We start from the raw sequence: 57671 nt of genomic DNA, 5'->3' as shown, positions 1-57671 counted from the left end.
CAGCGCCTGCCTCCACAACGCAACGCCAAGTCCCACGCTCTTTGCCCCGACAGACGCTGAGTTTTCTGCCGCAGAGTACAGTGTTGCAGAATAAAGCGGTCAAGCCCAAGCCAGAGCTGATAGTGCCACCGCCGATCGCGCCACCAGAGTCTGAGCCATCTGATCCTACGCCTTTAGAACCACCAGCGCCGAAGGGGTTGGCGATCGCCCTCTTGCCTGGAGCAATCGCAGTGGCAGCTCAGGTACATACGCTAGAAGATCTCATTGATGCACGCTCTGAACGGCCACCATTGGCGCAGAATCCACTCTTCCAGCGCACATGGCAGCAACCGCAAACAGAGCGATCGCTGCTGGTAAGCTATGGTGAGGTCGCCGCGATCGCGAAATTTGCGCTGACGATCGCGAAAGCGACACCTGAAGCGACCTTGTCGCTGTTTGGGTTACCATCCCTTTTTGACGAAAGCCGCCTGACTGCCCTGACCAAGCTTTACAACACGGTTGATAGCCGCATGTGGCTGGAGCCAGACGGCATTCACAGTCAGGCCAATTTTTACTACACAACACCTCAGCCTGACCTCGCAACACGGGTCGTTCCTGATGCCAACCAGCTTCTGTCACGGTTGCCCGCTGCTACCTATCTGTCTGCCAACAGCCGTAATTTCAAGCAACAGTGGCAGCGTGCCATTGCCGCACAAACTGATGTGACCAGCCAGCTAGCGATCGCCAGCTTTCGTAATGCCGTGCGCATCGGAACCGGACTGGATCTAGAAAAAGATATTTTTTCCTTGATGGACGGCGAATATGCGCTGTTCTTCTTTCCGGCCACTGGCGGTCTTTTGAACTACTTTCACCCCAAATTAAATTTGGGCGTTGGGTTGATGTTGCAAACCAGCGATCGCGCTGCTGCCGAAGCGGTCTTGAAAAAGCTTGACCAGGCTGCCAAAAAAGACTCGAAAGGTGAAATGACGATCGCGTCTCGTCGGCTCAAAGGGCAACCGATCATCAGTTGGGAAGGTAAAGAAAAGGGCAAAGTGCTCAGCATCCTTGCCCGCACCTGGGTTGATAACAATACCCTGGTGATCACCACTGGCGCAGAGCCCCTGGCAGCACTGACGCCCAAACCGTATCTCCCGCTCCACCGCAACTACACCTTCCAAACGGCGATCGCTAGCTTTCCAACACCAAATGAAGGCTATCTCTACGTCAACATGGGCGCGACGCTTGCGTTTTTTTATAACCTGATTTTGCCGTCTGTACCGAGTGCAGAAAAACCGTTTGTACAGGAATTCCAGCGCCTTGCTGGTACCATTCGTAGCGTCAGCACAACCAATTCCACAACGGCTGACGCGCAGCGAGTAGATTCGCTCTGGGTCTTGGCTCCAGCCAAACAGCCAAAATAGAAGACTCCCTGACGTTAACCCGCCAGGGCTGCCTCGATCGCGTCTAATTCATTCTCTAAAACAGCTAACTGCGCTTCTTCAGCCTGAATCTGTTTCTCTAGCTGAAACTTCGTTGCAGGGTCAACCATAATCGCTAAGCTTTTGCGTAATTGCTGCAACTTTTCGGCCCTTAAATCCAACTCTGGCTGTAGGGCATCCAGTTTTTGCTGGAGGCGGCGTTTTTGGGAGGCCGTTAACCCTACAGGGACTGGCTGCGGGGTGTTTGCTCCGATCGCTGCTTTAGGGGCAGGGGCTTGAGCAGGAACGGATTGACCGGGATTGGATTGACCGGGATTGGATTGACCGGGAAACGGTACGTGCTCTGGCACTTCTCGCTGCACTGGTTTGCCAGGAAAGCTGGGACGTTGGTCGGGCTTCATGCGACCGTCTTTCACGGCTGCTAAAAGCCGCTGTTGGGCTTCGACTTCATCACAGTTGAACACATCGACGTAAACAATCTGGCCTAGCAGACCAGGTGGCTGACAGTTTTCTACGCGAACGGGAAGCAGTTTACGGTTGGCGCTAGTTGGATCTTGGGCAAATGCTGCTGCCCATTCTGATTGCGGAAACGGCTTTTCGAGATAGAGAGTGGAGAGTACCGCGATCGTCCGGTTTGCCTCGATCGCTTTATGCATATCCAGTACAAAGTTGCCGCCGACCCGAAAATCCCATGCCTGGATGACGACGGAGTACTGCGCCTCTTCTAAAACCCAGGCAATCCACTCTGCCCAGGTGCGATCGTTACCCGTATAGCTGATGAAAAAATCTTTCATACTTCCGATTAAGCGCGCCGCAGGTTGCTCCTATCTTAATGGCGTTATTACACGACGATTCATTCACCGTTGTTGTAAAAATAAGGAGCAAGTTCCTCTTCAGGGATGTACTGTGATACTTGCTTTAAAAGGGCTCGACAAGTGCCTGTATCGAGTTGTTTATGATTGGGCACAATCAGGGTTTCATTCCCTGCTGCTCTAATGCGACGTAGTTTGACGTGGCTTCCCTTCTGGCTATAAATTTGAAACCCGAAGGTTTCCAGAATCGTAATGACTTGTGCACCAGATAGTCGCTTGAGCTTAGGCATATTCAGGTTGAAGCTCGAAGGTCACCACTAATGAAGGTTTAGCAACCAGTCCTAGTTGGCTGGGGTCTTCATCCTCTAAGTACAGGGCAACGGCTTCTCGCAGGTTATGACTGACTTCATCTAAGGTGCGGCCCTGAGTGACAACAGACACTTCCTGACACTCGGCAATGTAGCCGCTCTGATCGCCTGGGTAAATGATGGCATGAATGTGTGTTTGTAAAGCCATAACAGTTTTTGAGCTTCTAATTAGTTTCAGGCTAGCACCTGAGGCTATTACTTACCCGATCGCTCTTGTGCTGTATACCCCGATCGCGTTCCCAAACAATGGGCTGGTTCAACTAGGATCTCTATCGTTGCTCACCTTGAGGCACAAATATTAATTTTGGCTCTTAGCTTTGCTTGATTGCATGCCGAGCGCCTTTTTCGCGGCTTGAAGTAACTGAATGCGATCGTCTAGCCCGTTGTAGCCACCATTCACTATTTTAGTAACAGTTCTCACATCATCTTTATCCGCATCCCCATTAAGTTGGTTTGTAGACCAAAACCAACCCGCACTGAGAGCCGCTAATTCTGGATCAGCGAGCCTCTGGGGATGGTGAATCAAATCAACCCCTAACGCTTTGCTAGCAGCAGCGTAATTGGTTCTGCCCACAAGCTGGATTAACCCTCTGGGCTTGTATTTCACGCCATCGCCGCGTTGGGTATTGCCAAGATCTTTCCGTCCTTCGTAGTCGGCCCCAGATCGAGACGCTTCAAGCGCTGTAAAGCGATCGGATTCATGCGCAATCTGCGCTAACAAATGGGCTTGTCGGAGACGAGTATTAACGCCAAATTTTGCCATCGCTTGATTGAGATGGGGCACCAGTTGCCTCAATTGCTGCGGGTTCGCTTCAGGAGCCATCTGCATTAACTGCTCAACGGTTACAGGTAGGGTGACGGCTTGAGGCTCTGGAGTATTCGTTGACCCAAATTGCGGTGATAAAGCGTTTGATGTTAATGGAGACGCTTTGGGCGTTAACAAAGATGGAGTCCACTGAGCGATGAGCGATCGCAGTTCATATCCTCCAATCAGTACCAGGAGCGAGATGACCGTGGCTCGTGCGATCGCAAGGGGCGATACAAGCCTGTTTCGAGGCAATACCGAGATTGCCTTTGGCGCATTGTGTGTCTTTGGCACACTACTCTTTGGCATCGTTCTGTTGATTACCTCTGAGATGGGTCGATTGACGCCAACAACCCCTACTGGATTGTTGGCATCGGCTGCTTCATATGGGCAGTAGCCGCTTCTAAATTACCCCGCGCCAAGTCTATCATTGCCTGAACACACCCTGGCATTCGTGAGTGCCCAGCCCTACCTGATCAGTCAGGAGAAACCGATGAAACGACCAATTAAGCTGCTGGATATCGTTGCCCTGATTGAGGCTTTGCCTGAGTTGAAACTCGATCGGGGCAGGTTGGGACGATCGTGGAGGTCTATGAACCAGAATCTTTTGAGGTTGAGTTTAGTGATGCTCAAGGTCGAGCCTATGCACTGGAAACGCTCAAGGCAAACCAACTGATGGTGCTACATCATCAGCCAATCGACGACAAGGTTTTGCTTTAGGGATACTGGGCGATCGCGGCTGCGCTAGGATGACGCGCGCTCTACTCTGCGTTAGGTATCCCATATCGTCCAGCTCATTGCTCTGAATGGGCATGCCTTGTGGATGGCATCAAACTCCAAACTGGCAGAAGAAGCTTTCCCGAATCTGGTGAATGCGTGTGTAGGCTATTAATATCAGCTAGAGGAAACAGCCGATGCCGTCGCCCATCTTCCTGTCGCACTCCACCAACGACTACGCTGCGGTCACACGGTTGCGTCAGCTGCTGGAACTCCACGGTCAACTGCCCTGGGTCGATTCTCGCGAGTTGGGCGGCGGTGATGATCTGGGCGATCGTATCGCCGCCAGCATCCGCACAGCCCGCCACTTTCTGGTGCTGATCAGTATCGACGCCCTCAGTTCAGACTGGGTGCAGTGGGAGTTGACGCTGGCTCAGGAAACGGCAAAGCACCGCACCGATGGCTATAAGGTGATTTCCGTGGTGCTGCCGGGAGTGCCACTGGGACTGCTCAAGCCCTTTTTTCCTGGAGAGCCGCTGCATATTCGGGTGAAGGACGGGCCGAATGGGCTGGATGAGGCAATGCCGGACATCTTTGCGGCTCTGGGCGAGCAGTTACCCAACCATGATTGGGTGGCGGGAAGTCCGATTCTGGTGGAGCCGGTGGAAGAACTGCTGTTAGCCTTCACCGACCCCCAGATGACCGAGCAGGATGGCGTGCGCCGGGCCACGGCCACCGCTGAACTGACCTATATTCCGGCAGATAACAGCCGCGCCATTACCAGTCGGCGCTATCGCTTCACGGCACCGCTGGGTGCGGTAGAACTGGGAGACATTCGCTGGTATATCGAGCGCTATTACCAGTGGCCGACTGGAGTCTTTAAGGATCGGGCGATTAAGACCGAACAGTCCCTGCCGCAGTGGGGGCAAGCGCTCTACCGGGCGGCAGTCAGTGCCGATTCGGCACGGGAGGCGCTGGAAGCGTGGCGGCGGGCAACGGGGAGCCGTCGGTTTTCGGTGCAGGTGGATGGGTCACCGATGGAAGGCACTCCAGAAGACGAGGCGGCGCGGTTTCGGGAAGCAGCCAGCGACCTGCTCTCCTTGCCCTGGGAGATCTTGCATGACGGCACGGGCTACCTGTCCCAGGGGGCGAGAGCGGTGCGGGTGCGGCGGCGGTTGCCCAACCGCAAGTCCACGACGACGCTAAAGACAGCGTTGCCGATTCGGGTGTTGCTGGTCAGCCCCCGCCCGGAGGTGGATGAACAGGGCAACCCCGTGGGCTATCTGGATCACCGGAGCAGTGCCCTGCCCCTGGTGCAGGCGGTGGAGAACCTGGGGGAGAGCCTGGTCAAGGTCGATATCCTGCAGCCGCCCACCTTTACCGCCATGAAGGCGGCGCTGCAACGCGCCCGAGACGCGAACGACCCCTACGAAATCGTCCATTTTGACGGGCACGGGGTGTATGACCGCCGGGTGGGGTTGGGGGCGCTCTGCTTTGAAGACCCGCGCGACAGCCGGAAGCTGGGCCAACGATTGCTGCAACGGGTCTATGCCAACGAGCTGGCCACGGAACTACGGGAGTATGGGGTGCCGCTGGTGGTTCTGGATGCCTGCCAGACTGCCCAGGCTAAGGACGACCCCCAGGCATCGGTGGCGGCACGGCTGCTGGAGGAAGGGGTGGGGTCGGTGGTGGCGATGAGCCACTCGGTGCTGGTGGAAACGGCGCGGCGGTTTGTGGAGGCGTTTTATACCCGACTGGCTGAGGGCAAGCGGGTGGGGGATGCCATGCTGGCCGGGCAGGCAGCCCTCTATGGCGACGCCTATCGGTTCCCGGTGATAGGTGCTGGCGATTTGCAGTTGCAGGACTGGTTTGTGCCCGTGCTGTACCAGGAGAAGGACGACCCGCAACTGTTTACCGTGTTGCCGGGGGAAGCTGCTGCTCGTCTGGATGCCGATCGGCGACAGGTGATGCTGGGCCGCCTGCCCGACCCCCCAGACCACTCCTTCACTGGGCGCAGTCGCACCCTGCTGCACCTGGAGCGGCTGCTGGAGCAGGAGACGTATGCGGTGATTCGGGGCAGTGGCGGCATGGGCAAAACGGCGCTGGCGGTGGAGCTGGTGCGCTGGCTGGTCCGGTCGGGCAGGTTTCAACGATCGGCCTTTGTCAGTGTGGAGCCCCAGAATGTGCAGGATGTGCAGGGGGTACTGGATGCGATCGGTCGCCAGTTAGTGCCCAACTACACGGTGGCGAGCTATGGCAACGACTGGGATAAAGCCCTCCAGCCCGTGGAGCGGGCGCTGCAGGAGTTCCCGACGGTAATTTTGCTGGATAACCTGGAAAGTGTGCTGCCGGATGCTGCGGGCAACAACCCGGCGGGGGTTGCCGATGTCACCCAGTTGCTGGCGCTCTGTCAGCGGTTGCGGGCGGCGGATCGGCGCTGTCGGCTGCTGTTTACCAGCCGGGAACGCCTGCCCCAGCCCTTTGCGGGCGAGAAGAACACCGTGGCACTAGGACGGCTGAGCGAACAGGAAGCCATTCAACTGGTGCAGCAGGTGATGGCACAGCAAAACTGGACACCCCCCACTACCGACAACGCCACCACCCCAGAAGAGATCAGCGAACTGGTGCAAACCGTCAACTGCCACCCCCGTGCCCTGGTGCTGCTCGCCCGAGAAGTCGCCCACGGCGTGCGGGCCACGACGCAAAACCTGGCCCAGATGATGGCAGGGCTGGAGCGTCAGCACCCCGGAGACCGGGAAAACTCCCTTTATGCCAGTTTGGAACTGTCCCTGCGGCGGTTGCCTGATGACGTGCGAGAGCGGGTGAACCGACTGGCGGTGGTGCACGGTGGGGCTCATCTGTTTGTTTTAAGTGAAGTCATGGGACTGGAAATGGACAGCGCTGAAGCAGTCGCTCAACGTCTAATTGACGTAGGCATGGCAGAAGCACAGGAATACAGCTACCTCAGGCTGGACCCGGCATTGCCCGCCTACCTGAGCCGGGTCCAACCGCCGGAGCAGGTAGCGGCATTGACCGATACCTGGGCAACGGCGATGGCACAACTGGTCGCGTTTCTCTACCAGCAACGGTCTCAGGACAGCCGACTGGCTTTCCGATTGACCCTGCTGGAACTGCCCAACCTGCTGGCTCTGCTGGACTGGCTGGGGCAGCGGCTGGCGGCAGACCCGACGACGGCGGAACAGACCGCCAATACCGCTGGCAGCATTGAGCAACTGCTGGCGACCCTGAACCGCCCCGCGGCACTGGTGCGGGCGGTGGCGCTGCGGGAGCGAGCAGCGGCCGCCATTCCCGCCTGGGGCACCGCCCGGTTTGAGCATGAGCGGTTGCAGATTGAGCGCTTGCTGGACCAGGGGCAGTTGCAGCCCGCCTATGACAAAGCCCAGGCCCTGCTGGCAACCGCCCAGGCGGCAGGCCCCACCGCCTACCCGGGGGCAGATTACGATCTGGCTGGAGCGCACTTCTGGCTGGGTCGAATGCTGGAAAGGGGCGGACAGGCGGCGGCGGCACTGGAGCAGTTTACGGCAGCCCAGCAGCAGTTTGAGGCGCTGGGTGAACGGGGAGGCCGCATGGCATCCGTGACCCTGGCGGCACAGGCGGATTGCCTGACGGCGCTGGGGCGGCTGGAGGCGGCGGCTGGGAAGTATGAGGAACGCATTAAACGGGGTGAAAAGCTGGGGGATGTCCGGGGAGTGGCGGTGGGCAAAATTCAACTGTCCACGGTGCGGAGAATGCAGGGGCGGTATGCCGAGGCTATCACGGGGTATGAAGCCGCCCGCACCCTGTTTGAACAGCAGCAGGAACCCCAATTAGTCGCGACCGCCTGGCACCAGATCGGCATGGTGCATCAGGATTCGGGGCAGTACGACGCGGCGGAAGCTGCCTACCGCCAGTCCCTGGAGATCAAGACGCAGCGGGGCGATCGGTCGGGGCAGGCGAGTAGTTTGACTCAGTTGGGGAATCTTTACAGGCTCTTGAGTCGTTTGGAAGACGCTGTCACTTTTTACCGCCAGGCTGCTGATATTTACGTGGTGCTGGAAGACCTGCGGCATGAAGGGGTAGTGCGCAACAACATTGCTGATACGCTGCATCGGCTCAAGCGCTACGAGGACGCACGGGTCGAAATCCGGCGGGCGATCGAGCTTGGGTGGGCTGAAATCTGGAAATCCTTCGCCATTCTGCACCAGATCGAAGCCGCCACGGGCAACGCCGCCGCCGCCCAGACCGCCCGGCAGCAGGCGCGGGATGCCTACCTCGCCTATCGGCAGCAGGGGGGGTACGCGCAGTATAACGGTGGCAAACTGGTGGATCAGGTTCTGGGTCTGCTGGCGCAGCAGCAATCTGATCAAGTCCAGGTGTTGTTTGAGCAACTGATCAATGATCCGAATACACCGAACTATCTCAAACAGTTGATACCAGCGGTGATCGCTATCCTCAACGGCTCCCGCGACCCGTTGCTGGCAGAGGATCCTGCCCTTGATTACGATGATGCGGCAGAGATTCTCTTCCTGCTCCAGCGGTTGGGGGCGTAGCGGGCGATCAGTTCTCCGTTGTGGGCGATCAGTTCTCCGTTGTGGGCGATCAGTTCTCCGTTGCTGGCGATCGGTGCTTCGTGGCAAACGATCAGTTCTCCGTTGCGAGCGATCGGTGCTTCGTGGCGGACGATCGGTGCTTCGTGGCGGACGATCGGTGCTTCGTGGCGGACGATCGGTGCTTCGTGGCGAGCGATCAGTGCTTCGTTGCGGGCGATCGCCCCCTCAAGAAAACGAATCGAGCAATCGAGAAAGCGAATTGACTCATCGAGAGAACAGATTGGCTCCTTAAGGAAACGAATTGGCCCATTGAGAAACCGAATTGACCCATCGAGAAACCGAATCGACTCGTCAAGAGAAAGAATTGACCCGTCGATATGAAGTAATGGTAAACTCTGCGTCTCTCTATACCTCTATTTGCGGCTTCTGGTTAAAGAGTCTCTAAAGATAGCCACTCGTTCATTTATCTTGAGCTGCGATTGGGCGTCCTCACCTTGTCCAGCTCAATCGTCAGGGAATCGAACCATGATCACTCAAAACACCAATAACCGCTTAAGTCCCAGCATCCTAAATTCAGATCAAGACATCTTTCAGGCCTTGCAGACCATTCCGTGCGGCAGAAAAAAGCGGCATAGTCCTCGCATTCGTGCAATCTTGCCCAATGCCAACGGCATCAATTCGGCTAACTAAAACGGCAAGTCGCTACATACGGAGCAAGCAACAGGGGGTTGGCTATGACACTGTTCAACGTTCAGAACTTTGTAACAATCCGTATCATAGAGGTAACGCCTAACACAATGGATTCATGCTTGCCCAAATCAAAGCTCTTGCCGAAAGCCTCGCTCCACGGCTGATTAAAATTCGGCGTCACCTGCATAGCCATCCTGAACTCAGTGGGCAAGAACACCAAACAGCCGCATACGTCGCAGGAGTGCTCTCATCCTGTGGGCTGCAGGTGAAAGAAGGGGTGGGCAAAGTGGGTGTGGTCGGCGAACTAGCGGGTCAAGGGGCTGAGACTCGACTACTGGCAATCCGCACTGATATGGATGCCTTACCCATTCGTGAGCATACCGAATTAGCATTCGCGTCGCGACAACCTGGAGTGATGCATGCCTGCGGTCACGATGTGCATACGACGGTTGGTTTAGGAACAGCGATGGTGCTCGCGCAACTGGGGCAAGCCCTACCGGGAGCCGTTCGCTTCCTATTCCAACCCGCAGAAGAAATTGCTCAAGGCGCTGTCTGGATGGTTCAAGACGGTGTCATGGATGCGGTGACTGGTATCTTGTCGCTGCATGTGCTGCCATCCATTCCTGCAGGAGTTGTCGGGATTCGCTATGGTGCGCTCACTGCCGCTGCTGATGATCTGGAAATTACTATTTTGGGAGAGTCGGGTCACGGAGCACGACCGCATGAGGCGATCGATGCCATTTGGATTGCCTCTCAGGTGATTACAACGCTGCAGCAGGCGATTAGTCGTACGCAAAATCCACTGCATCCGGTTGTGCTGACGATCGGGCAAATCAACGGTGGCCGTGCACCGAACGTCATTGCCGATCAGGTGCATCTTTTGGGAACCGTGCGATCGCTCCACCCCGAAACGAGCGCTGCCCTGCCCGCCTGGATTGAACAGATTGTGGCGCATCTTTGTCAGACCTATGGAGCTACGTACAAGCTCAACTATCGACGTGGTACGCCTTCGGTGCAAAATGATCTGGTGCTGACCCAACTCCTGGAAGCGTCGGCTGAAGCAACCTTGGGTTCACAGAGCATTCAGATTATTCACGAACCGTCTCTCGGTGCAGAAGACTTTGCAGTCTATTTGCAACATGCTCCCGGCAGTATGTTTCGTCTCGGCGTTGGTTTTACAGATAGACACAACTATCCCCTCCATCACCCGCAGTTTGAGGTCGATGAAACGGCGATCGTGGCTGGTGTGACAACACTTGCCTATGCTGCCTACCAATACTGGCAGTCTTCACCGTAGAAAGGTGAGGGGTGAGGGGTGAGGGGCAGGGGTTAAAAGTTTTGAGTTTTGAGTTTTGAGTTTTGAGTTTTGAGTTTTGAGTTTTGAGTTGACGGAAAAGGGTGGGCAGTGCACACAATTTTTCAAAGCACCTCGCTGCAAGATCTGTGGGCAGTGTCTACAATCTGTGGCTTATTCAGAGAAAACGGTTGTAATAGCTGACGGCTGATAGCTGACGGCTAAAACGGTGTTGGTGTATGAGGGATTCTACTGGTAATCAGAAGCCTGAATCTGTCCAGCGATGGATTGGGAATGCGTGCCAGTTCGTTACACATAGACAGAGACCGCATTATCTAAACAAACATGGCAGCAACCAAACCGCTAAAAGGGTTAGAGTTAGTCGATTGTGCTAGAGCCAACGCGAAGCAGGGAGCGGAAACAGCGGCTGAGCTTTGCGGCTATGGTGCCGATCTCAACACGTTCAAACAGTCGGTGCAGCAGGCCTGCGAGTCGATGGGCGTTGAATTTCACGAACTTAGCGACCTCATTACCGATCAGCAGCGAATGTTGAGTCTGGGTGAAGGCGAAATCGTTGCGCCTGATTCCCCATCGGATCTTTAGGCCTTCTCTAGGGCGTGACATTCTGTAGGGCGAGACATGTAACGTCCCTAAAAAGCGCTTGTCACTGATGGAATTAGCAGATAGGGTTGGGAAGCGTCTCGTCCTAGATGTCTGACCTTCGATACAATCACGTTATGAGCGACTCTAATCCTCTCGGTTTCGTTAGCACAAAGCTTGGCAAGCTCTTCAAGGTCTGGCGCGAACGCAATACGCTGGGACTGCTGCAGTTTCTCTATCGTCGCAGTATGGAGAAGCTCCGCGGGCGCATGAGCTACCAGAAATGGGTGGCTCACGATCGTCTGACTCCAGCCGATATCCTTGCTGCCAAACGGGCGATCGAGCAGTGGTCTGTACGTCCGAAATTTTCGGTCATCATGCCCGTTTATAACGTCGAGGCAAACTGGCTTGAAAAAGCGATTCAATCCGTTCGGAACCAAATTTATCCCGATTGGGAACTGTGCATTGCCGATGACGCTTCGCCCAAGCCCCACATCAAGCGCATCCTTAGCCACTACAGCCAGATTGATCCTCGCATCAAGGTCGTTTTTCGTCCCGAAAATGGTCAGATTGTGGCTGCCAGCAATGATGCCTTAGCCTTAGCGACCGGCGATTATATAGCACTACTTGACCATGACGACGAACTGGCCGTCAATGCGCTGTTCGAGAATGCCAAGCTCATTAATGAGTATCCTGATGCCGACTTCATCTACAGCGATGAAGACAAACTAAATACGAAAGGCAAGCGGCTCGATCCATTCTTCAAGCCCGATTGGTCGCCGGACTACTTTCACGCCTGTATGTACACCTGTCATTTGGGCGTCTATCGTACCAGCCTCATCCGCGCGATCGGTGGTTTTCGCGCAGGCTTCGATGGCGCTCAGGACTATGATCTGGTGCTACGTGTCGTTGAAAAGACCCGATCGATTTATCACATTCCCAAAATTCTTTATCACTGGCGAGTCATTCCTGCTTCGGTGACAGCGGGTGGAGAGCAGGCAAAACCCTGGGCGTATACCGCAGCGCGTGCAGCGCTAGAAGATATGCTGGCACGCAGCCGCTATCCCGGTTTAGTGGAAGCAGTCCCTAAACGACCCGGCTTTTGGCGCGTTCGTCGGCATCTTTTGGGTGAACCGTTAATTAGCATCATCATTCCCAGTGCTGGCAAGGCTGTGATGACATCAGATCAACCGATCGTGGCGCTAGAAAACTGTCTGCGTAGTCTGCAAGAACGCAGTACCTACCGCAATTTTGAGGTGGTCTTAGTCGATGGCTACGACATTCCAGACGACATTCTGGCAACCGTCAAGCAAGTCTTTGACGGTGAGGCGGCGCCTCATCTGCACTTGGTGCGTTGCAAAGAGCCGTTTAACTTTGCCCACCGCATTAACCAGGGTGCCGCCAACGCCAACGGACAATTTTTGCTGCTGCTAAACGATGATACAGAAGTCCTCACGCCGGATTGGTTGGAGTCGATGCTGGAGTTTGCCCAGCAGCAGGACATTGGCGCGGTCGGTGCCAAGCTGCTCTATCCTGATGGCAAAATTCAGCACGGAGGGGTCATGGTGCTGGGAGGCAATCCTGGTCACGCTTACCACGGTTTTGATGGTGATCATCCCGGTTACTATTGCTCTAACCTCGTGAATCGCAATTATCTGGCAGTGACGGCTGCTTGCCTGATGATTCGTCAAGACATTTTCCAGCAGGTTGGCGGCATGGACGAAATTTTTCCGCTCAACTATAACGACGTGGACTTTTGTTTGAAGGTGCATCAGGCTGGCTATCGCAATGTGGTGACGCCGTATGTGCAGTTAATTCATTACGAGTCGATTAGCCGGAAGGCGGGACTGCAACCCAATGAGTGGGAAACGTTGAACCAGAAGTGGAAGCGCTATTTCACCAAACTCAACGGCGATCCGTACTACAATCCCAACTTGTCGCATCGATCGGTCACCTTTGAACTCTTTTGATTGCAGTGATTGATTCTCTGTCGTCACTTTCAATTGCAGCAGGGGTCAAGAGTCATAAGCGAGGAGTGTAAGTAGGATTGCTATGGCGATCGGCTCTCTGTTGGATGAACGATCGCGCGATCGCCGATAATAAAACTGTTGCCTTTGAGCGTGCAAGTTTCATGCAGACCAGCGATCGTCTTACAAACCTGACTCAAAACCTGACTTTTCCTAACCGTACCGCGACCGTCAGCCGCAAGACGGGCGAAACGGATGTGCAGGTAACGCTGAACCTGGATGGCACTGGGCAATGTACTGCCAACACCGGGATTCCCTTTCTCAATCACATGCTGCATCAGATTTCCTCTCATGGACTGATCGACCTGAACGTGCAAGCAACGGGTGACATTGAGATTGACGACCATCACACCAATGAAGATGTGGGCATTACGCTGGGAATGGCCTTGGCAAAAGCGTTGGGCGATCGCAAAGGCATTGTTCGCTTCGGTCATTTTATTGCGCCTCTGGACGAAGCGCTCATTCAAGTCGCGCTCGATTTTTCAGGTCGTCCGCATCTCAGCTACGGATTAGAGATTCCGACTCAGCGTGTGGGCACCTACGATACGCAACTGGTGCGAGAGTTCTTCGTGGCGATCGTGAACCATTCCCAGATGACGCTCCACATCCGTCAACTCGATGGCATCAACTCGCACCATATTATTGAAGCAACGTTCAAGGCACTGGCGCGATCGCTCCGCATGGCAGCCGAAATCGACCCCAGACGTGCACATACAATTCCCAGTTCTAAAGGGGTGTTGTAGGAAAGACTAAGGGCTAAAGGGTGAAGGCTTAATTTTTTAGTCTTTAGCCCTTAGCCTTTCCCAAGCTAGACAGATTGTAAAGAAGCACTTAACATCCAATAGTAATGGCTTAGTTAATAACGCATTATGGCTCTTAGTATTGGTGATCCTGCTCCTACGTTCAGCTTGCCGGATGGCAAAGGTAACATCATTAACCTGGCTGGTTTGCAAGGCAAGCGGGTAGTGTTGTACTTCTATCCCCGTGACAACACTCCTGGCTGCACTAAAGAAGCCTGTGGTTTTCGAGACGCTTATGCCGACTTTCAAGGCAAAGATGTGGTGGTTCTTGGGGTCAGTACGGATGATGCCAAATCGCACGAAAAGTTTACGGCTAAGTTTGAGCTGCCGTTTCCGCTGCTGATCGATGAGGGTGGGCAGGTTGCCACCGCCTATGAGAGCTATGGGCTCAAGAAGTTTATGGGCAAAGAATACATTGGAGTGAGCCGCGCCACATTTGTCATTGCTCCAGATGGTACGATCGAGCAGATCTATAAAAAAGTTAAGCCCGAGTCCCATGCGAAAGAGATTCTGGCGACGCTTGACTGATCGGATAGCAATGACACTCATCGCCAGTGGCGCGGCTTCTGGTTGTCAAGGGAAACTTTTTTAAGCCTGCGATTTTACCTATGCGTCGGTTATGGCATTTTGGACAAGCTGTATTGGGCATCCTGTTCCGGCATCCGGTAATGGGTACAAGCATCATTCCAATTCTGCCCGACGGGCGTATTGTGCTGGTTCAGCGCCGTGATAACGGTCAGTGGGGCTTACCAGGCGGCATGGTTGATTGGGGCGAAGACATCCCTACCACGGTCTATCGAGAGCTGACAGAAGAAACGGGGCTTGAGGTTGCCAAGATCTGCCGTTTAGTGGGCGTCTATTCTTCACCCGATCGCGATCCTCGCATTCACTCGATCTGTGTTGTGGTTGAAGTAGAGGCAAAGGGCACGATGCACATCAGCGACCCGATGGAAGTGCTTGATGTGCAAGCGTTCTCCCGCACTGATTTGCCGCTCGGTCGGCTGTCTCACGATCACGATCGCCAACTTCAGGATTACCTCAACGGACAGACAACCCTGGCATAGAGAGCGAGAAACGAAGAAACCGGGTTTGTGGACCTAGCCTGGATGCTGGAACGGCAATTTTTGTGGAGAAACCCAGTTTCTGTGCCGTAGGGACGTTACCTGTAACGTCCCTACTTCTAAAAGGGGCGATCGCCGTTTAGTATTAACTCAAACTCACATCTACATTTTCCTTCTTCAGGATGGCTTTACCGCTCAGAAATGCTCGCATCAGGTTACCGCAAGGACAGATTTTCTGGCGTGAAGTGGGTCAGGGGAGCACGATTATCTTTTTGCATGGTTCCTGGGAAGACAGCGGTCAATGGCTTCCAGTGATTGAGCGGCTGAGTGCAGATTATCATTGCCTTGCGCCCGATTTGCTTGGGTTTGGTGAATCAGAACAACCCAACGTTCATTACGCCATTGATCTAGAGGTTGCGTGTCTGGCCGAGCACCTAGACGCGCTAAGGTTGCGGCGGGTGTATTTGGTGGGGCATTCGTTGGGCGGTTGGATTGCGGTGAGCTATGCGCTGAAGTATCTTGAGCAAGTCGAAGGGGTGGTTTTGTTGGCACCCGAAGGCGTTGAGGGCGTGGGCTTGAGACGGCGTTGGTGGAAGGCAAGGCTGTTGAAGCTTTTGGTGGTGGGATGGGTGCTGCGATCGCTCCACTCGTTACGGAAAATTCTCAAGCTCCGCAGCCTGGAGCAACTGCTGCAAAAACGACGACAACTACTCGACTGCCCGGTTGCCTGCAAGCTGCTCTTTCAACGACGACGGGCAGAACTTCGCTCAGAACAACTCCAGGAACAGTTGAAATGGCTCAAAGTACCCGTGTTGGTGCTGCAAGGTGCACAAGACACTCCTATTGCCAGGCTTTTGAATCAAACCTATGCGCAATTGGCTCCTGACGCAGCACTCCAACGCTTGCCCAGCACTAGTAGCCAACTGCTCGAAACCCAACCGGATGCAGTCGCTCAAGCGATTCGGGGGTTTGTGGAGGAAAGGCTAAAGGATGAAGGATGAAGGCTAAAAACTTATCTTTTAGCCTTCATCCTTTAGCCTTTCCCCCCTCACCTTCCGCATGCCCCAAAAAATCAAATTGGGCTCGATGGTGATCTGCCTTGCTAGAGCAGGTGCGTAGGCTGTGAGGTAGCTGTGCAGACGATCGCTGTCTCCGCCTCGCAGCATCACTGGGCTGTCTGGAAACTGCTGCCACCAGTCATCTACAAAGGCTTGCAGTCCTGCCAGTAGGGTGTAAAGGATGCCACTGGCGATCGCGTCGGCTGTGTTTGCTGCCCAGCGGGGTGGTAAGGGATGCTGCACTGTAAGGTTTGCCGTGCCCATGTCAGGCAAGGCAGCGGTTGCCTGGTTGAGGGACTGGAACTGGAGCCTTAATCCTGGCAGAATAGCGCCACCCACTAGGCGATCGCCAGCGGCTCCAGTCAAGGTCAACGCGGTGCCTGCATCGATGAGAAGCACGGGACTGCCAACGGTGTCGATCGCACCCCAGACTGCCAGAGCGCGATCGATTCCCAGTGTGGGATACAGCCCTTGCAGCAGCACTTGTTCTAAGGTGATGACGTGCGCTGACGGATACGCCTGCCATAGCTGGCTTTGCTGCGGGACGACTGACGCAATGTAGAGAGGAGCGTTTGGGGTGAGGCTGGCGAGGCACTGCTGCGCATCGGTGGCAGAGAAATGAGGGGTGTTCCAGGTGTGTTGCAGGTCGTTGCCTGTGAACTGTGCCCAATGGAGGCGCGAGTTGCCGATCGACAGTGCCAACCACGAATCAGAAGACGAGATGGCTGGAGCATGGCCGATCGGTTGCATAACGCTTGCCTGAAAAGGGGTCATTAAACGAAGACTGGCTGCGCGAGTGGAGAGAAACCGGGTTTCTGGCAACACCTGAATACACAACGGCAACGGCTGGCCAGAAACCCGGTTTCTGGAGGCAACGTTCCGGTTTGAAATGGGGCGCTTCTGATTTTAAGGGGCGATCGCCGCCTTTGAAGTGAGAACAGTTCTGTTTCAAGTAGCATCGTTCCGGTTTGAAACGAGAACACTCCTATTTGAAACGATAGCGTTGCGGTTTGAAATGAGAACAGTCCGGTTTGAAGTGAGAACGTTCCTGCTCTGAGGTCGAACGATCGCACTTGAAACAGAAACAGTGCCACTTGAAACAAGAACGATGTCCTTCCAAACTACAACGATGCGGTTCGGAAGGACATTGGTGACAGATGAGACTCAGCCGATCGCAGTTTTACTCTCAAGGGTGAATGTTTCTGAAACCAGAGAGAATCTGGTGTAGAAAAGAGATACCCTTTGCAGAGAGAGTTTGCTATGGAACCTGTAACCGTCCTCACCGCTGGCGCGATCGCCAAAATTGCCTTTGAAGAATTTGCCAAAGCAGGCGGCGGCGAACTGGCGAAAAAATCGGTGGGTGGCGCGATCGACCTGATGAAAACCCTGCGCGACAAGATTCAAGCCAAATTTCAAGGCAATGCCAAAGCGGAAACGGCGATCGCGGCGGTTGAAACTGAAAACTCCGAAGCCGCATTGACCAAGCTAGAGGTCTACCTGGACGATGCGATGACCGACGACCCGGAATTTGCCACTCAAATCCGGCAGGTTGCCCAACAGATTGTTAACATCCAGAATCAGAGTGTCTCGACGCGAGACTATACCAACTACGGTCGCGACCAAATCAACATCGAGACTATCCAGGGCAACCCTAAAATTGGCGGTTCGTGACATGACGCGACAGTATCGGAACGATGGACGCGATCAGATCCCCATTGAGAATGTACATGGCAATGTCTACATTCAAGAAGGTTCTCGACCGACCCGATCGCGCAGTGAATCCCTGTTGCTGCAAGCAGTCAAGCAGGAAGTGATCTCGCGGCTCGACCAATCGCTGCACAATGCCGTGTTCATTAACCTGGGCAAGCAGTCTCAACCGCAACAGGTGAAGCGCCCCTGGGATGCGGAGATCAAAATTGGCTCGAAATCGCCCCAACCGTTGCCAGCGGAGACAAGCATTTTGGAGGTGTTCGATCGCCCCGGCATTGACGGCAGGCTGCTAGTTTTGGGTGAACCAGGGGCAGGCAAAACGACGACGATGCTGGACTTGGCAAAGGGGCTGTGCGATCGAGCCGAGCAAGACCCAACCGCATTCATCCCCGTGCTGCTAAACCTGTCTTCATGGAAAGACCCGAAGCAGACAATGACCGCGTGGTTAGTGGAGGAACTGAAGTCAAAATACGGGGTGCGAAAAGACATCGGCACAAAATGGCTAGCAGAAAAGCAGCTTTTACCCCTGCTGGATGGACTGGATGAAGTAAAACCAGAGCATCAGGAAGGCTGTGTGCAGGCAATTAACCACTGGCTGGAGAGCGACGATCGACCCCTCTCGTTAGCGGTGTGCTGTCGGCGAGAAGAATACGAAAAAGTCGTGCGGGGTCAGTGGCAAGCGGAGGCAGAGGAAGCACCCGACGAAACCCGAATGCACCTGAACGGAGCCATTTTGCTGCAAACCCTCACCGACGAGCAAATTCAGGCGTATTTAACTGCGCTGAAGCAACCACATTTATGGCAGACGATGCAGAGCGATGAAGCTTTGCTGGAGTTAATCCGAACACCTCTATTTCTGTCGATCATCGGGTTGAGCGTTATAGAGCAGAAATTCTCTTTTGCAGATTGGCGCTCGCTGACTTCTAGAGAAGCACAGTTACAGTACTTGTTTGATGTCTTCTGGATAGCGGCAATCAGTCGAGTTCTTGTGGAACCAAAACTCATAACACAGGGCATTTACAGTAAGTCCTATGGAAAAATCAAGCCGCCGAGTACGAAACAAATACGTCACTGGTTGATATTTCTGGCGCAGCAGCTACAGCATGAGTCACAAATCGAGTTTTTAATTGAGAAGATACAACCCAACTGGCTTAGATCTGGAACTAAGCAGTGGCTGTTCCGAATTAGCTCTTGGTTATTATGTGGATTACTAATTGGGTTAGTGCTTGGACCATTTTGGAGTTTAGAACTATCACTATACGCAAAAATCTTTAATCCTAACCAACTCGGATTACCATTTCCAGGAGACTTGGTTTCAGAAGATTTGAAACTGATGTGGCAAGAAAATATGTCAAAAATTAGTGCACTGCATAAGATTTACGAGGATCTAACACTATCTAAATGGCTTTTCTTGGAGTTAACTCACGGAATACTGCCTGGAATTGTTTATGGATTAATTGGAGCAGTTATTTTTGGTTGTCGTCAACGCATTGAGGAAGCAATCAACGCCAAGAAGCTGTTTCAAAAACTGCTATCTAGCACCAGTATATTTATACTGGTTGGCGGATTAATGAGTGGCGTGATTTACAGATTGACCGTATCTTTGTTTTTACCAAGCGCAATTGTAGAATTGAAATATTATTTCATTTTTATGGTTTTCTATACGCTGCTAGGAGGCATAGTTTACGGATTAACTATTTTAATAACAAATAAACTAAAAAAATATTTTTGGAGAAGATCCTTTTCGACTATCTTTGGTATCTTTTTTTCTGTTGTTGGACTTGTAAGCTGGTTGATCTCAGTATTTCTGGGTACAGCTACAGCTTTGATTTTGTTTAAAGCAACACTGTTCAATGCATTAACATTTGGGTTATCTAGTGGACTCTTTAACGGACTGTTTTTTGGAATAATTAGTTTGCCTATTTTTGTAACAGCTAGTCTGGTAAGCGATTTCATAAGGGAGGAAATAAGCTTTAATCAAGAACCTCAGTATGCAGTCTTCAAAGTTGGAGTTTTTTCTATAATTGGTGGCATCGCTAGTGGGTTGATTAACGGACTAGCTTTAGAATTGGCTAATTGGGTGAGGGTGGATTTTTTTCTTGCTTCATCTGTTGTAGGTAATACAATACTATACGGCTTAGTTGGCGCGTTAATCTATGGATTAATTTATGCTCTGTCTTCTGAGGAAAAAGATAAGATACGACCAATTGAAACTCTTCAATGGTCTAAACATAGGGCACGAAGTGGAATGGTAACTGGTATGCGCTACGGATTGCTTACCTGGTTAGTTCTAAGCCCAATAAGCTTCTACGCTGTTAATTTATACAAAGGCTCTAATTCCGCGCTAGTTTTATCACTATTTTCTGGATTTACTCATTTATTGGTTGGTGGGGCTATTGGTGGAATAGTTACAGGTTTTCGTGGTCCTGATGTCAATCAAAGACTTGTTCCAAATCAAGGTATTCTTCAGTCAGCAATCAACTCAAGAATTTTTACACTTACAGGCTTATTGACCGGACTAATGATTAGTTTGCTTTTAACAAGCTACAACTTTTTTTGGAAATATGGTTTGTCAGCGGACGAGCCTTTAGAAGCTCTGATTGATAGCTTATTTTATGGGGTTCTTGTTGGGTTGGTATGTGGAGTTATTCCAGGTATCGCCTGTATTCAGCACGTCATACTGCGTCTTCTTTTTATGTGGAGTGGATGTGCTCCCTGGAACTATGCCCGCTTTCTCGACTACTGTACTGAGCGTCTCTTCCTTCAGCGCGTCGGTGGGCACTATCGGTTTATCCACAAGTCCTTGCAGGAGCATTTTGCGGCAATGAGGGAGTAGGGAGTGGGGAGTAGGGAGTGAGGTAGAAGTAGACTAATAAGAGAGTCAGCGAGAATGGTTGTATGGATTCAGCAGGCAACACAGCAGAGATGCGGCATCGCATCGATCGCTACTTAGAGCAGCTTTCACCGACGCGACTTCAGCTTGCCGCCGACTTTTTGGCAGCTTTAGCCGAAAAAGATAGTGAAGATGCAACCCAGGAACTACTCGACATACCAGGGTTTATCGACTCCTTTGAAAAAGGCAGGCAAGATCTTGCTGAAGGACGCATAGCCGACTGGAGAACCATTCGCTCTGATGTATGAAGTCGTTTTATCGCACGAAGCGCAGCGAATTTATGCTTCAGCAGAGCCAGCTTTAGCGAAAAAGATTGCACGCTGTCTGGAACAACTCCAACAGACTCCTCGAACCCATCCGAATATTAAAGCTTTAAAGGGACGACTAGCCGGATATTACCACTATCGACTTGGTGACCATCGCCTTGTTTACTCGTTCAATGATGAAACAAAACGAGTGCTTGTCGTGACGATCGCTCATCGCAAAGAAGTATACGAGTGACACGCATTACCCTCCATTCCCTGGAACTATGCCCGCTTTCTCGACTACTGCACCGTTCACGCAGTGTGTGCAACGCACGTAGCGTCTCCTCCTTCAGCGCGTCGGTGGGCGCTATCGGTTTATCCACAAGTCCTTGCAGGAGCATTTTGCGAGGATGGGGGAATAGAGTGTGGGGTGTGGGGTGTGGGGTGTAGGGAGTGGAGTAGAAGTCCGTCAGGTTAGACTAATACATAGTCCTAGAGCGTAGGGATAGTTGCAATGCAAGTGAAAGATTTGACCACTGAAGAACTCAAGGCGTTGATTCGAGAAACTGTGATGGAGACGCTAGAAGAGTTGCTTGATGACCCCGACGAAGGAAAAGAAGTTCGACCGGAAATCAAACAACAACTGCTTGAGTCATTACAACGGACACGCTCTGGAGAACGCGGCATTCCAGCAGAAGATGTTGCTAAAAGACTGGGCTTAACCTGGTAATGGCTTATCGAGTTGAGTTCAAGACAGAAGCGCTGGCTGAAATAGAACGACTCAGCCCCACAAATCAAGAACGAGTGCTTCGCAAAATTCGCTGGCTTGGTGATCACTTTGAGCAACTGACGCCGCAGGCTCTCACAGGTAATTTAAGCGGTTTGTTTAAACTGAGAATTGGCGATTATCGATCGCTCTACTCATTCAATGATGAAACTGAGCTGATCACCATTCATCGTATCGGGCATCGCAGTGGAATTTACCTCTAAGCCTGTAGACGTTTTGACCAGCCCCATGTGTCATTTTGCGAGAATGGGGAAGTAGGGATCGGGGAGTAAGATGGGTTTAGCACGTTGGAGCAGTGTTATGGTTCCTGTAGAATTTCAGGCAAAGGTCGAGAACGGGGTGATTGTGGTGCCTGAGGAGTACAAACAATCACTGGCAGAAGCGAACACAGTTAAAGTTACTGTGCTAAAGCCAGTGCAGAAAAAGACTCCCAGACCAGACATCATGGATGAGTTGGCGCAAAACCCGGTTTCAGTGCCAGGGATTCGTTCCATAACCCGTGATGAAATGCACGAGCGGTAACGGCTATATTCTGGAGGCTTTCATGGGCTCGGTTCCCCAAGATTGGGAGCCAGGGGGCGAACTCTGACCGCTTTCGCGTAAGTCCGATCTATATAAAATGATGATAAACGCTGGCTTCTAACCCTTTGCTTGTTTCAAAATCTGCTCTGCAACCGCTTCTGGTACCGGCATCACCGAGAGCCGATTACCTTGACGCACGACCCACAGGTCATCCGGGCTGAAGGTTTCGCGCAGTGTATCCAGCGTGATGATTTGCGGGAAGGTTTCAACAAAGGCAACGATGACGGTTTGCCAGCGTGGGGTGTCTTTTGTCGCTTTAGGGTCGTAGTATTTACTTTTGGCATCAAACTGGGTTGGGTCAATGACATTCGGCTCGGCCACCTTCATCAGACCGACAATACCCGGTGGTGTAGTGTTGGAGTGATAGAAAAAGACCCGATCGCCCGGTACCATCGATCGCAAAAAGTTTCGCGCCTGATAATTACGCACGCCATCCCATACCGTGGTGCGATCGCGTTTCAAGTCCTCAATGCCGTACACATCCGGTTCCGATTTCATCAACCAATAATTCATGCAGGTTCTCTCTGCGCGGTATCTTTTTGTGCGATCAACGTTTCAACCACTCGCACCAAGCGATCGACCGTATCCGCCTGCCGATTAGCCGTGGCCGAAAGATCTTTAACACTTTCCTTGACGGTAGTTGATAGCTCCTGAATCGATTCTGATTGCTTCTGCACCATCTCGAACTGTTGCTGCGTCATCTCGAACTGTTGCTGCGTCATGACAGACTGTTGCTGCACGACTGCCTTGATGTCGGTCAAATCAGCTCTAAACTCCAACGTACTTTGCTCAACGCTCAGCCGAAATTCAGTGATGCCCTCAGTCAATTTGCCGACCTGATCAATCAGCACATCCATCTTGTTGCCGAGATTACCGTTGGAAGCATTGGTCATGGTAGAAAGTTGGGCTGATGGGTGCAAATGAAGGGATTCTAGCGCTAATTTTGTCACTCTAGTAGCGAATCCGTGGATCAATATACGCGTTGAGGATATCGCTCTAGTAGCGAATCCGTGGATCAATATACGCGTTGAGGATATCGATGAGGATACTGACCAGGGCAACGATCGCCGCAAAGAAAACGACAATCCCCTGCACTGTAGGATAATCGCGTTGAGCAATCGCGCGGTAAAGGCGATTGGCTAATCCAGGCCAGGAGAAGGTCACTTCCGTCAGAATGGCACCACCCAACAGCGCCGCAAACGTTAAGCCAAGGATGGTAATCACCGGAATCATGGCATTCTTCAGCGCATGGGAGACGAGAATCCGGCTTTCAGGAATGCCTCTGGCTCTCGCAGCTTCTACATAGTCTGACTTTAGGGTTTGCTTCAGATTCACTCGCACAATGCGCTCAAAAATCCCGCTAATGAGAATGCCCAGCGTCAGGCAGGGCAGCGCCAAATAGTACAGCGCGATGAAGAACTGTGGGAGGTTGCCTGTGAGCAGACTATCGATCGTGTAAAGCCCCGTTGGCCCCTCCGGCGCCGGAATGGTGATTGGGAAACGGGTGCCGAGTGGGAACCAACCTAACTGGACGGAAAAAATGAGCTGTAGCAGCATCCCCAGCCAGAACAGCGGAATCGAGTATGTGAGAATGCCAAACAGCCTGCCGCCAACGTCAAACGGTGAATTGGGACGCGAGGCAGAAAGCACGCCCACACCAATGCCAACCGTGAGCGCGATCGCCATACTGAAGACCGCTAACTCAACCGTTGCCGGAAAAAACTTGAGAATAATCTCCCACACCGATTGCCCCTGGCTGACCAGCGATTTGCCTAAATCCAGGTGCAGCAGCTTCCACAGGTAGTCAAAATACTGCACAATCAGTGGCTTGCCTAACCCAAGCTGGTTGCGCAATTCATCTTTAGCGGCCTGGGGCGCACGCGGCCCTAAGAGCGCATCAACCGGATCACCAGGGGTCGATCGCAGGAGCAAAAAGACGGCTGTCGTGATCACCCACAGCATGAGGGGTGCCAGGAGCAAACGCGCCAGGACATAGTAACGGAGAGAGCTAGAGCGGGACATTAAAGAGTTTTGAGGGCGTGGTTTTTAGTTGTTAGAGTCTGAAGAACAGTCAGCGCTCGCGGCACTGTTCACCTTTAACCATCGCATGGGTTGCGGCAGTGCTGACAGCATTAGACTATTATTCTCTAAAATCAAACGCCAAAATTCAAACAGGGTCACACGTTGAGCTATGAATACGACAATCCAACCGCTGCCAACCAGCCAACCGCTGGATGTGATTAACCTACCTGCCTGGTTGCAGCACTTGCGGTGGGTCGGTGACCCCATCGGTTACATGGAAACAGCCGCCCAGCAATATCCTGACATTTTTGGCGGCAAAGTCGTTGGGTTTGGCAGCAACCTGGTGTTTGTCAACCAGCCACAGGCCATTCAAGAGATTCTGACCAATGATGCGTCTGGCACCCCACGCAAGGCTAAAAGCAGAACCTATGCAGCGCCTGGTCATTTGAATCGCATCTTGTCACCGCTGCTGGGTGACTCGTCTGTCATTATGTTGGACGGCGATCGCCACCGACGACGACGACAGCTATTGATGCCACCCTTTCACGGCGAACGGATGCGTGCCTACGGTCAAATCATTCGAGACTTAACCCTCCAGACCTTTGAGAGCGTTCCCCTCAAGCAAACCTTCTCAGCTCGCAGCGTCATGCAAGAGATTTCGTTAGGCATCATCATGCAGACGGTTTTTGGTCTTTCTGAGGGCGATCGGTTTCAGCAACTCAAGCGCTTGTTGGCATCAATGTCAGACTTGTTTCGATCGCCGCTTTCTTCCAGCCTTCTCTTTTTTCCCATCTTGCAGAAAGATCTCGGTGCCTGGAGCCCCTGGGGCAATTTTGTGCGTGAGCGTCAACAGCTGAATGCCCTGATCTACGCCGAGATTGCCGAGCGGCGATCGCAACCGGGCGATCGGATCGATATTCTCTCGCTGCTGATGGCTGCACGAGACGAAGCCGATCAGCCCATGACCGACCAAGAACTGCGCGATGAATTGATGACGTTACTTTTCGCCGGACATGAAACCACAGCAACGGCATTGTCCTGGGCGCTGTACTGGATTCACCATGTACCCCATGTGCGGGAAAAACTGCTCCAGGAACTCGCAACGCTCAGCGACAATCCCGACCCGCTCGATATTTTCCGGTTGCCTTACCTGACTGCTATTTGCAATGAAACCCTGCGGATTCACCCCATCGCCATGCTGACCTTTGCAAGAATCGTGCAAGAACCGACCGCGCTACTCGGTCGCGCTTTGGAACCAGGCAATGCGGTCGTTGGCTGTATCTATCTCGTGCACCAGCGGGAAGATCTGTACCCCAACCCGAAGCAGTTTAAGCCAGAGCGGTTTCTCGATCGCCAGTTCACCCCCTACGAATTTATGCCCTTTGGTGGCGGTGCCCGTCGCTGCATTGGCGAAGCTCTCGCCATGTTTGAGATGAAACTCGCTCTGGCGACGATCCTGTCCCGCTACGAGCTAACGCTTGCCACGACGCAGCCAGAATATCCTCGCCGTCGGGGTGTGACTCTGGCTCCTGCCAATGGAGTGAAGATGCTCTTAACGGGAAAACGTCTCCGTCAAGAGCCATCCCTCATGGAAATGGCATAACGGCAGCGTTCAAACTGTCACGATGAAAATTGCATGATGGGGCAATGGGAGCGTACGACGGCGAGACGATCGCATCATCGCACGCTCCATCATCGTTAACTTTTAGGACTGCCCTCTAAGACTGCTATGGTGCTGGTATCGCTGCCGGAGTCTTCCCGCCCTGCTTAAATTCTCTGCCGTCGGGCATGCGGGCACCATCAAACTTAGCACCGGTTAACGTTGCTCCTGCCATCTTTGCCCGTAAAAGGTTCGCTTTCTGAAAATTCGTTCCTTCTAAAATCGCGCCCCGCAGGTTGGTTCCTTCCAGGTTGGCACCACTCAAATCGGCTCCTGATAAATCGGCTCCTGATAAATCCGCTCCATAGAGGGTTGCTTTGACAAGCTTGGCTCCCTTCAGGTCAGCACCGTTCAGCTTCACCAGTGCCAGGTTTGCTTTCTCCAGGTTGGCGTTAGTGAGCACCGCAAAGCCCAGATTAGATCCCTGGAATGCCGCTTCTGTCAGATTCGCGCCGCTTAGGTTGGCTCCCTGCAAGTCATAGCTGTATAAGTTAGCGCCAGCCAGATCACAACCGACACAGGCTCTGTCGTTAATGAGCTTTGCCAAATTATCGGGACTGGCAGCCGATGTGACTGCTGCCAGCGCGAGCAGCGTCAAAGTGCCAAAAAAGATTGGAGTGATGGGTTTCATGAGGAGTGGCAACGGTTTGAGTGTTGAAGTAGTGGAGCGGTCAGTTGCCCACCGATCGTAATACGAACGATTGCTCTTTCCAGTAAACCGCGATCGCACTCCATTCGTGTGTCATCCGCCAAAATTTTTGATCGCAGGGGGACGATGCAAAACAACCCACCATCTGAAGCTGCCAAGACAAAGCTTTAGTCACAAGCCCGCCCTGAAGCGTGTAAAGGTGACGCTACAGAACGGTTGACAGTTCACTGACAATCTGAACCCGTCCTTTGCGTAACGCATGCAGGATACGATCGATGCTGTGCAGTTCTTCTTCGATCGTGGGTTCATTGAGCAGTACTGCCAAAATGCCATAGCGATCGGCCAGCGTAATCTGGCCAGAAACGCTGACTTGGGCAAACAGTTCAGAGATGGCGCAAGGCAGTGGACTAATTGCAACCATGACGGCACTTAGAACTCAATGCTCTTAGTATCGAGCGCTTTCCTTGAGATCACAGTGACCAACCGTCGAGTAGAACGTGACGTATTCTATCCCTTTGAGTGATCCAGATCAGGTCTTTGAGTGATCGCGCCTGTTAGCGAAGGGAGGATGGAGCGGTCGACACAGTGGCACTGCCGAAAATAGGAGTGGGATCAAGCCCTGTAATCTGCTGGAATTGCTCTGGAGCGATGGTGCTGATGAACGCTCGCACTGCTGGATCACCTTGTAAAAAGGCTTGCTCTTCCCACTGTTTCAGCAGTTCATACGCCTTGGCAAGAAAAGCACAGCCTCGCAGAAGGGGTACCTGAAGCCAGCCATCAACCAATGTTTGCACAAGAGCAAGCTCAATTAGGGGCGTTGGGTAATGGTCGAGTAGCAGGTGTAAGTCCTGATCAAACGCCTCAGCATCATTGCCATTCAGCTGATAACTGCTGACGATGTGTTTCACTCGCTGCCAACTCAGCTGCACTCCAATTTCCATTTAGCCCTCAGTTAAAGTGTTTAACCTGAAGATTCTTGCTAACAGAAATTGTAGTCTATGTGATTAAGGATTCTAGTGATTGGGATCGTTGCACCACCGATCTAACAGCGTCGATCGCTGTCTTCCTCAAGGACTGAACTAACGTTAATCTGGCGTTAATCTGGCAGCTTTTTCAGTACGTCTGGCTGATGAGCCGCTTCTTGCCCAGTTTTGTCACTTTTCACTAAATACTCTGGGTGCGCCTCTGAAGCCGCTACATGATGCCCTTTAATGTCGATCGGTGCAGTCAGTTTGCGTTGAACCGTGCCAGTGATCGTTCCTTGAGCGCTGTGCCACTCAACCCGATCGCCCTTTTTCAATGTGTCAGCCATACGATTCCTCTTCCTGTTGCAATGACTTTCTACCAAACAATAGGGGCGATCGCACGACATCACCTCTATCTGACGTAGCGCTTGTGTCGCTCCTTAGGCATTAGTCTCTACCTCTACGTCATCAGCTAGAAAAATGTGAAAATTACCTCCACTGTATGAGAGAGAAATCTGATGATGTGGTTGTAACTAATGATGGGTGGAACTTACTGGGGCTTCTGTGCGGCTATGCTGAAACCTGAATCTGTTGCTCGCCAGACAGACCAAAGGCAGCGTGGATGAGACGCAGCGCTGTGATGCCATCCTCTTTTGCAACGACGCAGCTCACTTTAATTTCAGACGTGGCAATCATTTGGATGTTGATTTGATGCATTGCCAACGCTTCAAACATGCGGGCAGCCGTGCCTGGTTGGTGCACCATGCCCGCACCGACAATGCTCACTTTGGCGATTTCACGATCGACCACAATCTCGCCACAGCCTAAACTGGGTGCCGCTTTCTGCAATACACTACACGCCATGTCTGCGTCTAACTGTCCGACTGTGAACGCGATATCGCGCGTCGTGATGCTGTTGATCACCCGACACCGTTGGGATTGAATAATCATGTCGACGCTGATAGTTTGAGCCGCCAGAAGTTGAAACAGTTCTGCTGCCATGCCAGGCCGATCGGGAATATGCCGAATCGCCAAGCGTGCCTGGTTGAGGTCGAGCGCAACGCCACGGATGGGACGGGGAGAGTTTTGCGACGCGACGCTAGAGGGCTTTGAGTGTTGAGTGTTGAGTGCTTCCAACTGCTGACCGCTAACCGCTGGCTGCTGGCTGCTGACGGCTGATTGACTCACACCAAACGCCTCACAGAGCGCTGCGATCGCCCGATCGCAGTCAGTCTCATCAATAACGCAACTGACTTTGACTTCGGACGTTGAGATCATGCCAATATTGACGCCAGCTGCTGCGAGCGTGGAGAACATTTGTGCAGCAACACCCGGACGACCAATCATGCCTGCGCCTGCGATCGCCACTTTTGCAATGCGTTGCTCCACCATGACTTCAGCATCACCATCGTGATGTGTGCCCCCTGCATTCAGAGCAGGAAGAATGGCGCTAGCCACTGCTTCTGCCTGCTTAAGGGAGTTTTTAGTCACCGTGAAGGCAACATCATTGGTGTTGCTTTCATGAATTGACTGAATAATCAGGTCTACGTCCAAAGCTTGATGGGCAATTTCACCGAAAAGTCGGGCCGCAACACCAGGGCGATCGGGCACCCGTAAAAGTGATACCTTTGCCTGATCGGTGTCGAACTCAACGCCATCAACAGGAGACGCCAGTTCCAGCCCTTCTAATGATCGTGCCTGTACTGTCGGTGATACAACCCAGGTACCTGGTTCGTCAGTCCAGCTCGATCGCACAACCAACGGCATCCCATAGTTACGGGCAATTTCAACCGCACGCGGATGGAGCACTTTTGCACCCAGGCTGGCAAGCTCCAGCATTTCATCGCAGGTGATTTCTGTCATGAGTTGGGCATCGGGCACCAGTCGCGGATCGGTGGTCAGAATACCAGGAACATCCGTATAGATTTCGCAAAAGTTGGCATGCAACGCCGCCGCTAAGGCCACTGCAGAAGTATCAGAGCCGCCTCGCCCCAATGTTGTAATTTCTAGATCGTCGGTGTCAGTGATGCCTTGAAAACCAGCCACCACAACCACTTTGCCCTCTTTTAAGTGGCGTTCCAGTCGTTCTGTCTTAATTTGCAAGATGCGAGCACGAGCATGTTCGCTTTCGGTGACAATGCCAACCTGTGCGCCAGTGAGTGAGATAGCGGGTTGCCCCAAGGTATGCAGTGCCATGCTCAGAAGGGCGATCGATACTTGCTCTCCGGTTGCCAGCAGCATATCCATTTCCCGCCGACTGGGGTTTGGAGACAGCTCATTCGCCAGCTTTACCAAACCATCCGTCGTCTTTCCCATGGCAGAAACAACTACAACAAGGTCATTCCCAGCCTTCACTGTTTGGACGACCCGTTGCGCGACCGCTTGAATCCGCTCTACCGAGCCTACCGATGTGCCACCGTATTTCTGAACAATTAGCGCCATAACTCTCTTTTACTCTGCGTTAGGAGACAACTGCTTCACATGCCCCCTTTCTATCCTGCCAGCAATGCGAGCCTAAAGTGCGAGCCTAAACAGAGTATATGAACGATCGAGCTTAGGATCTAAAAAGCTTACGGATGACACCTCCGGGTGAAGCGCGTAGGGAATGCCGATCGCTGGCGTTGTATTCAACAACGGTTTGATACAGCTCGCTTGCTTGAACACGATCACACGTCGTTTATCCCCCCTATACGCATTATGGGCATCATCAAAATCATTCGAGACTTCCGCTCTGACGTTGAAAACATGACGCGGACGATCCGCATCTTTACGCCGGATGCTTACACCCAGCATCCTGAACAATCCTTTCCAGTGCTGTACATGTTCGATGGGCAGAATGTCTTTTCTCATCCTGAGTCAGCTATGTTCGATACCTGGTGCGCCAACACCACTATGGAGGCACTCGTTAAGGACGGTAGCACTCGTCCCTGGATCATTGTCGCGATCGACAGCACGCGCGATCGCATGATCGAATACTCCCCCTGGCTGGGTGGTCGCGGTGATTTGTGCGCTCAGTTTGTAGTCAATCAGCTCAAGCCCTATATTGACAAGACCTATCGCACCCTGCCTCAGGCGCAATGGACCGGCGTGATGGGTTCCAGCATGGGTGGGCTCATATCGCTCTACATCGGCAAAAAGTACGCCAAGACAGTGGGTCGCATTGGTGGTCTGTCCCCAGCCTTGATGTGGGGCGGCGACCAGATGTTCAAACTTTGGGATCACCGCAGTGACATTTGGTCAAAAATCTATCTGTATGTCGGCAGTCAGGAGCAGTATTCGTTTTATGGCGTATGGCTCGACTACGTGCCCATTACGCAAAACTTCTACAATCAGCTGAAACGGTTGGGCTATAGCGATCACGAAGTCCATTTTCTGTTAGCAAACGGCGAATCGCACTACGAAACCTCGTGGCAGCGACGGTTGCCTGAAATCTGGCGCTGGCTGCTAGAAGGTTAGCTCTAGAAGGTTAGCTTTGGAGAGGGCGCGATCGCGTGTCAATGATCCTCACGTCTGCCGTTTGACGCCTGCCAGGATAAACGCAATTGCCTCTTGTGTATGGCGCTCAACCATTGCTGGATTGCGAAAATCCCAATCTGGGGCAAGATGTTTTACGTTGTCATAGGTTGTGAAGTAAAAATTGCACACCCCTGCAATGTTAATCGCCGTCAGCCAGGGATCAACGGGACGGAAAGTGCCGTCTGCCATGCCACGTTCCAGAATTTTGAGGAGGTAGGCAAAAGGAGCCTGCCAACCTGCCTTCTCAAAATATTTGCCACGGTTCTGACTCGCTTCTTGAAAGAGAATCATCTGCTGATAGGGATGGGCCGCTTCATGGGCGATCGCGCCTCTCACTAGCATTTCCAGCGCTTTTTCTGGAGACAAGTCATCCAGGGGTAACTGTTTAATCGCATCCAGTAGCTCATTGGCCGGGCGCTGCAAGACAGCCTGATACAACTGCTCTTTGTTCTCAAAGTAGTAGTAGATCATGGCTTTGGTGACGCCTGTGCCAGCGGCGATCGCTTCCATACGTGCCCCGCTTAACCCATGCCGCGCAAACTCTTCCTCTGCTGCATTGAGAATCTGTGCTTTCGTCGCTTCTGGATCACGCGCCTGGCGAGGCTTTTTGGGCGATCGCGTTGATGGTGTTGCTTTGCTTGAACGACCCACAGTGCTCCATCACTCTGAACAGACATCATATCTTAACCAAAATGCCCCTGCAGGCTTCCGGACGAGTGAAACCTGTTGCCGCCGCTTGAGACGTTTCAGCAAAGCCGTTTTCTTTGTAGTTTCTTTAGTAGATAGATGTTGAAGTTTGTGGACAGATGTTGAAGGATCAATTCACCTTATGCCTCAAAATTCTCACCCGATCGGGTGCAGTTTTCTTTATTCAGATGTAAGTAGGATGAGCGACATCATTGAGAAGCATATTGTCGTGTTCCCCAATGTGGGAGGCGAATAATGATTAGTGATGAGAGTAGAGTCTTCACAATGGACGTTGAGCAAGCCCTAGTTCTAGTGGATCGCTTACTGGAAGGGCAAAAACTCAGAGATGTTCAGGCACAGGTTTTTCGTTATGCCTGGTCTGGATGGACCTACCCAGAAATTGCTGAGCAAATTGGCTACGATACAGGTCATACTCGCGATGTAGGCTCTAAACTGTGGCAGCAAATTAGCCAGGCGGTTGGAGAGCAGGTCAACAAGAAAAATGTGCAAACGGTGCTGCACCGACAGCTACTTCAGAAAGCGGATGGGCATGAGTCGAGTACGTTAATTTTTCAGCCTGAATCAAGAGAGCCAGCACGATCGAGCGTGGCTCTTAGCGACGTTAAAACTGATCACGGTATGCGGCTGGATGAACCACAGCTAGCACTAACCAGTAGCCCTTTGCGGCAACACTGGGGAGAAGCGATCGATGTTTCGGTGTTTCATGGCCGCACGTCGGAGTTAACGCTCCTAAAGCAGTGGCTTTTGCAGGATGGTTGCCGCCTAGTCACGGTCTTAGGTATGGGCGGTATGGGCAAAACCACCCTGGTCACCAAGCTGGCACACCTGCTGCAAGATGAGTTTGATGTGCTGATTTGGCAGTCGCTCCGTAATGCGCCCGCGATCGCAGATGTTCTAGCACACGTCATGCAACTGCTTCCAGGCCAGCACACAACACCGTTACCCATGAGCCTGGAGTCCCAGATCACCAGCGTGATGGCAGGTCTACGGGCTTGCCGCTGCTTGCTGATCTGGGATAATTTTGATGCGGTTTTGAGCAGTCATAGTGCTGGGTTACCGGCCAATAGTCAGGGTGTTGGGTTACCGGCCAACAGTCAGGCTCACAGTCAAGCTGGGCAGTATCGGGAAGGGTATGAAGCTTACGGTGAATTGTTGCGGCGGATCGGCGTAGAACATCATGCTAGCCACGTGCTGTTAACCAGCCGGGAGCAACCGAATCTGCTAGCCATGCTGGAGGGCGAAACCCTACCGATTCGCACCCTGCGGCTCACTGGGCTGGAGGCGACCGCGATTCAAGCCATCTGTCAGACGAATGGGTGTCTTGCTCGTTCCCATCAAGACTGGAGCATCTTGGCGAACCAGTATGCTGGGAACCCCCTTGCCATCAAGATTGTTTCGTCCGTGGTGCGAGATTTATTTGAGGGACAATTGACGCCTTTCCTCCAACAGGGGGCGATCGCCTTTGGTGACATTCGCACTCTGCTGGATGAGCAGCTTCAACGCCTGTCCGAGCTAGAACGGCACATCATCTACTGGCTTGCCATTGGTCGAGAGTGGGTTTCGTTAAATCAATTACGCTCCGCTTTAATGCCCTCGCCCTCGCAGACGGCACTGCTAGAAGCCTTGATCTCACTCTGGCAGCGATCGTTGATCGAGCGACGAGACGGGCGCTTTACGCTCCAACCAGTTGTGATGGAATATGTGACCGAACAGTTGCTCGATCGCGTGTTTGCAGAAATCACAACCTGGGAAATCGAACATCACGAGACGCTCCTGCGCTCTCACCCTCCCACCCTCCCACTCCTCTGCACCCATGCATTGATTCAAGCTCGCACCGAGGATTATTTGCGGGAGAGTCAAATCCGAGTGTTGCTGGCTCCTCTGGCGATACGGTTGGAAAATTATTTTCAATCAATCAACAACCTGGAATGCCATTTGCAGGGAGTGCTTTCTAGCCTACGCCGCCATTCGCTGGCGATCGGGTATATGGGTGGCAATCTCATCAATCTGCTGCATGAATTAGGCATCAGTTTGAACGGTTACGATTTTTCGCACTTGGCGATCTGGCAAGCCTGTCTCCAAGGTGTGGACTTGCATCAAACCGATTTTACGGGCTCGCAGTTTTCTGAATCAGTGTTTACTGAAACCCTTGCCATACCACTTGCGATCGCCTTTAGCCCATCAGGAGACTGTCTAGCAAGTGGCGACTTGAACAGTGCCGTGCGGCTATGGCGAGTCGCGGATGGCGAAACGGTGTTGATTGGCAAAGGGCATAGCGGTTGGGTCTGGTCGATCGCGTTTAGTCCAGACGGTAAACGACTGGCAAGTGGCAGTGAAGACCACACTGTGAAGCTGTGGGATGTGGAAACGGGTGCCTGCCTCAAAACGCTGGAAGGACATCCCAGCCCGATCTGGTGCGTTGCCTTTAGTCCCGATGGGCGATTGCTAGCTAGCAGTAGTGAAGACTGGACGGTGAAACTGTGGAATGTGCAAACAGGTCACTGTTTAACGACCCTGAAAGGCCATCAAAATTGGGTGCGCTCTGTTGCGTTTAGTCCCCTTTCTAGGAACCCTGACAAGCAGGATCGATCGCTACTGGCCAGTGCTGGCGATGACCATACGATTAAGCTCTGGAACTTAAAGACCGGGAAGTGTGAACGCACATTGAACGGACATCACGATCGCGTGTGGTCGATCGCCTTCAGCCCCAATGGTCGGTGGCTTGCCAGTGGCAGTAGTGACCAAAGCATCAGGCTATGGGATGTGCAGACAGGGGACTGTCTGAAAATTATGGAAGGACATGAAAGCTGGGTGCGCTCGATCGCCTTCAGTGCCGATGGGCGAACGGTCATCAGCGGCAGTGAGGATCGCACCGTACGTTTCTGGGATTGGCAAACAGGAACCTGTCGCCAGATCTTGTCGGGGCATACCAGTTGGGTGCGTTCAGTGGCCGCTCATCCCAACACATCGCTGGTTGCCAGTGGTAGCGGTGACCACACCATTAAGCTTTGGGATAGCGAAAGTGGTCGCTGTTGTCGCACGCTAACAGGCTGTACGAATCGCGTTTGGTCGATCGCCGCACTCTCCAACCTCACCGCTACGGACAGCAGACTCGTCAGCAGCCACGATGATCATTGCGTCCGTCTCTGGAACCTTAGCACTGGGGAGTGTGAACAAACGCTCCGAGGACATACCAATGCTGTTTGTACGATTTGCTTCGCAAACCCTCAAGAGAACGCGGTTAGTCCAACTCCCTCAGCGATCCCGGCAAAGGGCACTGTAGAGGGCCTGATCGCCAGCGGCAGTGCTGACTGCACCATCAAGCTGTGTAATGGACAAGGGCAATGTCTGGCAACGTTGCGAGAGCACCTCAGCCGGATCTGGTCGGTGGCGTTCAGTCCCGATGGTGAATGGCTTGCCAGCAGCAGTGATGACCAGACGGTGAAGCTATGGCAGGTCGCCACACGACGGTGCCACCAAACGCTGCAAGGACACACCAGTTGGGTTTGCTCAGTTGCCTTTAGTCCTGTGCCGTCTGTCAGAACGGCACTGCTGCTTGCCAGTGGCGGCTATGACCAAACGGTGAAGCTGTGGGATGGGATGACGGGCGCATGCCTGCAAACCTTAGAAGGACATACCAACTGGGTTTGGACGGTTGCCTTTAGTCCCGATGGTCAAACCCTTGCTAGCGGCAGCGGCGATCACACAATTAAGCTATGGAATGTGGAGACTGGGACGTGTATACAAACGCTGCAAGGGCATTCTAGCCGCATCTGGTCGATCGTGTTCAGCCCCGATGGGCAGTGGTTAGCCAGCGCCAGTACTGACCAAACCGTGAGGCTGTGGGACGTTAAGACAGGCAATTGTTTGCAGATCTTGCGGGGACATACCAACGTTGTCACGGCGGTTGCGTTCACGTCAGATGGCTATCTCACCAGCAGCAGCCAGGATGAAACCATCAAGCTCTGGGATCTAGCAACGGGTCAATGCCTTAATACCTTAAAAGCCGATCGTCCCTATGAAGGCATGGACATTACAGAGATCAAAGGTTTGACGGACACTCAAAAGGCAACTCTAAGGGCATTAGGAGCGCTTGAGCATTAGATTCATTTGCCAAGCTGCCGCAAGAGACGTTTGGAGTTAAATAGCAGCAGACCGCCTGCCAGCAGCCAACCAAGTGTCAGCCCCTGCAAAAAACCAATGGTGCTGCTGGTCATCCAGATCAGTTGAACAATCCCATAGTCAACCCTGGAAAGCTTAAACCAGGCTGCATACACCCATTCCAACAGCAACGATAGCCCCAGAAAGAGAAGCAAGCCACCTAACACGGGTTTGGGAAAATAACACAGGAACGAGGAACCCAGCAGTGGCAAAATGATGCATAGGCCGGAGTCAGCCAGTGTGGGAAAGCGATCGCGATTGCCGAGCTTGTGGGATAACACGGATTTACTCAGAGATTGGAAGCTGAGAATGCCGCCCGATAGACCCAGCAAGAGATTGGTAGCACCAGCCACTTTCAATTCCTGGTTCAAATCGATCGGTCGTTTAGTCACCAATTCCAACCCACTGACATTCATCAACAGTGAGATCGCTGCAGTCACAATAGCGGTAGCGATACACATCCACTGCTTGGCGATCGCGGGCCAATGAATCAACCCCAAATGTAGATGACTCAAACTCTGCCAGAGCGTCTGAACACCCTGATCATTGGCGATAGGCAACGTCCAACCGTGAACAATGGCTTGGTTCGGTGAGATACCGCTTAGTGATAACAAGCCGTAAAACACTGCGATCGCCGCCACAAGGCTAGTAATCATCGCTAAGGGATGCAAAGGATACCTGGAAAGCCAAAGCAGATAGAGCGCCAGCAGCAATCCCGGCAACCAGTGAAGGAACACCTGCGGTTGGATGAGCATTGGTAAGTGTGCCCAATCCAGCGTTTGATTGGTCATCAGTTTGATCGCGCCTTTCACCAGTAGCCATCCAGTGCTGGCGACAAACCCACCCACCACAGAGCGAGGCATCAGCCGCACCCACTCACCCAACTGAAAAAGACCCAATAGCAACAAAACGCTGCCCGTCAAAACTGATGTGAGGGCAATAGTGGCTAAAACAGTAACCAGCACTTCACCCGGTGAAGTGCCAACTGGGAGTTCGCGAACGACCATACCAACACTCCAGGCAAGGATGGCGGTAGGAACGGTGCTGAGGTCAGCAACCATGCCAGGATAGGAACTGGTCAGCGCCACAATCATGCGTGTAGTGGCAACGCTAAACAACACCAGTCCAAACCCCGTTGACAATTGTCCAGTGAGATTGCCGGAGAAAATGAGGGCGGCATAGGAAAGGGCAAAAACAACTCCCAATGATCCCGTCGTGAGCCCGATCGCCAAACTCCATAATAGCCGATTTGGATGGGGCAACGGCCTCCATTGTGCGAGTAGATGCTTGTAGCGATTCATCATCATGTCTTCAGTACAGGTCGTTTTGTATTAGCTAATTGCTCCAGCAACGTAGCCGCGATCGCAGGCGTATCATACTGTTGCATTTGAGTTTGAAATTGTTTGATGCGAGTACGATAGCTAGAATCCATCAGCAGTGTTTTAACCGCTTTTTGAATCTGCGCGGGAGTGGGAGTTTGGGTTCTCAAATTAATGCCCACTTGCGCCCATTCCACCCGTGCAGCAACCTCTGGTTTTTCTTCGGTTTGCCCTGCCACCACGAGAGGAACGCCATTCGCTAGCGCCATTTGCACCCCGTTGTAGCCACCATTCGTCACCATTACATCCACATGCGGCAGTAAGTGAGCATGGGGAATAAAGGGCTCAATTCTGACGTTAGTGCTCGAAGACCTGAGCTTGAGCGCATCAGTCGTTGTTCCACCAGTCGTTGCAACAATCAGGACATCCTCCGTTTCTAATGCGCGTAGAGTGGGCACCAGCAAATCGTCTAAATTCGTAGCGATCGTGCCTTGAGTGACATGAATAACGGGTCGATTGCCCTTCAGTTCATCCCACCAGGTGGGAGGCTTGAATGCTGCCGTTGGACGAGACAGTAAGGGCCCGATGAAGTGAACTTGCGAGGGCAATTCACTACGAGGATATTCAAACGCTGGAATGCTGGGGGACAGATAGAGAAAAGGAGACAACCGATCGAAGAAATAGACGGGGCTAGGAGGCAATCCCACCTGCGATCGCACATCGTTGGTGTAAGCTCTTAACTGGCGCAGCACCGTTTGTTGAAAAAATACCTCAAACCGTGATTCCGCAATCGCCTGAACACCGTATTGCTAGGTTGTAACCCTGACCCAAAAGGAGCCGTGTTTCGGCTGCTGAGGGCTAAGGCAGAAGTGCCAAACTCTGCCCAGGGAAGCCGTTTTTGTTCTGCCAGCCAGGAGACTCCCAGAAACATGGAGTCGGCGATCAAAATATCTGCTGGAAACCGATCCAGAATGTCTGAAAGATCCTTGACTTGTCCCACAGCCGGATCGATGAAAAAGTTCTTCAGATCAAATTTCAATTGTTCTATGCCCTTAGCCGCTTCACGTTGATCCATCAAGGCGGCAGGAACGTTCTTCAGATCTGAATAATCGAGCCAGCTGCGAATCGGTTCAAATTGCGCTCCTGTTTGCTCAACGGTGGTTTGATATACCTGTCCGGTGTACCAAACCACATCGTGTCCCCGTTTAACCAATTCACGTATGATTGGCAAAGCTGGACTGACATGTCCAATAATCGGGATGGTTCCAACTAGAAAACGAGTCATCTTTTTTCTCCAATTGCTTCTAGATCATGATAGCGATCGCGTTCAAACCTCGCTCTACGCGAGAAATTGCGACAGATGGGGTGGCATCGATCGCGTATGGACAAGTTCCCCAGTCGCGAGATACTCCAGTTCCCCTGAGGTAGATTGGCGACCCAAAGCCTCGTTACGATGAGGGTGACGACCAAATTGTGCAATCACGTCCCGATGTCGGCGTGCTTGCGAAGCGGAAAACGCCAGCATTGGACGATGCTCCTGGGGTGCCTCCTGCACTAATTCATCGGCAAGCGTGACGACCAGATCCAGGTTCCTGAGATACTCCGAATGTCCCAGTGGCAGGATGAAGAAGGTTTTCTCGCAGACGGTCTTAAGCGACGCATAGTGACCCATGCCGATTCCTGCGATCGCCAATGCACACGCCTTCTCATCCTGTGCGAATGCTTGAGCGGTTCCCTGATGGATCGTGCGTGAAAACTGGTCGAGAACGATGATCAGCGCCAGTCGCGATCGTGGCTCACGCGACCAATGATCCAGTTCGCCTCGCGTTGCTCGCTCCAGTAACAGTGCAAAATGCTCGATTATTTCAGTATCCATGCCGCCGCGAAACCATCGTTCCCACTGCTTTACCAGCGTTGCCTGATCGCGATCAAAGCCATAAGGGAACCAGAACTGAAGCACGTCCTCAAATAGTTTAGTTTGCATGGTGAACCATCCTCTTTAAAGCTGCAGTGGTGAGAAATTGCTTTAATCGCTGCGCTTCCATAAAAGCGAGATATTGGGAAGCGAACGCAGGCGATAGCAGTTCAATCAAGACGCGATTTTCGAGCCAAACTTCAATCACATCAAAAAAGCCACCTCGATCAACGCTCCGCCAACCTTCACGAGCCGCGATCGCCCGAATTTGCTCCTCACGGGTTGGCACTGAAATTGCGGCGTGAGTAGCCGTATAGCTTGATGAATCAGGGTTCTGCTGATGCTGAAAACCATTCGCTTCAGTACCAGGAATCAGTTCGGTCATGAATGGATGCACATCAACAGTCGTTCCGTAGGCGTCAAGGGGAACAGCCACATAGCTATCAGGAAAGCTAGGCGCAGGAAAGGGAAAGGACTCTCCCTGAAATAACTCCGCTAAAACCTGGGCAACATGCTGGGGCTTGTGAGCCGTGATGGAAAGGTGATGAATCATGGTAAAACCGCTTTGATTAAGAGACTATGGCATTAAGAGAACGATGGATATGCCTGCATTTGTTCGGCTCAACCATTAGACAAAATGGCTGTAAGGTCGAACCTGTAGCGCCAATACTTCAATCCAAGCCGCTGCGGGATTTCGCTATCTTTGCAGAAACCGAAAGACTCATAGAGTTGACACGCACCTGTCATGACTTCACTGGTGTAGAGTCCTACTGTCTGTGCGCCATCCTCTCTAGCTTGTTGAATACAGGCGTAGAGGAGCGATCGCCCAATGCCTTGCCTGCGATAACATGGTGAAACGGCGAGTAATAAAACGGATGCCCAGTCTGATGGAATGGGTGCGAGCGAATTACCAGGCGGACAATAGGCGATCGAACCAGCCAGATCGTTGGCGATCAAGGTCACAAGAAAAGTCTGCTGTTGAGCCAGCCTTTCAACTGACCGTAGGCTGGTCTGCATTGTCGTCCATGCTTCAGTAGTTAAATAGGCGGCATACTCACGATACGCCTCAACGTTGAGATCGGCGATCGCGGCAAAGTGGTGCTGTTGTGCGGGTTGAATAGTAACCATCATCAAACCAGTCCGGAAGCCCTTTAAGGTGTGTAGTGTGCGCTCTACTACTGATTGATTTCCCATCTCCACACCATTCCATGATCAGGATCAACAGTCTCTAAGACTTTAGTCATCCCACACTTCTGCAATGCCCAGGTTGAGGCATTCGGTGCTGCCAATGTATGGGCGCAAACACAGTCAATGAGCTTTGACTCAAACGCTATTTCAATCAACTGACGTGCCGCAGAGGTTGCAAAGCCCCTGCCCTGATATTTTGGGGCAACAGAATAACCAATCTCAACTGTGCGCTTAGCGTCGGGAACCGACTTGAAGCCTCCAAGCCCAACCAATGCCTGATCAGGATGAAAAAGGAACTGGTACGGAAGCCAGGGATGCCACATTTGCGAACCTTGCATCTGGGTCAGAAGGTACTGAAGTGCCCCTTCAAACGGCATGTAGCCATCGATCGCTCGCAACCCGTAAGTGCTTAGAAAAGTATCTGCGCCCGCAAGCAGCGTTTCAAGATGTTCAACAGAGCAAGGAACAATTTCTACATTCATCATTTAGCCTACTTCACGTTGATAGTTCTTGCATACGAGCCCAAAAGGCACAAATATTTCACTGATCGCCCACAATCACAGGCGACTTGCATACGGTAGAGCGGCTGAAAGCAGTGCCAAGAAGTCTGCCGCTTGCTTCCCGCAGGGTAACCCAACACTCTCACAGAAGTTAGGTTTCACCACTCAACCCAATCGACAAAAATTGATGTTATTTAATTTCCATCTCTAAGCTTTTCTAGCTTGGGTCAATTAACTACACCATTTGAGGTCAAATTCCTGAGACTGGGCGATCGCTCGTAAACACTCATCTCCTGATTGCTGGCTCGACTCAATTCACGTCTGTCAGTTAACAAACTGGATGCCGTGTCTTTGGGAGATCGCAATCAATTCAGAGGAAGACAGCTCCCGTTTCTGGGCGGCTGCAGCCAGATCTTTGAGATACTGCTCTGCTGCTACGCTGGAAACCCCCACCAGAAATTTGGCTTGAGACGATTTGATATGAAATGTGTGCGCTACGCCTGCCGGTAGATGCACAACACTGCCTGGTATCGCTTGCACTAGCCGTCTGCCTACCTGAAACGCGACCTCCCCGTCTAGAAAGTAAAACCATTCATCCCACGGATGCGTATGTAACGGGGGGAGTTCGCTCGTGGCGGTACCGACAAACTCATAAAGCTTGGTGCCTTGAACCTGGTCGTCAAATTTGTACGTAACGGTGTTACCTAACAAGAAAAGCGTTTTACCCTGATTGGGTTGAAAGATCGTTGCTGAGCGTGATGTGGCTTTCATGATGTTCTTCAATGTTATTTTGGGTGAAACCTCCAATTTCTCCAAAGCAGTGGAGATCTCAGAGAGAGATTCAAGTAAAAAGTTGGTAGATGAGCACTCATAAGTTGAATTGGCGGCTTGATGCCGCTCAAGTTATCTCAGGTTGGCTGTCTGAGCTTTGCGGGTCTGCTCAAGGCGAATTTTCTCAAGCTGACCATACCGTTCGAGATAAAATCCTGAAAGATGGGCGATCGCGCGCACAGATTCACGGTTTGTCATGGCGTCCCACCATTGCTTCAGGCGGTCGAGTCCGGTTGGAAATTGCACACCTCGAAAATGTTCCAGCACCGCCCACTGCTCAAAGAAAGGATAATAGGTCAAATCAACTAAGCTGATTTCTTTGCCAAACCAGTAGGGGCCATCTGCTGACATTTTTTGCAATCCTTCCTGTTCAATAAACTGCAAGTGTTCAGTCAACTCTTTTGCGACCGCTGCGTAGTTTTGCGGCTCTGAGCTATAGAGCAATTTGCCAGACGCTGCAAACAAGCGGGTATCAGCAAAATTGATCCAAAGCCTTGCCTGAGCCCGATGAATTGTTTTTTTGGGTAACAGCGGTGGATCTGGAAAGGTTTCGTCCAGATACTCATTGATGATAGTCGATTCCCACACTCGCTGATCGCCACGCTTAAGTACAGGCACTTTGCCGTAAGGAGAAATCTCTTTAAAGTTTTTGGGTTTGTTTTGCAAGTCAATTTCAATCAATTTAAAGGGAATGCCTTTCTCCAACAACGTGAGGCGCGATCGATGAGCAAACGGACAAAGCGCCGCACTGTAAATTTCAATTTCAGCCATGAGAAAACTCCTTGATGATTCAGGTCGATGGTCAGTAGTGAGGAGAGGGCGTTTGAGCATTACTTGGGCTGGAAGAGCCTGAGTAAAGTAATGTTGGCAACGTCGGTACTGAATGCTTGCAGGCATAAAGATGCAATTCTTCAGCCCATTCTGTAAACATCTCAAACACCTTTTCGACTAAGTCAAAACACTCTTGCAAACCATCATCAGAAAGTTCAATGTTTTTTAGAACTGCTTCAGAATCTGCGTCTCCAACGGCATGTCCAGTTTCTAGCTTGAAATGAAACTCGCCAAAATATTGATATTCTTGTTGCGTCTCGGCCTGAATTTCCAGGGCAATTCGAGTCGTCAAGTTAAACAATACATTTCCTGTTGCCTCGATCGCTTCAATAATCGCAATCTTTTGAATTGGCTGAGCTTGTAATGTGTAGGCAGAAAGCTGATAAGACAGTTGGCGTGTCACCTTAGTCTCTTCACCCCACAAGAAACGCATCACTTCAGTAAAACTCTGCGGTTGGCAAAAACCTAACTTCTTCAGATCGGTCAGAAACCACGGCCAGTGGTGATCATCTTCATAGGTGTGCTCATTAATCAAATCATGCAGCTGATTGGTTGTTTCCTTTTCCCGAAACACATATTTATTCAAATCTCCAAAGCTCATGATGAAATGTGCCATACAAGGTGCAAACCCTAATCGTTGAAGCGGTGGAATGCTTTGATCTTGCATAAAGTCAAACAATGGCAGTTGCGCATAAGCTTGCTTTTTTTGTTCGATGAATTCAAGTACCCGTTGCATCTTTTCAAACTCCTTGTTGTACTGGATTGTCTACGATTTCCTTGCAAGGCTTTCTAGGGAAGGTGAGGGACATTAACATCCACTCCTCGATCCTTTACAAAGGCCTTGAGTACGGCAAACGATGCTGGGTTGCCACTAAACAGAGCATGGTTGGTTACAAGCACCGAACCCCGCTGATCGAACGCGAAGTCCGCTGGGGCATCGTAGGCGATCGGGCTATTGGGTGGACCTGCGAGCCGTGCCCCCTCTGTCCCGTCAGGGTTCAGGATCGATACCCCGCTCGGAGACTGGAGCGCGACGTAAAGCTTGCCGGACTTGCCAAACGCAATGCCGTCTGGCATCTCGCCTTGTGTATATTGGTGGAAAAGCTTGAGGTCTCTTTCCTGAGGGGCAGCAACGAAGGCTAATCTGTAGATTGCGCCGCCAGGTGACGTGTTAGAAGTGGTGACTGCAATGTACATCTCCGTTCCATTCGGGCTGACCTTGATGCCATTGGGGCCAACCGGGAACGGAGCGGACACGGAGCCAGCGAGCCGATCACTGTGGAACCATCGCTCGGCAACCCCGCCACCGGGCGGAACCCGGAAAATGATGTTCTGGAATGAGTCGCTCCAGTAGAGATAGCCATCGGGGCCAAAAGTGATCTCGTTTGGAAGCGAGCACGGCAGCGATGGAGGAAGCGCTGGGTTGCAGTTCACTTCCGGCAGAACAGGCGAGTAGATTTCCTGCTTGTAGGCATTGCCATGTGGGCTCAGGCGGACGATGCCAAGCTGGTTGCTCACCACGTAGACACGGTTCTGGCTGTCTACTGTCAAGCCTGCGACACCATGAATCTCAGACAGTTGCTCTCCCTGGATAAGGATAATCGTGAGGAGTTTGCCAGAGAGCCGATGGAAGACTCGAACCTCCGAAGGTCGCCCTCCGTTATCACCAAACGCTGCTGGACCTGCAACGTAGACGCGGTTTTCATCGGCGACTATCCCTTCGGGGAAGGGAGGCGATGCTTCTGGGCCGACGAATACTCTGCCATCACCGATCGCTGCCCCAAGCAGTTCATCGGTTTCTTCTAGGGTCTGAAGAGTTGCAGGGATTACGGTATCAACCTCAGCAGAGAGGCGATCGTCATGACCGTCTTGCAGAGAGCCGCGACTTGCTTGAAGTTGGTTTGCAGGATTGTTCAACATAGAGAGTCTCCTTTGTTTTGGATTGTGCTTTGGCTTTTCACTACTTACCTGGTCTGGAAAACGGCACTTGCCTTTAGCTCCGTTCATGGGTTAGAGGTTCTGATAGCAACCTCATTCACTGACGGAACAACCCCAGCGCCGAAAATAGCGATCGCAATGTCGGTTTGAAAAGTTAGATTGGCGATTACTGTCATCATTTCGCAGCAGTCAATTGGGTTCCAATCAACGTGTGTTGTTTGTGTCCCATCGTTTAGATTTAGCTGGATTGCGGTTCACACGAATGTCTTCATCAACCACGACCAGAACACTTTCCTGTTGGAACCGTTTGATGTAGTCGGAAACGACTGCATTGATTGCATTCTCATTTGCTTGCGTGTCTTCGATCACCAGACTCACTTCCTTCGATCGCTCCCTAACCAAGTCATCGGTACTAGAGAGAAACTGTCCATCGGCATCAAGCACCGTAAATTGCTTGAAGTATCCTCCAACAGCGGTATTGAGGAAGTCCTGAAACTGTGATTCTGATACCCCTTCTACACCACCAATATTGCGCCCGAAGAACAAATCGACTTGAATTCGTTCTGGTATCGGGTCGTTGTCAATCAAATCCTGGGTTGGGCCAAAGGCAACCGTAATGTCTTCATTGACCGCAATGAGAACGCTTTCCTGCTGAAACTGTTTGATGTATGCAGCCACAATTTCATCGATCGCTGTTTCATTGGCTTGTGTATCTTCGATAATCAGGCTGATCGTTTCAGAGGGCTCTCGAATCAACTGACCATTACCAGATAAAAATTGTCCTTTGGCATCAAAATTGGTCAATCCCAATGGGAAACGTGGTGTAATCTCTCGATCGACAAACGCTTGAAACTGTTTTTGTGAAACGCCTTCCACATTGCCAATGTTCCGCCCAAAAGACAAATCAACTTGAATGAGTTCAGGTACTGGATCATTGTCGATTAAATTCTCATCGACCCCGAAGCCAACTTTGAGCTCGTCTTCATTCGTCACCTGCAAAACGCTGGCACCAAATTGTTGGCGGTAGCGCTTCACAATCTGGTCGATCGCCGCCTGGCTTTCGGACGTGTCTTCTGCATAAAGCGTGATGACCGTGATGCCGTCTTCTCCTGAATACTTCCGTAGTTGACCTTCAGCATTAAAGATGGTCAATCCGGCTGAGAAACGGGGAGTAATGATGCTGTCTACAAAGCGTTGAAACTCAGCCTCAGAAATCGGACAGCCATTAGAGCGAGTCTGCCCAAAATAAAGATCTTGTTGAATAAGAGAGGGCGTCCCTGTGCTAGCAGTATGGCTAGCTTCCAGTGAAGCAGCGTGTTCGCCAAGCCTTGTTTGACTCCAACCGACGTTTGTATCCAACGGGTGCGACTGCGCCAGCCAAGTAGGCATAGAAGTCGGCGTTTCCAGTGCAGCGAAAATTCCAGCCTGTGCATTCCAGGCAGTGTTCAGTTCCATCATCGGCTCCTTTGATCAATGCGAATTGATTGGCAGCGTTGTTGTGACTGATGCTGCGCATTCAGCCCAAACTTATAAACAGCTGACTGCCAAATGACAGTAAATGACAGTCAGCCATAGATTCAAGCAACAGGACACTCGGTTGCCGCTAGCCTTGCAATTGCTAGCACTTATTCAGCATAAGAACTCAACTGCAAAGCGTCAGTCGGAAGCGATCGGGTAGAGTGTTGGAAACGATCGGGTAAACCTACAGAAAATGCCGATCGCACATCCAACACGTCCCATTCGGTAGTGGCGCATTTTTTTTAGAGAGGCGAACGATCGCCATCAATCTCGTTGCCAATCTCGTTGCTTGAAGCGATCTCGTCAGAGCTTAGGGACTTGCAAACAAATAGTATCCCAGCGTAGGGGCATGGCACTGCCATGCCCCTACCAAAGTTTGTGGTTGACTGGCACGTTATTTCTACGCCTGTCCCTTAATTCGATCAACTTTGTTTGAGACACCATACTATTTGCCTAACACCAATCGCCGACATCGATCGGGCTACCAATTTCACTTTATTTTGGGATCTGTAAATTGAGTCGCCTGTAATTTGCCTGTTAGACAAAAAGTAAAACTGATCAGAATAGCTTATTGCAGACTGATGCGAATAATAAACAGCCTGAAATCGAAGAACCGCATGCAAATCAGCTCCGCTGCCTCTTTGACGTTAAGGGTTTAGCTGCAAGCGAAAGCTGATTTTTAGAGGGTGCGCTTGAGGGAGACTTTTCGATTGAGTCATCAAAAATTTGTATCTTAAGTTTCAATAAATTCCGCTCAAGGTAGCAAGCTATTTTCTTAAATCGCTGCCAGAAGGGCAATGCAGCCCGCATCCACATCCGATAGCGTGTCTGTATCGGGTGATACGACTCTCTGTAAAGTTTTGATGAAGGTAAGCAATAGTTGTCATTATCACTTGACATTTCGTCAAAGATTCGACTAAATTTCTTTTGCGGGAATAAAGCTACAGCCTGTTTATCCACTGGGAGTTCTGTTTTGGAAAAGCTAGAGAACAATTAATCGTTAGCAGGAGCTTTGCAGCCACAGCCTGGCTGTCTTGATCTGTTTTTCTCTGCCTCTTCTACATAACACTACTTACCAATCTCATGCCTTTTTTTTACTAAGTATTCTGGTCTTTACCTTGCGTCTATTAACACGGCACATCTAAGTTGCTGTCACTTAATCGATGTTCCCTGAGCGCCTCTTTGCAGTTAACTCTTTGCAGTTAACGATTAGTGAGAATGCATCCTTATTTGAGGTAGAAAAGCAACCCCCATCGCTCAAACAACTAGCACTATTTATACATGATAATAAGCATTTTCATGGTTGAAGTGCTCGTATCATTGAGCACAAACGTGTATCACAAATGGAGGGGCTTTCCCAACTGTTTGGGAAAGAATTGATTCGTGGTGTGGTGAGTGTTTTCGGTCTTTCACTTCCTTTTCTAAGTCATTATCCACTGCAGAAAAATTTTCTGCCACTTAGAAATGGGCTGAGCGATCTGTCCTGGAAAAGGGATAGGCTCTCAACCGCTATCTTTACTGAGAGGGCAGCTTATGAGTCAGGGTCTAGAAGCATCCACGTCGTCTAGCGTTCAATCTTTACTGAAAACTTCACTCAATCTATCGATTCTGCTTGAGCTTTCGTTGCTTGCTGAGGTGGATCGACAACTCACTCTCGAATTTGTAGAGGCTTGCGAACTTTGCACGTTTCAGCTTGGGGACGTGATCTTACATTCATCAGATAATCGCTTTGTAAGTTCTGGCTTCACTCATCAAGCCACAGATTTCCTCTACCTCGTGTGTGAAGGTCGCGTCCGGTTGCTGTGTTTTGATCATAGGCAACAGCGGGAGGTTTCAGTTGGAGTGATAGAGAAGGGGGAAACAGTGGGTGGAGATCCTCTCTGCTGTGAAAGCACGTTACCGCCTTACCGCGCGATCGCGATGACGTCGGTTCAAGTAGCCCGAATTTCGGTTGAAGCGTTGCGGGTGTGGCTACCTCGGCTTCCAGGTATGCGGGAGCAACTATTGCAGCGATCGAGGCAATGGGAACAGCTCATCTTCCTCAAAACGTCTACCAACCTATACTCACTGACGAGTCATCAAATCCGGCAACTACTGCCTTTGCTAACCAGGGTGCAACTTTCGGCGGGAGAACGGTTAGAGGCTTTGCAAGCAGGCTATTTCTGGCTCCGCCAGGGCACCATTCAGCGGCAGGATGATCAAGCGCCAACGCTCCGGGTTGGGGACGCTTGGGAATATCCAATGCACATGCTTGGAGATTGGGTGGCGCAAGCTGATCTCATCCTTGACTATCTTCCGTTGGAACACTGTCAAGCAGCGACCGCGATCGCCCCCACCATTTTTCCTCCCTCTACTGATGCTACGAGTGATGCAAGTAGCCTTGGCGAACCGTCTTTGGTAGCGCAGAATGGCCATCTAAAGAATGGTGCCTTTGGGCGCAAACAAAACTCTGTAAAGCGAGCAAGACATCAGCAAGCGCCTGCGCTGTTGCCGTCTCAAGCGGCTGTTCAGTCGATTACTGAAACTGACGATCGCCTAGTCAGTCAGGTTTCTGCAGCCAGTCCTCAACACAACTCAAAACCTGAACTGGCTGAGATCACCTTTCCTCAACCGCAAAAACTGCATCGACGCAAGCGGGGGCTGTGGCAAAACTATCCCTTTATTGCACAGCAAAGTTCCTCGGATTGCGGGGTTGCGTGCCTGGCCATGATTAGCCAGTACTGGGGTAAGCGCTTTAGCCTTAATCGCCTGCGCAATCTCGCTAGCGTCGGTCGGTCTGGGGCTTCCCTCAAGAATCTGGCTGCCGCCGCTGAAGACTTGGGCTTTCAATCAAGACCTGTGCGGGCTAGCCTGGGTCGTCTGGCTAACCAGTCCCATCCCTGGATTGCCCATTGGCAAAGCGATCATTACGTGGTGGTTTATCGGGTGAACGGCGATCGGGTGCTGCTTGCCGATCCAGCCGTTGGCAAGCAGTCGCTGTCTCGTCACGACTTTCAAGCCAATTGGACTGGCTACGCGCTGCTTGCAGATCCGACAGAACGCTTGCAAGAGGCAGAAGATGACAAGCTCTCTCTGAAACGATTTTGGGGCGCTTTTTTGCCGTATCGCTCCATCTTGGCGCAAATTATTTTTGCCTCGCTGTTACTTCAGGTCTTTGGCTTGGTAACACCACTGTTTACTCAAATCATTCTGGACAAAGTTGTGGTGCAAAAGAGCACTGCAACGCTGAATGTCTTTGCGATCGGCTTGCTGCTGTTTGGTATTTGGCGCATTGGTTTGACAGCCGTTCGCCAGTACCTGCTGGATTATTTCGCCAACCGCATGGATCTCAGTTTTATCGGTGGCTTTATCAATCATGCGCTCAGGCTGCCGCTGCAATTCTTTGAATCGCGTCAGGTAGGAGACATTATTACCCGCGTTCAGGAGAACCAAAAAATTCAGCTGTTCCTGACTCGGCAAGCTGTGAGTGCCTGGTTAGATGCGCTGTCAGCGGTTGTTTACATTGGCCTCATGGCTTACTACAACTGGCGTTTAACGCTGTTGGTCTTGTTACTGCTGCCTCCGATCGTCGGTTTAACGGTGTTTGCGAGTCCTTTTCTAAGAGCCATCTCGCGGGCGATCTTCAAAGAAGCAGCGGCCCAAAACTCTGCCCTGGTTGAAATGTTCTCCGGTGTGGCTACTGTGAAGGCAGCAGCGGCTGAACGTGAAATTCGTTGGCTTTGGGAAGATCGCTTTACCCGTCAACTCAATGAACAGTTTCGGGGGCAAAAGCTGGCGAATGGTCTACAGGTTAGCAGCGGCTTGATCAATACGTTGGGAAGTACTGTCCTGCTTTGGTATGGGGCTACGCTGGTGATTCAGGATCAGCTGACGATCGGTCAATTTGTTGCCTTTAATATGCTGATTGGGAACGTGATTGGCCCCGTGCTTTCTCTAGTGAATTTATGGGATGAATTTCAGGAAGTCCTGGTTTCGGTCGAACGCCTTAACGATGTTTTTGAAGCGAAGCCGGAAGAGTCGTCGCAGCTGCCAATGCTCGTGTTACCGAAGCTGAAGGGAGAAATCCGGTTTGAGAATGTAACGTTTCGCTACCAGGAGGATGACAACAATGTTTTACAAAATATTTCCTTTGAGGCGCACCCTGGCGAAACGATCGCCCTTGTTGGTCGCAGCGGCTCAGGTAAAAGCACACTAGTGAAGCTGATGCAGGGGCTTTATCAGCCTGTTAGCGGTCGAGTTTGGGTTGATGGACACGATATTCACCATGTTTCTCCTGCCTCATTGCGATCGCAGTTAGGCGTGGTGCCTCAAGAATGTTTCTTATTTTCCGGCACCATTTTGGAAAATATTACGCTGTTTCGCTCCAAGTTCACGCTGGAAGATGCCATTAAAGTGGCAAAGTTGGCAGAAGCACACGCGTTCATTGAGCATTTGCCGTTGGGCTACAACACTAAAGTTGGGGAGCGGGGAACAAATTTATCGGGTGGACAGCGCCAGCGCCTTGCTATCGCTCGTGCCCTGCTCGGAGATCCCCCAATCCTCATTCTGGACGAAGCAACCAGCTCGTTGGATACCGAGTCGGAGCGACGCTTTCAGACAAATTTGACTCGATTGACCCGAGATCGGACAACGTTTATCATCGCTCATCGTCTTTCAACCGTTTGCCACGCGAATACCATCCTGGTCTTGGATCGAGGGCATTTGGCAGAACAAGGAACCCATGAGGAGCTTGTTGCCCAACAAGGGCTTTACTACCACCTGGCACAGCAACAAATTAGCCTCTAGAATCCAATGTCTAGAATTCAACCTTTAGAATTCAACACATTAACAAGAGAAATGCCAAATTGGCAGACTCATGACACTGCGCGCACTAGCATGGTTAAGCATAGCAGGAGGATACCTAGCACCAGATTCAGTCTGATTCGTCATGCGCGCACCAGAGGTTACAAAGCCCACCCTTTAGCACTTGCCCAGCAGACGGTGTAGCGACCCTTAACCAGATTAATGCTCTGTTCCATCGATTAGAGATTGCCAATACTGCAAGACATCACATTCAAGCCGTTGCGCTCATTCCAAAACTACTCTTAGCGTTCGACGCTAGTTCCCAAAGTCGCATCTCAGACATCGCCCCTTTGATTCTGGAGGACTTCTATGGTTTTGCCTTTTCGCCCTACCAGCCATTTGCTCCCATTGAGCGTTTCAATTCGTTCTACTCCCAAAGGTCACTTAAATTCAGTAAATCAGCAGAGCCATTCCTTACCATTCTCCCTTAATGATTTACAGCCAGTTGTTAACCAGAACAGGCTCTCTCCAGATAAACCATTCCTTGAAACACTTGATTCATCAATTGGAGCTCGGATTTATGGTGGCACAGCCAATGCCCCCAATTCAGTATCAGAAAACACTAGTGTTGAAACACAACATCCTCCTGCGGTTCCTTCAGCCGTTCATTCAACTGTAGCGACGACTCCTCCCGTAAACTGGTCTTCCACTCTCCAAACGGTGTTGGATCAGCCGCCTTCATCTCTTCCTCAGCGCTTCATTCTAGGGGGAGTGGTGTTCTGTCTGGCCTTTGGCGCTTGGGCCTGGTTGGGGCAAATGAACGAAGTGGGGCACGCGCGCGGGAAATTGGTACCCCAGGGCGAAGCCTATAAAATTAACCCCCTTATAGAAGGCAAAGTCACGCAGCTAGCTGTCAATGAAGGGCAGAACGTCAAAGCTGGACAGCTATTGGTTGCTCTGGACGGTCAAATTGCTGCCAATGATGTAGAACGTCTAGAGCAAGTACTGGCAGGATATCGAGTAGAAGTATCCCAAAAGCAGACTCTGCTTGAAAAAATTCGCCTGGAAGCAAAGACTCGTGCTGCTATTGCCGCCGCCAACATTCAGGCGCAGGAGGTCTCGATCGCCCAAGCAAACGCAAACGCGAAGACTGCTTCCGAGCTAGTCACGCAATATCAACAGGATATTGTTGAGTATCAAGAACGCCTACAGCGTTTCGGTCCCATGGTGACAGCAGGAGCAATCTCTAGGGAGCAATTGTTTGAAGTGGAGCAAAGCCTGCGCGATCGCCAAAGCACCACCATCAAAAGCCGTGGCGATCTCCAGCAGAACCTTGCTGAAGCAGAACGACTTCAAGCAGGACTCACGCAAAAACACGCTGAAGGGCGTAAGGATCAACTCGCAAGCCAACAGCAAGGCCACGAGCTAGAAGCTCAAATCACCGATCTGAACACCAAAATTGCTGATACTCAGACATCTTTAAGTAGTGCCCAATCTAGGCTCAAGCAATATTCCTTCTATGCTCCAGTCGATGGCATTGTCTCATCCCTGAATATCAAACGTACTGGCGAAGTCGTGCAGATCGGTCAAACCATTGCAGAGATTGGGCCGCAGCATGCTCCTCTGGTTCTGCAAGCAAGCCTACCGAACCAGGAAGCTGGTTTTGTGAAACCAGGCATGTCTGTGCAAGTGAAAGTTGATGCCTATCCCTACCAAGACTACGGCATTATTTCTGGTCGGGTGGTTTCAACCTCCCCCGATTCAAAGTCCGACAAGAATCTAGGGGAGGTATACCGTATTGAAGTCGCTCTGGATCGGGACTACGTCAGCACCCCACAGCAAATGATTAAGTTCAAGCCTGGGCAAACCGCGACCGCCGAAATCGTCATTCGCGATCGGCATATCATCGACATCCTTCTGGACCCTATCCGCAAGCTACAAAAAGGCGGCATCAACTTGTAGAAGCCATCAAATCACTTACAGCGATTTTCGTTTGAATAAGTCATATTAACCTACTGTGAACGAGACGCTCACACCCGCGAACAAGATGTAAGTGCAAGCACTCGCTCCGCGAACGCACAGTGGCTGAACCATTTGACAACAGCTGTAAAGTACAGTCCTTTCATTCTAAAAAGCATATAGAGATGAATCAGCAAATCCCTTTCTCAAACCCAAAGCTAGACAGGGTCATGACACCCGAACAATTTAATCAAATCGTAGAAGCCATACTGGAAGGAAAGTATTCCTGGGCATGTGTGCTCATCCTACGGTTTGCTGGCTATAACCCCCTCCATTACATTCCCTACCGCACCTACAATCGGTTGACTAAAGATAACTGCCAGACCAGGCATCGCTCTAAACAAGTCGGTATGAGCACAGATGCCAATAGCCCAGTCATCCATGCAAATCGCTTATTGCCTCAACAAAGCGCAAGCAAGATTAACGATTTGAATTATGTCGAAGCTATTGGTAGCCAAGCCGGACAAATGCGAGCGGGGGGACTAGGTGGCTTGACACAATGGTTAGATTATAAGCTGGGTGGGCACTTGCCCTTCAAAGTTTCTTTGAAGGGTTATCAAGAGCAGATCAATGTATTGCCACGTGAATGGTAAATCTAGCCTTCCCCATGCTCATGCTCATGCTCCGAAGGACGGTTGCCTTAGTTGCTACAGAATATTGCATAGCGATCGCCTCTAGCGCTTGAACACAAGCCAAAAAGGAACTATAAAACTGCCGTTTTGGCAGGCTGTAATAGCTGCTTCTGCTACCGTTGTTAGTTAGTAATGTGGAGAGCTTGCGATGTTACTTCGTAACTTAGAACATCTAGAAACCCTCGATAAACTACACACCTTAAAAGGTCGAGAGAGTTCCTTTGGCGTTTTTTCGATCGACCTGGCTAATCGCATCTTGTCGATTAGAAATTACGAGCAGGAAATTTATCGTGCTTCATTCCCAGTTGCACTACCGTTTACTGTCTCAGTTCAGAATCTTCCGGGGACAATTACTTCAAATAGTGCCCAAAGTCCTGATGGTAGAATTAAAACCTCATTCACTTCGTTTGCAGGCCAGGGCATACAGGGCGGTGATCAGGTTTCTGTCTTTCTCAGTTCATCATCGTCAGTCTTGAGTAGCTGAACGTCATTTTTAATCATCTTATAAATAACTGTGCCCTCCTCATAAGAGCGTCATCGATTATGAGCGAGAACCGTCTAGCTTATTTAGTTAATCTAGACGGTTTAATCTGTCTAAAGATTGGTTGAAATGAGACTATTAATCAGACTTTAAGTCTGATTAATAGTCTGCTGTTCTCACCCTTTATCTTTGCCAAAAAATCAGTATTAAGTAGGGAGGCACCGTTATTCGTAGGATGAGCTAGCGATAGCGAAACCCATGCAAATATCGGGTTTCACCCCTTAACCCAACCTGCGTCTGAAGAGTCAGCATTAAACAAACGAAAAGTAGTTAACTTCGTATTAATTTCAATCGATTATCATCGGCAATTTAACTTTCAAATTCTGCCAAAATGGCAACCTATAAAAATTAGATATTCTATCTTATTAATAACAACTCAAATTGAGAGTTGAGCAAAGCAATAATTGACACGGAGAAAAACAATGATTATTTCTGACCTGAATTATCTTGAAATTGTTGATGCTAGCATTGAAGGTGGGTTCAACGAAACTGACACGGTTTCGATTAACTTCAACACCAACAACAGCTTCTACACCAGCGTCAATAGCCCCAAGACCTATAGCAACAGCGCTGCTGCTGGTGCTAAGGGTGTTGCCAACAACTACACCTACTACCCCACCTACTCCTTCACCAAAGCTGACACCCTTGCTGTAGCTGACTTTGGTGGTGGCTCTTTCTCGGCTAGCACATCTGTTGCTGTCATTAACTCTGTCTTCCACTAAGGTTAGTTATTCGGTTTAGAATCTAAGCTTACTGTTTAGAATCTAAATCAAATAATGTTTAGGAATCTTGAACCTGCCTAACTCTTTTCGAATTAGGCAGGTTTTATAGTAAAAAATTTTAGCTATTAGCTCGAGTGTTTTCGTTAAACCTTGAATAAAGGTTGCCATAATGGCAACTCCTAATCGATTAATCTCCCTATGCTCGGAGATAGCAATATGTTGATTTTGTGTTAGTACGGATTTGATTAAGGAGCGACAATGCTAATCACTGATCTAGATTATTTAGAAGCGACGACTGAGTCCTCAGAATATGGTGAAGCATTACCAGAAGAATGCTTCATCACAGGGGCTGCTGCCAGCGCCTTCGTGACCGGTTATACCACTGCCGGGACTGGTTATGCCGCTGCTGGTGTCCTTGCTTCGGCCTCTGGGCAGCAAACGTTTGGCACGACCAATACGTTGGCAACAACCTCCCTATACCCTTACTACACCACGTCTAATGCCACTGCATCTGGCAGAGCCCTTGGCATTAGCCCTTACGCTTACGCAGGTGTAGGCTTCTATGGCTCTTCAAATAACACCAGCTTTAATGGCAACTCAACTACCATCAACTCATCTGTTACGTACTCCACCTATCGAACTTGGTAATTTTGTCCCTTCTTTGCTTAAACTACTTAAACTAAAAGCCCCGACTTCTCTAGAGAAATCGGGGCTTTTAGTCTTACTTTCTTGGGAACTGGGGATAATTTGAATTGTTATTTTAGTGCTATTCAACCAAAGATAATGGTGTCTCCGAGTGTGGGACTAAAGCCAGTACTCCCGGAGGCGCTATAGATGGTGTTAAAGCCTTCGCTGATGAAGGCTCCAGAAACATCAGGACCAACACCGTTGAGGGCATTCGTGCGGTTTGAAATAATGCTGCTTTCCCCAACCGTAGCAGAACCTTCATTATAGATACCGCCACCTCTAGCTCCCCGGTTGCCAGAGACAAGACTGTTCGCTCTCAGGGTCAGGGTCGCTCCAGCATTATTGTAAAGACCACCACCCGGCCCTGCAGCCGTGTTGCCGAGGATGCTGGTGTTTGTGATGTTGGCAGTGCCGCCATTAAAAACACCACCCGCCGCACCACTCCCGCCTGTGGAACGATTACCTCGAATCAGAGAATTGTCTATGGATGTAATGGTGCCAAAATTAGCAATACCACCGCCTAAGCGACCCGCCGTACCATCCACAATCACACTAGTTAGCAGGCTTAACGTACTACCACTTCTGTTATAGATACCACCACCATCGTTTCCTGCAGTATTTCTTGAGAGGTAATCATTGTCTACGGTGAGGGATGCGCCTGAGTTATTGTAGATGCCGCCGCCATTCAGGCTGGCCTGGTTGGTATTGAAGTTGCTGTTTCGCACCTCCAAACCACCCGCATTGTAGAGCCCTGCCCCTGCTGCAGCCCGATTACTGTTGAAAGTGCCGCCATTGACCAATAAGCCGCCAGCATTGAGAATACCGCCGCCTACATTTGTGGCAACATTATTATTGAACGTTGTTCGGAGTAGTGCAACAGAGCCACCGTTATTGAAAACTCCTGCACCATCATTCGCTCGACCATTTGTAATCGTCACGTCTGCAATGGTTGCGTTGATCGTTGGATCAATTTGAAACACTCGGCTGGCATTGTTGCCACTAATACTTAATAAACCAGCGCCGGTTCCAGCAATGGTAAGATTGCCGCCGATTTGTAGTTGCCCGCTGGTTAGAGTAATAGTATCTGGTGTTTGATCGCCAAACGAACCGCCACTAAATACGATGATGTCATCACCAGCCGCCGCATTCGCATCTTGAATCGCTTGCCGCAAGGAACCAGTGCCACTATCGCTTGTATTTGTTACAGTAAATGTCGCTAGGATGTGACTGTATGCCGCCTGTGCCCAGGGTTGGAGGAGATCAGGGGTTTCTATCGCTCCCGTATGGAATTCCAGCGTCCAGTTACCGCCTAACACTGTGTTCCCCGTGAGATCAATAGAAGCCGCTACATCAGCCCCGGTTAGCTGACTGATTTGTTGCACAAACGCTTTGCCACTATTACTGGCAGCCACGTCACAGCCGTACAACAAAATGTCTGAACCTGGAACTAGAGCGCTAGCCCAAGAGTGAATCTCGCTGCTATACGTCGCTAAATTGCTTGCATTTAGATTACCGTTACCAAGCTGAAGATTACCGTCACTGCCATGGGAGAAGATCTGTAGACTGGTAAGGCCACTTCGCCCTGTTAGCGTTGCCGTAATTTGCTGAATCGCCTGGCTTAGCTCTGATGACTGAAGAACATGAATTTCTACACCAGGCTGCAGCCCCTTTAACAAAATATCAGAATCTAAAACATCAGCGCTGATGAAGGCGATCGAGTGGTTAGCGATCGTCGAGGGTTGTGCCGTTGTCACGATACTGGCAGCGTTACTGCTATAGACAGAACCTTGCCCTCCAGCATCAATCACCGCAACAGCTTGACTGCTGGCGGTCGTAAGCGATGCTCCTGCAGCTTGAAGAGGAGATAGAACCGTCACACTAGCGTTATAAAGAGAAGGAAGTAGTGAATCAGCCGTGGGGAAACCCGTTCCAGAAGTGGTAGGCAATTGTAATAGATCCATTCGATTAACTCCTAATATCAAAGCGCATGTCGAGAATGCAATGTGCGCAGTTATTTGGGTTGAGTGTCAGAAGCTTGAAAAATTTAAAGCACAAGAAGGGGGTGTTTCGTTCAGTTTGTAACGCCCTGATCTGAGATATTCTCTGAAGTAAATGTCACCTTTTCGGTAGAAAACGATGTATCCCTGCCA

56 protein-coding genes (1 of these 56 only partly in view) are annotated in these 57671 nt (G+C 51.2%); 28 read left to right on the top strand and 28 right to left on the bottom strand.

All coding sequences use genetic code 11. From position 1 onward, the window contains the following. Positions 1 to 1400 carry the 3' portion of a DUF3352 domain-containing protein gene (locus C7B82_RS30160; RefSeq protein ID WP_106260942.1) on the top strand. The gene continues 613 nt to the left of window position 1, outside the view, so 1400 of the gene's 2013 nt are visible here — the last part of the coding sequence; the start codon falls outside the window, past its left edge; the stop codon is at positions 1398 to 1400. A 14-nt stretch (positions 1401 to 1414) separates the two neighbouring features. Here the strand turns inward: C7B82_RS30160 and C7B82_RS30155 are convergent, their stop codons facing one another. The 4 genes from C7B82_RS30155 to C7B82_RS30140 all read right to left on the bottom strand — a co-directional run bounded on the left by C7B82_RS30155 (position 1415) and on the right by C7B82_RS30140 (position 3712). After that, positions 1415 to 2212: a toll/interleukin-1 receptor domain-containing protein gene (locus tag C7B82_RS30155; protein WP_106260941.1), complete on the bottom strand. Its 798-nt coding sequence runs from the start codon at positions 2210 to 2212 to the stop codon at positions 1415 to 1417. A gap of 59 nt (positions 2213 to 2271) precedes the next feature. After that, a complete protein-coding gene (locus tag C7B82_RS30150; protein WP_106260939.1) occupies positions 2272 to 2520 on the bottom strand; it encodes a type II toxin-antitoxin system HicA family toxin in 249 nt (82 codons plus the stop codon). Further along, positions 2513 to 2746, bottom strand: a complete 234-nt coding sequence (locus C7B82_RS30145; RefSeq protein ID WP_106260938.1) for a type II toxin-antitoxin system HicB family antitoxin — start codon at positions 2744 to 2746, stop codon at positions 2513 to 2515. The genes C7B82_RS30150 and C7B82_RS30145 overlap by 8 nt, the downstream gene beginning before the upstream one ends. Before the next feature lie 150 nt (positions 2747 to 2896). Further along, positions 2897 to 3712 (bottom strand): glycoside hydrolase family 19 protein, encoded by an 816-nt coding sequence (locus C7B82_RS30140; RefSeq protein ID WP_219904767.1) that lies wholly within the window; start codon positions 3710 to 3712, stop codon positions 2897 to 2899. Positions 3713 to 3985: 273 nt separating this feature from the next. Here C7B82_RS30140 and C7B82_RS35335 point away from each other — a divergent pair, with 273 nt between their 5' ends. The 11 genes from C7B82_RS35335 (at position 3986) to C7B82_RS30085 (ending at position 16143) form a co-directional block, all read left to right on the top strand. Then, positions 3986 to 4123, top strand: coding sequence for a DUF4926 domain-containing protein (locus C7B82_RS35335; protein WP_245940163.1), 138 nt, complete (start codon positions 3986 to 3988; stop codon positions 4121 to 4123). A gap of 194 nt (positions 4124 to 4317) precedes the next feature. Beyond that, the gene (locus C7B82_RS30125) at positions 4318 to 8670 is read left to right on the top strand and encodes a CHAT domain-containing protein (protein WP_106260933.1); all 4353 of its coding nucleotides are present in this window, start codon (positions 4318 to 4320) and stop codon (positions 8668 to 8670) included. Positions 8671 to 8690: 20 nt separating this feature from the next. After that, positions 8691 to 8933 (top strand): hypothetical protein, encoded by a 243-nt coding sequence (locus C7B82_RS30120; RefSeq protein ID WP_106260932.1) that lies wholly within the window; start codon positions 8691 to 8693, stop codon positions 8931 to 8933. A 262-nt stretch (positions 8934 to 9195) separates the two neighbouring features. After that, the gene (locus C7B82_RS32860) at positions 9196 to 9360 is read left to right on the top strand and encodes a hypothetical protein (RefSeq protein WP_181357789.1); all 165 of its coding nucleotides are present in this window, start codon (positions 9196 to 9198) and stop codon (positions 9358 to 9360) included. Between the two features lie 115 nt (positions 9361 to 9475). Continuing rightward, on the top strand, positions 9476 to 10657 hold the full coding sequence (locus C7B82_RS30115) for a M20 family metallopeptidase (RefSeq protein ID WP_106260930.1): 1182 nt from the start codon (positions 9476 to 9478) through the stop codon (positions 10655 to 10657). Positions 10658 to 10999: 342 nt separating this feature from the next. Further along, positions 11000 to 11257, top strand: a complete 258-nt coding sequence (locus C7B82_RS30110; RefSeq protein WP_106260929.1) for a hypothetical protein — start codon at positions 11000 to 11002, stop codon at positions 11255 to 11257. Positions 11258 to 11391: 134 nt separating this feature from the next. After that, positions 11392 to 13224 (top strand): glycosyltransferase family 2 protein, encoded by a 1833-nt coding sequence (locus C7B82_RS30105; RefSeq protein ID WP_106260973.1) that lies wholly within the window; start codon positions 11392 to 11394, stop codon positions 13222 to 13224. A 77-nt stretch (positions 13225 to 13301) separates the two neighbouring features. Then, positions 13302 to 14024: an imidazoleglycerol-phosphate dehydratase HisB gene (hisB, locus tag C7B82_RS30100; RefSeq protein WP_339375271.1), complete on the top strand. Its 723-nt coding sequence runs from the start codon at positions 13302 to 13304 to the stop codon at positions 14022 to 14024. A gap of 126 nt (positions 14025 to 14150) precedes the next feature. Beyond that, positions 14151 to 14609: a thioredoxin-dependent thiol peroxidase gene (bcp, locus tag C7B82_RS30095; RefSeq protein WP_106260927.1), complete on the top strand. Its 459-nt coding sequence runs from the start codon at positions 14151 to 14153 to the stop codon at positions 14607 to 14609. A gap of 80 nt (positions 14610 to 14689) precedes the next feature. Then, complete coding sequence (locus C7B82_RS30090) at positions 14690 to 15145, top strand: NUDIX domain-containing protein (RefSeq protein ID WP_106260970.1); 456 nt, start codon at positions 14690 to 14692, stop codon at positions 15143 to 15145. A gap of 179 nt (positions 15146 to 15324) precedes the next feature. Next, a complete protein-coding gene (locus tag C7B82_RS30085) occupies positions 15325 to 16143 on the top strand; it encodes an alpha/beta fold hydrolase (RefSeq protein WP_106260926.1) in 819 nt (272 codons plus the stop codon). An 18-nt stretch (positions 16144 to 16161) separates the two neighbouring features. Here C7B82_RS30085 and C7B82_RS30080 read toward each other — a convergent pair whose 3' ends face one another. Continuing rightward, positions 16162 to 16950, bottom strand: a complete 789-nt coding sequence (locus C7B82_RS30080) for a pantothenate kinase (protein WP_106260924.1) — start codon at positions 16948 to 16950, stop codon at positions 16162 to 16164. Between the two features lie 5 nt (positions 16951 to 16955). On the opposite strand from C7B82_RS30080, the gene C7B82_RS31750 reads away from it, so the two are divergent. The 8 genes from C7B82_RS31750 (at position 16956) to C7B82_RS30045 (ending at position 22357) form a co-directional block, all read left to right on the top strand. After that, the gene (locus C7B82_RS31750; RefSeq protein WP_146141316.1) at positions 16956 to 17135 is read left to right on the top strand and encodes a hypothetical protein; all 180 of its coding nucleotides are present in this window, start codon (positions 16956 to 16958) and stop codon (positions 17133 to 17135) included. A gap of 325 nt (positions 17136 to 17460) precedes the next feature. Next, complete coding sequence (locus C7B82_RS30075; RefSeq protein WP_106260923.1) at positions 17461 to 17871, top strand: hypothetical protein; 411 nt, start codon at positions 17461 to 17463, stop codon at positions 17869 to 17871. 1 nt (position 17872) lies between these two features. Next, positions 17873 to 20746: a hypothetical protein gene (locus C7B82_RS30070; RefSeq protein ID WP_106260921.1), complete on the top strand. Its 2874-nt coding sequence runs from the start codon at positions 17873 to 17875 to the stop codon at positions 20744 to 20746. Positions 20747 to 20808: 62 nt separating this feature from the next. Beyond that, positions 20809 to 21051, top strand: a complete 243-nt coding sequence (locus tag C7B82_RS30065; protein ID WP_106260919.1) for a hypothetical protein — start codon at positions 20809 to 20811, stop codon at positions 21049 to 21051. Next, positions 21044 to 21304: a type II toxin-antitoxin system RelE family toxin gene (locus tag C7B82_RS30060; RefSeq protein WP_106260918.1), complete on the top strand. Its 261-nt coding sequence runs from the start codon at positions 21044 to 21046 to the stop codon at positions 21302 to 21304. The genes C7B82_RS30065 and C7B82_RS30060 overlap by 8 nt, the downstream gene beginning before the upstream one ends. A gap of 258 nt (positions 21305 to 21562) precedes the next feature. After that, positions 21563 to 21778 carry a hypothetical protein gene (locus C7B82_RS30055; RefSeq protein WP_106260916.1) on the top strand — a complete coding sequence of 72 codons (216 nt, stop codon included), beginning with the start codon at positions 21563 to 21565 and terminating at the stop codon, positions 21776 to 21778. Next, on the top strand, positions 21778 to 22038 hold the full coding sequence (locus C7B82_RS30050) for a type II toxin-antitoxin system RelE family toxin (protein ID WP_106260914.1): 261 nt from the start codon (positions 21778 to 21780) through the stop codon (positions 22036 to 22038). The genes C7B82_RS30055 and C7B82_RS30050 overlap by 1 nt, the downstream gene beginning before the upstream one ends. 97 nt (positions 22039 to 22135) lie before the next feature. Then, positions 22136 to 22357: a hypothetical protein gene (locus tag C7B82_RS30045; RefSeq protein WP_106260912.1), complete on the top strand. Its 222-nt coding sequence runs from the start codon at positions 22136 to 22138 to the stop codon at positions 22355 to 22357. 117 nt (positions 22358 to 22474) lie between these two features. Here C7B82_RS30045 and C7B82_RS30040 read toward each other — a convergent pair whose 3' ends face one another. The 3 genes from C7B82_RS30040 to C7B82_RS30030 form a co-directional block, all read right to left on the bottom strand. After that, positions 22475 to 22930 (bottom strand): EVE domain-containing protein, encoded by a 456-nt coding sequence (locus C7B82_RS30040; RefSeq protein ID WP_106260911.1) that lies wholly within the window; start codon positions 22928 to 22930, stop codon positions 22475 to 22477. Continuing rightward, the gene (locus C7B82_RS30035) at positions 22927 to 23310 is read right to left on the bottom strand and encodes a hypothetical protein (RefSeq protein WP_106260909.1); all 384 of its coding nucleotides are present in this window, start codon (positions 23308 to 23310) and stop codon (positions 22927 to 22929) included. The genes C7B82_RS30040 and C7B82_RS30035 overlap by 4 nt, the downstream gene beginning before the upstream one ends. A 103-nt stretch (positions 23311 to 23413) precedes the next feature. Next, the gene (locus C7B82_RS30030; protein WP_106260908.1) at positions 23414 to 24439 is read right to left on the bottom strand and encodes an ABC transporter permease; all 1026 of its coding nucleotides are present in this window, start codon (positions 24437 to 24439) and stop codon (positions 23414 to 23416) included. 169 nt (positions 24440 to 24608) lie between these two features. Between C7B82_RS30030 and C7B82_RS30025 the strand changes: the two genes are divergently transcribed. Continuing rightward, positions 24609 to 26042: a cytochrome P450 gene (locus tag C7B82_RS30025; RefSeq protein ID WP_106260906.1), complete on the top strand. Its 1434-nt coding sequence runs from the start codon at positions 24609 to 24611 to the stop codon at positions 26040 to 26042. A 124-nt stretch (positions 26043 to 26166) separates the two neighbouring features. Here C7B82_RS30025 and C7B82_RS30020 read toward each other — a convergent pair whose 3' ends face one another. The 6 genes from C7B82_RS30020 to C7B82_RS30000 form a co-directional block, all read right to left on the bottom strand. Next, complete coding sequence (locus tag C7B82_RS30020; protein WP_106260905.1) at positions 26167 to 26730, bottom strand: pentapeptide repeat-containing protein; 564 nt, start codon at positions 26728 to 26730, stop codon at positions 26167 to 26169. A 40-nt stretch (positions 26731 to 26770) separates the two neighbouring features. Continuing rightward, positions 26771 to 26923, bottom strand: coding sequence for a hypothetical protein (locus C7B82_RS32855; protein WP_219904766.1), 153 nt, complete (start codon positions 26921 to 26923; stop codon positions 26771 to 26773). Between the two features lie 30 nt (positions 26924 to 26953). Continuing rightward, positions 26954 to 27169, bottom strand: coding sequence for a hypothetical protein (locus C7B82_RS30015; RefSeq protein ID WP_106260903.1), 216 nt, complete (start codon positions 27167 to 27169; stop codon positions 26954 to 26956). A gap of 133 nt (positions 27170 to 27302) precedes the next feature. Continuing rightward, positions 27303 to 27689 carry a hypothetical protein gene (locus C7B82_RS30010; RefSeq protein WP_106260901.1) on the bottom strand — a complete coding sequence of 129 codons (387 nt, stop codon included), beginning with the start codon at positions 27687 to 27689 and terminating at the stop codon, positions 27303 to 27305. Between the two features lie 155 nt (positions 27690 to 27844). Beyond that, positions 27845 to 28060, bottom strand: a complete 216-nt coding sequence (locus tag C7B82_RS30005) for a hypervirulence associated TUDOR domain-containing protein (protein ID WP_106260900.1) — start codon at positions 28058 to 28060, stop codon at positions 27845 to 27847. A 223-nt stretch (positions 28061 to 28283) separates the two neighbouring features. After that, complete coding sequence (locus tag C7B82_RS30000; protein ID WP_106260898.1) at positions 28284 to 30155, bottom strand: aspartate kinase; 1872 nt, start codon at positions 30153 to 30155, stop codon at positions 28284 to 28286. A gap of 147 nt (positions 30156 to 30302) precedes the next feature. On the opposite strand from C7B82_RS30000, the gene C7B82_RS29995 reads away from it, so the two are divergent. After that, positions 30303 to 31169 carry an alpha/beta hydrolase gene (locus C7B82_RS29995; RefSeq protein ID WP_245940162.1) on the top strand — a complete coding sequence of 289 codons (867 nt, stop codon included), beginning with the start codon at positions 30303 to 30305 and terminating at the stop codon, positions 31167 to 31169. A 48-nt stretch (positions 31170 to 31217) separates the two neighbouring features. Here the strand turns inward: C7B82_RS29995 and C7B82_RS29990 are convergent, their stop codons facing one another. Further along, on the bottom strand, positions 31218 to 31880 hold the full coding sequence (locus C7B82_RS29990; RefSeq protein ID WP_106260895.1) for a TetR/AcrR family transcriptional regulator: 663 nt from the start codon (positions 31878 to 31880) through the stop codon (positions 31218 to 31220). A gap of 321 nt (positions 31881 to 32201) precedes the next feature. On the opposite strand from C7B82_RS29990, the gene C7B82_RS29985 reads away from it, so the two are divergent. After that, positions 32202 to 36041, top strand: coding sequence for a WD40 repeat domain-containing protein (locus tag C7B82_RS29985; protein ID WP_106260894.1), 3840 nt, complete (start codon positions 32202 to 32204; stop codon positions 36039 to 36041). A gap of 2 nt (positions 36042 to 36043) precedes the next feature. On the opposite strand, the gene C7B82_RS29980 is transcribed toward C7B82_RS29985, so the two are convergent. The 12 genes from C7B82_RS29980 to C7B82_RS29925 all read right to left on the bottom strand — a co-directional run bounded on the left by C7B82_RS29980 (position 36044) and on the right by C7B82_RS29925 (position 46075). Continuing rightward, positions 36044 to 37402, bottom strand: coding sequence for a SulP family inorganic anion transporter (locus C7B82_RS29980; RefSeq protein WP_219904765.1), 1359 nt, complete (start codon positions 37400 to 37402; stop codon positions 36044 to 36046). Further along, positions 37402 to 38169, bottom strand: coding sequence for a glycosyltransferase (locus C7B82_RS29975; RefSeq protein ID WP_181357784.1), 768 nt, complete (start codon positions 38167 to 38169; stop codon positions 37402 to 37404). The genes C7B82_RS29980 and C7B82_RS29975 overlap by 1 nt, the downstream gene beginning before the upstream one ends. Then, on the bottom strand, positions 38154 to 38702 hold the full coding sequence (locus C7B82_RS29970) for a glycosyltransferase (RefSeq protein ID WP_106260888.1): 549 nt from the start codon (positions 38700 to 38702) through the stop codon (positions 38154 to 38156). Before C7B82_RS29970 ends, C7B82_RS29975 begins: the two co-directional genes overlap by 16 nt. Positions 38703 to 38756: 54 nt before the next feature. Continuing rightward, a complete protein-coding gene (locus C7B82_RS29965) occupies positions 38757 to 39401 on the bottom strand; it encodes a DUF924 family protein (protein ID WP_106260887.1) in 645 nt (214 codons plus the stop codon). After that, complete coding sequence (locus tag C7B82_RS29960) at positions 39391 to 39885, bottom strand: hypothetical protein (RefSeq protein WP_106260886.1); 495 nt, start codon at positions 39883 to 39885, stop codon at positions 39391 to 39393. Before C7B82_RS29960 ends, C7B82_RS29965 begins: the two co-directional genes overlap by 11 nt. A gap of 68 nt (positions 39886 to 39953) precedes the next feature. Then, positions 39954 to 40526, bottom strand: coding sequence for a GNAT family N-acetyltransferase (locus C7B82_RS29955; RefSeq protein WP_106260884.1), 573 nt, complete (start codon positions 40524 to 40526; stop codon positions 39954 to 39956). Continuing rightward, complete coding sequence (locus tag C7B82_RS29950; RefSeq protein WP_106260969.1) at positions 40508 to 41002, bottom strand: GNAT family N-acetyltransferase; 495 nt, start codon at positions 41000 to 41002, stop codon at positions 40508 to 40510. The genes C7B82_RS29955 and C7B82_RS29950 overlap by 19 nt, the downstream gene beginning before the upstream one ends. 342 nt (positions 41003 to 41344) lie before the next feature. Continuing rightward, positions 41345 to 41791, bottom strand: coding sequence for a cupin domain-containing protein (locus C7B82_RS29945; protein ID WP_106260883.1), 447 nt, complete (start codon positions 41789 to 41791; stop codon positions 41345 to 41347). Between the two features lie 132 nt (positions 41792 to 41923). Next, positions 41924 to 42622, bottom strand: a complete 699-nt coding sequence (locus tag C7B82_RS29940; RefSeq protein ID WP_106260881.1) for a glutathione S-transferase family protein — start codon at positions 42620 to 42622, stop codon at positions 41924 to 41926. Positions 42623 to 42653: 31 nt separating this feature from the next. Beyond that, a complete protein-coding gene (locus C7B82_RS29935) occupies positions 42654 to 43418 on the bottom strand; it encodes a hypothetical protein (protein ID WP_181357782.1) in 765 nt (254 codons plus the stop codon). Between the two features lie 53 nt (positions 43419 to 43471). Beyond that, a complete protein-coding gene (locus C7B82_RS29930; RefSeq protein ID WP_181357780.1) occupies positions 43472 to 44602 on the bottom strand; it encodes an SMP-30/gluconolactonase/LRE family protein in 1131 nt (376 codons plus the stop codon). Positions 44603 to 44824: 222 nt separating this feature from the next. Then, positions 44825 to 46075 carry a DUF3574 domain-containing protein gene (locus C7B82_RS29925; protein WP_181357778.1) on the bottom strand — a complete coding sequence of 417 codons (1251 nt, stop codon included), beginning with the start codon at positions 46073 to 46075 and terminating at the stop codon, positions 44825 to 44827. Positions 46076 to 48001: 1926 nt separating this feature from the next. On the opposite strand from C7B82_RS29925, the gene C7B82_RS29920 reads away from it, so the two are divergent. The 5 genes from C7B82_RS29920 (at position 48002) to C7B82_RS29895 (ending at position 55482) form a co-directional block, all read left to right on the top strand. Beyond that, positions 48002 to 50923 (top strand): peptidase domain-containing ABC transporter, encoded by a 2922-nt coding sequence (locus C7B82_RS29920; protein WP_245940161.1) that lies wholly within the window; start codon positions 48002 to 48004, stop codon positions 50921 to 50923. Between the two features lie 366 nt (positions 50924 to 51289). Then, positions 51290 to 52882: a beta-barrel domain-containing protein gene (locus tag C7B82_RS29915; protein WP_106260874.1), complete on the top strand. Its 1593-nt coding sequence runs from the start codon at positions 51290 to 51292 to the stop codon at positions 52880 to 52882. Between the two features lie 182 nt (positions 52883 to 53064). Next, positions 53065 to 53532, top strand: a complete 468-nt coding sequence (locus C7B82_RS29910; RefSeq protein ID WP_181357776.1) for a HetP family heterocyst commitment protein — start codon at positions 53065 to 53067, stop codon at positions 53530 to 53532. Between the two features lie 1002 nt (positions 53533 to 54534). Continuing rightward, positions 54535 to 54834 carry a hypothetical protein gene (locus tag C7B82_RS29900; protein WP_106260871.1) on the top strand — a complete coding sequence of 100 codons (300 nt, stop codon included), beginning with the start codon at positions 54535 to 54537 and terminating at the stop codon, positions 54832 to 54834. Between the two features lie 258 nt (positions 54835 to 55092). Then, entirely contained in the window at positions 55093 to 55482 is a 390-nt protein-coding gene (locus C7B82_RS29895; RefSeq protein ID WP_106260870.1) for a hypothetical protein, read from the top strand. Between the two features lie 122 nt (positions 55483 to 55604). Here C7B82_RS29895 and C7B82_RS29890 read toward each other — a convergent pair whose 3' ends face one another. Further along, a complete protein-coding gene (locus tag C7B82_RS29890; protein WP_106260868.1) occupies positions 55605 to 57482 on the bottom strand; it encodes a DUF4347 domain-containing protein in 1878 nt (625 codons plus the stop codon). Positions 57483 to 57671 lie beyond the last annotated feature (189 nt).

Source organism: Stenomitos frigidus ULC18, assembly GCF_003003795.1.
GTDB classification, from domain to species: Bacteria; Cyanobacteriota; Cyanobacteriia; order Leptolyngbyales; family Leptolyngbyaceae; genus Stenomitos; species Stenomitos frigidus_A.
Note: the sequence above shows the minus strand (reverse complement) of the source record. Positions and strands in the feature narration are given on the sequence as shown.

Excerpts from the sequence above, each read along its gene's own strand:
- C7B82_RS30085 (WP_106260926.1), top strand. The coding sequence starts at position 15,325 with ATGGCTTTACCGCTCAGAAATGCTCGCATCAGGTTACCGCAAGGACAG.
- C7B82_RS29965 (WP_106260887.1), bottom strand. The coding sequence starts at position 39,401 with ATGCAAACTAAACTATTTGAGGACGTGCTTCAGTTCTGGTTCCCTTAT.
- C7B82_RS30145 (WP_106260938.1), bottom strand. The coding sequence starts at position 2,746 with ATGGCTTTACAAACACACATTCATGCCATCATTTACCCAGGCGATCAG.
- C7B82_RS30015 (WP_106260903.1), bottom strand. The coding sequence starts at position 27,169 with ATGGTTGCAATTAGTCCACTGCCTTGCGCCATCTCTGAACTGTTTGCC.
- C7B82_RS29915 (WP_106260874.1), top strand. The coding sequence starts at position 51,290 with ATGGTTTTGCCTTTTCGCCCTACCAGCCATTTGCTCCCATTGAGCGTT.
- C7B82_RS30125 (WP_106260933.1), top strand. The coding sequence starts at position 4,318 with ATGCCGTCGCCCATCTTCCTGTCGCACTCCACCAACGACTACGCTGCG.
- C7B82_RS29945 (WP_106260883.1), bottom strand. The coding sequence starts at position 41,791 with ATGAAAGCCACATCACGCTCAGCAACGATCTTTCAACCCAATCAGGGT.
- C7B82_RS30030 (WP_106260908.1), bottom strand. The coding sequence starts at position 24,439 with ATGTCCCGCTCTAGCTCTCTCCGTTACTATGTCCTGGCGCGTTTGCTC.
- C7B82_RS29910 (WP_181357776.1), top strand. The coding sequence starts at position 53,065 with ATGAATCAGCAAATCCCTTTCTCAAACCCAAAGCTAGACAGGGTCATG.
- C7B82_RS30105 (WP_106260973.1), top strand. The coding sequence starts at position 11,392 with ATGAGCGACTCTAATCCTCTCGGTTTCGTTAGCACAAAGCTTGGCAAG.
- C7B82_RS29935 (WP_181357782.1), bottom strand. The coding sequence starts at position 43,418 with ATGCAACGGGTACTTGAATTCATCGAACAAAAAAAGCAAGCTTATGCG.
- C7B82_RS29985 (WP_106260894.1), top strand. The coding sequence starts at position 32,202 with ATGGACGTTGAGCAAGCCCTAGTTCTAGTGGATCGCTTACTGGAAGGG.
- C7B82_RS30075 (WP_106260923.1), top strand. The coding sequence starts at position 17,461 with ATGGAACCTGTAACCGTCCTCACCGCTGGCGCGATCGCCAAAATTGCC.
- C7B82_RS29925 (WP_181357778.1), bottom strand. The coding sequence starts at position 46,075 with ATGGAACTGAACACTGCCTGGAATGCACAGGCTGGAATTTTCGCTGCA.
- C7B82_RS30140 (WP_219904767.1), bottom strand. The coding sequence starts at position 3,712 with ATGCCAAAGAGTAGTGTGCCAAAGACACACAATGCGCCAAAGGCAATC.
- C7B82_RS30110 (WP_106260929.1), top strand. The coding sequence starts at position 11,000 with ATGGCAGCAACCAAACCGCTAAAAGGGTTAGAGTTAGTCGATTGTGCT.
- C7B82_RS30020 (WP_106260905.1), bottom strand. The coding sequence starts at position 26,730 with ATGAAACCCATCACTCCAATCTTTTTTGGCACTTTGACGCTGCTCGCG.
- C7B82_RS29890 (WP_106260868.1), bottom strand. The coding sequence starts at position 57,482 with ATGGATCTATTACAATTGCCTACCACTTCTGGAACGGGTTTCCCCACG.
- C7B82_RS29960 (WP_106260886.1), bottom strand. The coding sequence starts at position 39,885 with ATGATTCATCACCTTTCCATCACGGCTCACAAGCCCCAGCATGTTGCC.
- C7B82_RS30035 (WP_106260909.1), bottom strand. The coding sequence starts at position 23,310 with ATGACCAATGCTTCCAACGGTAATCTCGGCAACAAGATGGATGTGCTG.
- C7B82_RS29980 (WP_219904765.1), bottom strand. The coding sequence starts at position 37,402 with ATGATGAATCGCTACAAGCATCTACTCGCACAATGGAGGCCGTTGCCC.
- C7B82_RS30045 (WP_106260912.1), top strand. The coding sequence starts at position 22,136 with ATGGTTCCTGTAGAATTTCAGGCAAAGGTCGAGAACGGGGTGATTGTG.
- C7B82_RS29940 (WP_106260881.1), bottom strand. The coding sequence starts at position 42,622 with ATGGCTGAAATTGAAATTTACAGTGCGGCGCTTTGTCCGTTTGCTCAT.
- bcp (WP_106260927.1), top strand. The coding sequence starts at position 14,151 with ATGGCTCTTAGTATTGGTGATCCTGCTCCTACGTTCAGCTTGCCGGAT.
- C7B82_RS30150 (WP_106260939.1), bottom strand. The coding sequence starts at position 2,520 with ATGCCTAAGCTCAAGCGACTATCTGGTGCACAAGTCATTACGATTCTG.
- C7B82_RS30155 (WP_106260941.1), bottom strand. The coding sequence starts at position 2,212 with ATGAAAGATTTTTTCATCAGCTATACGGGTAACGATCGCACCTGGGCA.
- C7B82_RS30080 (WP_106260924.1), bottom strand. The coding sequence starts at position 16,950 with ATGCAACCGATCGGCCATGCTCCAGCCATCTCGTCTTCTGATTCGTGG.
- C7B82_RS29955 (WP_106260884.1), bottom strand. The coding sequence starts at position 40,526 with ATGGGAAATCAATCAGTAGTAGAGCGCACACTACACACCTTAAAGGGC.
- C7B82_RS30115 (WP_106260930.1), top strand. The coding sequence starts at position 9,476 with ATGCTTGCCCAAATCAAAGCTCTTGCCGAAAGCCTCGCTCCACGGCTG.
- C7B82_RS29970 (WP_106260888.1), bottom strand. The coding sequence starts at position 38,702 with ATGACTCGTTTTCTAGTTGGAACCATCCCGATTATTGGACATGTCAGT.
- C7B82_RS30090 (WP_106260970.1), top strand. The coding sequence starts at position 14,690 with ATGCGTCGGTTATGGCATTTTGGACAAGCTGTATTGGGCATCCTGTTC.
- C7B82_RS30060 (WP_106260918.1), top strand. The coding sequence starts at position 21,044 with ATGTATGAAGTCGTTTTATCGCACGAAGCGCAGCGAATTTATGCTTCA.
- C7B82_RS30050 (WP_106260914.1), top strand. The coding sequence starts at position 21,778 with ATGGCTTATCGAGTTGAGTTCAAGACAGAAGCGCTGGCTGAAATAGAA.
- C7B82_RS30065 (WP_106260919.1), top strand. The coding sequence starts at position 20,809 with ATGGATTCAGCAGGCAACACAGCAGAGATGCGGCATCGCATCGATCGC.
- C7B82_RS32860 (WP_181357789.1), top strand. The coding sequence starts at position 9,196 with ATGATCACTCAAAACACCAATAACCGCTTAAGTCCCAGCATCCTAAAT.
- C7B82_RS30070 (WP_106260921.1), top strand. The coding sequence starts at position 17,873 with ATGACGCGACAGTATCGGAACGATGGACGCGATCAGATCCCCATTGAG.
- C7B82_RS30055 (WP_106260916.1), top strand. The coding sequence starts at position 21,563 with ATGCAAGTGAAAGATTTGACCACTGAAGAACTCAAGGCGTTGATTCGA.
- C7B82_RS30040 (WP_106260911.1), bottom strand. The coding sequence starts at position 22,930 with ATGAATTATTGGTTGATGAAATCGGAACCGGATGTGTACGGCATTGAG.
- C7B82_RS29895 (WP_106260870.1), top strand. The coding sequence starts at position 55,093 with ATGCTAATCACTGATCTAGATTATTTAGAAGCGACGACTGAGTCCTCA.
- C7B82_RS29950 (WP_106260969.1), bottom strand. The coding sequence starts at position 41,002 with ATGAATGTAGAAATTGTTCCTTGCTCTGTTGAACATCTTGAAACGCTG.
- C7B82_RS30025 (WP_106260906.1), top strand. The coding sequence starts at position 24,609 with ATGAATACGACAATCCAACCGCTGCCAACCAGCCAACCGCTGGATGTG.
- C7B82_RS29900 (WP_106260871.1), top strand. The coding sequence starts at position 54,535 with ATGATTATTTCTGACCTGAATTATCTTGAAATTGTTGATGCTAGCATT.
- C7B82_RS29930 (WP_181357780.1), bottom strand. The coding sequence starts at position 44,602 with ATGTTGAACAATCCTGCAAACCAACTTCAAGCAAGTCGCGGCTCTCTG.
- C7B82_RS30010 (WP_106260901.1), bottom strand. The coding sequence starts at position 27,689 with ATGGAAATTGGAGTGCAGCTGAGTTGGCAGCGAGTGAAACACATCGTC.
- C7B82_RS30005 (WP_106260900.1), bottom strand. The coding sequence starts at position 28,060 with ATGGCTGACACATTGAAAAAGGGCGATCGGGTTGAGTGGCACAGCGCT.
- C7B82_RS30000 (WP_106260898.1), bottom strand. The coding sequence starts at position 30,155 with ATGGCGCTAATTGTTCAGAAATACGGTGGCACATCGGTAGGCTCGGTA.